We start from the raw sequence: 56,358 nt of genomic DNA, 5'->3' as shown, positions 1-56,358 counted from the left end.
CTCACGCGGACAAGTAGAGATCAACCCTACTGTACGCGGCGAGGCACGTTACCGATTGACGCATGTCAAAAGTGTCGAATCGATGTTTTTCTATGGTCTAGAGTGAGTTCGTTCGCTGAGCATTACCCAAGGAGGTTGCGATGCAACAAGTCCATCACTTTCACCCGGAACTGCGGCATGCCACGAAGCCGACGTATATCGCCAGCTACGTGTTCCCGCTCTTGTTCGTGGCGTACGAGGTCTATCGCGTCGGCTATTGGATCGCGGTGCACGGCACCGACTTCTCCAATTTCAACTCGATGGGCTACGAGTACTTGCTGATGCTCGCGATGTTCGCGGTGCAGGTCGTGGCGGAAGGCACGTTCCTCGCGGTCGCATGGCTCGGCCGCCATCCCGATCTCGAGCACAGGCTCACCAACCTCGCGATGGGGCTCCTGTGCTCGCTCGTCGTGCTGGGCTTCGATTACGGCCTACAAGTCGCGTTTCGTAACGCGGCCACTGCTTTAGGCTGACGGCACCGGCTGAAGCCGAGGTCGTTTCGGTACGAGGTTGTCGAGGGTGTTCCGGTCCAAGCGCGCGGAACCGACGTCGGCCTCATCGTCGACGTCGTCCATGTGCCCGTCTATGCGGGGGTCTCGATCGGCTCGTGCTCGGCGCGTACCAGCATCACCGGACACGTCGAAAAGCGCAGGAACCGCTCCGATACGCTGCCGAGGACGAGCCTCGGTACGCCGCGGCGTCCGTGCGTGCCCATGACGACGAGATCGGCGCCGATGCGTTCCGCATGACGTTGCAAGCAGGTGGCGACGTCGTCGGCCATGCTTTCCGTTTCGATCGTTTCCTCTTCGCCTTCAAGGCCGGCCGCGCCCAGCGCTTCGTGCACCTGTGCGAGCGCGGCACGCCCCTCGCTGCGCAGGGCATCGAGCAGCGCCTGCGGATCGTAGTAGCCGCCGTAGTTGAAAAGCGCCGATTTATCGACGACATAAACCGCATGAACGTTTGCGCGCGCAAGCGAAGCGATGCGCACGGCTTCTTCGATGGCGCGTTTGGACGACGAACTGCCGTCCACGGCTAGCATGATGGTGCGATACACGGTGTTGCTCCTTATCGTCCAGGTTGGTCCAGGTTGGTCGAGTTTCGTCGAGGTGCCGCCCGCCGGCGACATGCATCTCATTGCTTCACATCCAAGTGCATATCGAGCCGCGCCGTGCCGTGGGTCGGCACGTCGACCGCGCGCGTTTGAGTGGCCTGGCCGGTGGCGGCCGTCACCCGATAATGTCCGGCCGGCAACGCAACGAGCAGGAACGGCCCGTCCGTGCGCGCGGAGAACACGCTCTTTCCCGCGGCGGACGCAACCGATACGTCGACGTCCGACAAGTACTCGCCGCTCTTGCCCGCAACCATCACGCGCAGGCTGTAGTGCGGCGCCAACTTCTGCATGGCGGCCGCCTCTTCCTCGCCGATACCGCCGCTCACGTACCGGATGCCGTTTTGCGTCATCGCCAATGGTGCGTCGGGCGTGTTGTCGGTTTGCGCTCGCGCTTCGATATTGCCCATCATTGCACCCGCCGCGCATAGCGCGACCGCCAGTGCCATCTTCCGATATCGCGTAGACATAGCGTTGCTTGCTCCGTTCCGCGTTAGCGTTTCGTCACCCGGCCAACGTCCGGTCGATCATTCGACCGTCAGTCGATCGACGACATCCCGTACACCGCGCGTCGCCCAGGCGATCCCGTGCGCCGCGCGCTTCTCGGCGAGCGAATGGACCACGCCGCTCAGCGTCACGACCCCGTCGCGCACGTCGATTTGCATGCGCTGCGCATCGGCGCGCGCCCGGCGCTTGAGCGCTCCGGCGATCTTCGCGCCGATCTCGGCCGCATCCGCCTGCGAGCGAACGTCGATACGGTCGACGATGCCGACGACGCCGCGCAGGCGCCCCACGGCAATTTCCGCCGCGCGCCGCTGGTGTCCCCAATCGAGCGTACCGGTGAGCGTCAGGCAGCCGCGATCGGCCTGAACGCCGATCGCGCCGCGGGGAACGCCGTCGGTCGCCTCGAGCACGGCCACGGCCGCGGCGGCCAAGGCTTCATCGGCCAACGCTTCCGCACCCGGCGGCAAAACGTGCAGGCGAACGACGACGGCGCGCACGCCGTCCACCCGCTGCACGGCTTTTTCCACGGCAATCTTTTGCGCATAACTCGGTACCGAGCCGCGCAACGTCACGACGCGATCCAAGACATCGACTTCGATGCCCGTCTCGTCGACCACCGGATCCCATTCCAACTCATCGATTACGTCGTGCTTCAGTTCATCGTCGGACTTCATCGACATGTTCCCTCCTCGTGGACGCGACCGCCATGGCCGTCGCCGATTGCATGGGCTCACGTCGATAGCATCGCTCAAGGCCGGCAAGCCGCCTTGATGCCGATCAACGTCGGCGCGTCGCCATCGGCCGACCATACGATCCATACGCGTATCGGTTGCGTCTTGGCGATGCGATCAGGGTTCGAACGGAGTCCCGAACATGCCGTCCGTTTGTAGGCAAATGCCGACATCGATGCACGAGCGCCTACGAGATCTTCGGAGCGGCCTTATTTGCAACGCCGGCGGCGCGACCAATACTTCAGACATCGGATACCGCATCCGTGGAGCCGGGCCCCAAGCCTGTCCCGCCCGGCTCGCAAAGAAACGCCATACGGAGAGCTGCCATGTCGACCCAAGCCGCGAATACGACGACGAACGCCGTCGACGACATCCTCGAACTTGCGCGTGGCGCGGGCCTGCTCGTGACGCTCGACGGCCAAATCGGCCGCGAGAAGTACCAAAGCGTCGCCGGCTCGCTGGCGTCGTTCATGCGCTTCGTCGATGCGCTGCGTGAAACGCTCGTCGCCGACGTCCCCATCTGAACCGATTTCGATGCAAGGAGCCCCACCCGCCATGCGACTGACTTTTCTCGGCGCGACCGAGACGGTGACCGGCTCCAAATATCTACTCGAAGGGGCCGGCCTGCGTATCCTGATCGATTGCGGCCTGTTCCAAGGCACCAAAAACCTGCGGCTGCGCAACTGGGCGCCCCCGCCGATCGATCCGGCAACGCTCGATGCCGTCGTTCTCACGCACGCGCATATCGACCATACCGGCTACCTGCCCGTCCTCGTCCGCATGGGCTTTCGCGGCCCGATCTATGCCACGCCCGGCACCCGCGACCTATGCGGCGTCATGTTGCGCGACGCCGCGAAGCTGCAAGAGGAAGAAGCCGAGTACGCGAATCGCCACGGCTTTTCGAAGCACGCGCCGGCGCTGCCGCTCTATACGCTCGACGACGCCGAGCGCGCGCTCGAGCGGATCGTCCCGCATGCGTTCGACGCGCCGATGCTGCTTGGCGAGCACGCGGGTTTTCGCCTACTGCCGGCCGGCCACATCTTAGGCGCCGCCAGCATCGTCTTTCATCTGTGCGGCAAGGTCATCGCGTTCTCGGGCGATATCGGCCGTCCCAACGATCCGATCATGCGGCCGCCGACGCCGCTCGTATCGGCCGATTATCTGATCGTCGAATCGACCTACGGCGACCGCTTGCACGAGAGCGCCGATCCGCTCGAAGAACTCGCGGCCGTCTTCGCCCGCACGTTCAAGCATGGCGGGGTAGTCGTCATCCCGAGCTTCGCCGTGGGCCGCACGCAATCGATCTTGCGCTACATCTCGATCTTGAAAACGACGGGGCGGATGGCGAACGTCCCGGTCTTTCTCGATAGCCCGATGGCGGTGAGCGTCACCGAACTCTATCGCCGGCATCTGAGCGAACATCGCCTGACGATGTCGGAGGCCGATGCGATCGAGAAGGCAGCGGTCATGGTCCGCACGGTCGATCAATCGAAGGAGGTGTCGGGCCGACGCGGCCCGATGGTCGTCATCGCCGGCAGCGGCATGGCCACGGGCGGGCGCGTCCTGCATCATCTGAAGGCGTTCGCGCCCGATTCGCGCAACACGATCGCGCTCGTGGGCTTTCAAGCGGCCGGCACGCGCGGCGCGGCGCTTGCGGCGCATTCGCCGACCATCAAGCTGCACGGCGAGTACATTCCCGTGCGCGCCAGAGTCGACGCGATTTCGTCGCTGTCGGCGCATGCCGATTACGCGGAAATGCTCGCGTGGCTCGGAAAAATGACGGCCGCGCCTGAACGTACGTTCATTACGCACGGCGAACCGGCCGCGGCCGATGCATTGCGCCGCCGCATCGCCGAGCAACTGCATTGGCCCTGTGAAGTACCTAGTTACCTGGAAGCGGTCGAACTGACCGAAGCGTGCCCGCCTGTATCGGCACGGGGCGTATCCGCCTAGCCGTTGGCGCCACGCGTTACGCGCCGCGCTAGCTTCGTATCGGGCAAGCGGTTTGCTGTATCCCGCATCGAGACAACTCGAGCGGGAGTGCAGGACGATGGGGCAAGACGGTAAAGCACTAGGTCGCGAGCGTCGCCGGCTAGGCAGCTGGTTACCCGCCAACGAACGCGCAATGGGCGACTATCGTCGCTCGCTCGCGCAGCGCGCGCTTGCGCGCGATCGCGCAGGGCCGCGCGCCGGTGTCGTGCGCGACCTGGCGCACCTCGTCAAAAACGATCCGGTATTGGCGATGGCCGCGTCGCGGGCGATCGACGAGGCGCGCGGCGAAGGCTACGAGCTAGGCTATGCCGACATCGACGAATTGATGGCGGTCATCGATTATTTGATGACCTACGCGCCGCCCTTCAGCGAATCGAGCCTCGTGCATTGCCCGCTCAATGCCGTGCTGGACTGGCTTATGTGCATGCCCTCGGGATACGCGCTGTTCCGCGATCAAGCCTTCAATGCCCAGCTCAAGCGCGTATTGAACTACTGGTGCGGCTTCCTGAGCGGCCCCTATTCCCGTATGCATTTGAACGCGGACGCCAATGGCTGGTTCTGCCCGGAAGCGCTCGAGAAAACCGGACTGACGCAATTCCTATGCGATCCGAACGAGCCGTACTGGGGCTTTCCGTCTTGGAACGGCTTCTTTACTCGACAATTCGAACCGGGCGCTCGACCGGTTGCCGAACCCGATAATTCGAAGATCGTCGTCAGCGCCTGCGAAGCGTCGCCCTACGCGATACGGCACGACGTCCAACTGCACGATCGATTTTGGATCAAGGCGCAACCGTACTCGCTTCAAGAAATCTTCACCGCCAGCCAGCGCGAGATCGCGAAGCGATTCGCCGGCGGCTCGGTCTATCAAGCGTTTCTGAGCGCCTTCAACTACCATCGTTGGCACGCTCCTGTCAGCGGCACCGTCACGCACGCCTACCTGATCGACGGGACGTACTATTCCGAACTGGAAGCGGAAGGCGAGGATCCGGGCGGACTCAACGACTCCCAAGGCTATACAACGGCTGTCGCCGCGCGGGCCGTCATCGTCATCGAGTGCGACGACACAGCGCTCGGCACCATCGCGTGTGTCTTCGTCGGCATGGCCGAAGTGTCTTCGTGCGTCATCGAGGCCATGCCGGGCCAGCATCTGCGAAAAGGCGACGAACTCGGCTTCTTCCAATACGGTGGATCGACGTATTGCCTGATATTCGAACCGGACACGATCGAGCGCTTCGTGCCCCAGCCGCCATTCGACAGCGACACGGAGCCGGTCAAGGTCAACGCACACCTCGCAACGGCTCGATAAGCGGACAACGACCGGACGATACTTCGCGCGAGGGCCGGGGCACGCCTCATAAGCCTTCAAAAATCGAAGGCGTGCGCCATCTTATGGTCGATCCACATCATCCCTTCGCGCAGCCCGGCGAGCAGGGCCTCGCGCTCGACCGTGTGTCGCGTAAGGTATTCGAACTCGTGTTCGAACGCGCCGCTCGCGCACTCGTGCGCGACACGGACGGTGCAAACGAAGCCCCCGGGTGCGGGCGCCGTCTGCACGGATACATGCCAGCAAGGCCCATCGACTGAACCGGACAACGTCATGACATCGGCTCCTCTTGATCGAATCGGTTGCGCGTCGTGGCCAAGCTCAACCGATGTCCAGATCGTCGATCACGGCATGCACGCCGGGCGCGGACCAAGCCGCACCGCGCGCCGCCGAGCGCTCCGCATACGAGCCGACCTTGCCCTTGAGCGTCACCGTGCCGTCGCGTACGTCGATCCGAATATGCTTGGCCTCGCGTTCGGCATGACGCTGAAGCGCTCGCCCGATCTTTTCGCCAATATCCTGCGCGGCGCGCCCGCCCGTCACCTCGATTAGGTTCGACACCCCCGTCACCCCACGCATGTGGTTCACGGTGCGCGTCGCGAGATGGCTCAAATGCGCGCTCGCCACTTCGCCGCGCAGCGTCACCCAGCCCTTCTCCACTTGCACCTTGACGGCTTCTTCCGAAAGACCGACGGTCCAGCGCAGCATGGCCCGCACGGCGTTCGCCGTATCCTCGTCGGTATGCACCTCGTCGCTCGGCAAGCGAACCACCATCTCGACCACCACGGCTTTCACGCCGGCCACGCGCTGCGCCGCCTTCTCGGCCGCGATTTTTTCCGCATAGCTCGACGGGTGCCCCGATAGCGTGACGACGCGCTCTTTGACCTCCACGCCGATGTCGGCCGCGTTCACCGCGGGATCGTAGTCGAGTTCCTCTTCGACTTCCTGCTTCAACTGCCTGTCCGTTTTCATCGCGTGCTCCTTTCGTCTGGGCAAGGCGATCGCGATGTGCGCCGCGCGACCCCTCAGATCGATACTGCCGCGCTGCTCGCCAACGCTTCTGACCTGCATCAAACTCCAACGCGATCGGCGCATCGGCCGCGGGCGAACGCTCGGTCGCTCGTTTCGCCGGGCGCGCCGGGCGTGCCGGGCGTGCCGGGCGTGCCGATCGTGCCGACGAATCGATTGACTTGCATCAAGCCGGTACGGAGCGCGGTGCCTACACTCCTAGTCACTCGGCATGATGCGCAGGGCCAGGGCCATGCGCATCGCGGCATCCTTCGGAGCGGGCACCATGAGCTACAAGAGTCTTCTCGTACATCTCGACACAAGCCAAGCCGCGGAGCGACGGCTCGAATTCGCCTTTCGTCTCGCGCAGCGCTTCGATGCCCATTTGAACGCTCTGCTGACGCTGACGCGACCCGAGACCGGTTCGTTCTATGTCATGGCCGGCGCAGCCGAATTCATTGCGGAACATGAGCGTATCGCCCGCGAACGGCGCGAATCGCTCGAGCGCGCGTTCAAGGCCACCGCCGCGCGTACCGGCGTCACCGGCGATTGGCGCGTTTCGACCGAATACCCGAACGACGTCGCGCCCGACGCGGCGCGTTTCGCCGACCTCGTCATCGCAGGCCAATTCGATCCGAACGATCCCGAGTCCTTCGTCGCGAATCAGTTCCTCGAACACCTTCTGCTGGAAGCAGGCCGCCCCGTGCTCGTCGTGCCCTATGTCGGCACGTTTGCCTCGATCGGCACCCACGTCGTGCTGGCGTGGGACCAGAGCCGCGAAGCAGCGCGCGCCGCGGCGGATGCCATTCCATTTCTCGCCGCCGCCAAGAAAACGACCATCATCACGCTCGGCGAGCAAGGAGGCGAGCCGTTGGGCAGCCGCTTGCCCGGCACCGATATCGGAGCGGTCATCGCCCGGCACGGCGCCACCGTCGATATCGACGAGAGGCCGTCCGTTCCGGCTGCGGCGGTCGGCGACGCGTTGCTCTCGCGCGCAGCCGATCTCGGCGCCGACCTGATCGTCATGGGCTGTTACGGACATGCGCGCTGGCGCGAACTCGTGCTCGGAGGCGCGTCGCGCACGGTCCTTAAGTCGATGACGATGCCGGTGCTGATGTCGCACTAACCGCCACCGCGCCGAGCAATACCGAGAAGGAAACGGAAATGGGAACCGCCATGAGCTACAAGACACTGCTCGTTCACGTCGACGACAGCACGCGCAGCGAAGCGCGCACTGCATTCGCCTGCGACCTCGCGCTCAAATACGGCGCCCACTTGATCGGCCTTTACATCGTCTCCCAAGACGTCCTGCGCCCGCTCGCAACCGGCGAGGAAAGCTTCAACCTCGGCGCGAACGAAGCGCGCCACGCGCAGAAGATGAACGACGCACAGGCACGCTTCACCGCCGCGGCGCAACGCGCCGGCGGCCCATTCGAATGGCGCGCGCCGAGCGGTCCCTCGGTCGAGACCGCCGTGCTGCACGCGCGCCATGCCGATCTGCTCGTGCTCGGGCAGCCCGACCCAGATAATCCCGCCACCTACATCGCGCGCCACTTCGTCGAGGATGTCATCATGAGTGCCGGCCGCCCCGCCATTGTGCTGCCGCACGCCGGCCGCATCGCGACGTTCGGCGAAAGCGTGCTCGTCGCTTGGGACGGCGGGCGCGAGGCCGCCCGCGCGCTGGCCGACGCGATCTGGCTGCTCAAGCGCGCACGTTTCGTCACCGTCGTGTCCGTCAGCAAACACCCCGAGGACTCGACACCCGAAGATATCGACATCGCCGCCTACCTCGATCGGCACGGCGTGCGCGCGAGCTTTACCTCGATTCCTCGGCCGCCGGGCGTCGGCACCGGCGCCACGCTGCTGAATCAACTCAGCGACCGCCACGCAGATTGCCTCGTCATGGGCGCGTACGGCCACGCGCGTGCCCGAGAACGCGTCCTAGGGGGCGTCACGCATACCCTGCTCGAAACCATGACGGTGCCGGTCTTTATGTCGCACTAGTCGGTGCCGTTCCGCAGTCCGACCCGATTCCGGGGAAAGCGCAGGCCGGGCCTTCCGCACGCCGCCCCAGCGGCGCGCGGTTCGAGCGCCTGCGCGATCTTTTCGCCCGCCTTAGCGCGGGCGCTTTTTTTTCTGACTATTCTTTTAAGCACGCTCCGTGCACGCTCGCTACGCAAGAGGCGTCGCCAGGTCTGCGCACCATTGGCAGCCGTGCGCGAATCGACGACAATTTGCCAGACGTCTGCGGAAAGCGGCCTCCCGCCGTCGCAGACACGACTTTTGGCCCCGCGTCTCCCATTCGATGGCGCGGGATCGCGACGACCCGCAGGATGCGCATGCCCGCAGCAGGAAACCCGTCCCCCCCCGCCAAGCCGAGCGCCAACCGCGGCAAACTGGGCGCGCAGTTGCGCGGCCCGTTGCTGGCGGCGGCGGCGACAGCCGTCATCGTGTTCGTCTCGTCGGCGGTCGCGGCGGCGATCGTGCACGATCGTCTGCTCCAAGTCGCCGAAGCCACGTTCGAGGCACGCGCCATCCATGTCGATTCGGACATTCAGCGAGAACTGCTGCTTTGCACGCAACTGCTGCGCGGCGCGAGCGGATTCGTCATGGCGCAGGCGCAAGCGGCAGGCGACGGCGCACCGTCGCCGGAGGCCTGGGATCGCTACGTGTCGCGCCTGGATCTGGACGATGCCCCGCCCTGCGTCCGCTCGCTCGGGTACGCCGTGGCATTGCCGGCTTCGGACGCCGCCGCGTCCTCGGAAGCCGGCGCACTCGCCCATACGGTGCTGATGTGGCCGCCGCGGGGAGACGCGTCGGACGGCATCGATCTCGGCGTCAATGAGGAAACGCGCGCCGCCTTGATGCGCGCGGCGAACAGCGGCCAGGTGGCGATGTCGATTCGGCCGTTGCCGCGCGAAACCGCGACCGAAACCGAACCGGCCGAAAGTCAGGCTCGCGCGCGCGTCGATCTGTATTTGCCGGTCTACCGGAGCGCGCCGCCGCCGGCGCTGGTCGCCGCCCGAAGGGCCGCTTTGACCGGTTTCACGATCGCGCGCCTGGACACGGAATATCTATTCGCGAGCGTCGCCGCGCACGAACCGCGTATGCTGCTACACGTTTCCGGCGGCCATCCGACGATGGTGCTCTATCCGCCCGGCGTCGCCTTGGGCGCGCAGCTCGACAGCCAGCCGCGCTTTCAGCGCACCAATACGCTGCATCTCGGCGGCGACACGCTGTCCATCACGTACTCGACGAGCGATCCGGCGCTCGTCGCGTCGGCCGAATTCAGCCGCAACGCAATCCTGTCGGCGGGCCTGGCCGCTGCCTTCGTCGCGGCGGCCGCCGTCTTCGTTTTCATGCGCGCACGCGGCACGATGCTTGCAGAAGCGGGCAGGGCGCGCTCGCGTTCGTCGCAGGACGAAGCGCGGCTCATGGCGATCATCCGGTCCTCGGGCGAGGCGATCATCACGATCGACGAGGCGCAGCGCATCGTCATGTTCAATCCGGCCGCCGAACAGGTGTTCCGCTGTTCGGCGATGGAGGCGATCGGCAGTTCGATCGATCGGTTCATCCCCGAACGCTTTCGCGGGGCACACCGCGCGCATGTCGATCGATTCGGCGAGACGGGTGTCACCGAACGCAAGATGGGAAGGCAGCAACCGGTTCTCGTCGGCCTGCGCACCGACGGCGAGGAGTTTCCGATCGAAGCGTCGATTTCGCAGATCCGCGACGGGGAAGGCAAGCTTTACACCGTCATGCTGCGCGACATTACCGAACGCGTGCGGGCCGAGGACGCGCTCAAGGCGTCGCGTCAAGAACTGCGTGCGCTGTCGGCGAATTTGCAAAGCGTGCGAGAAGACGAGAAAACACGCATCGCGCGAGAACTGCACGACGATCTGGGCCAGCAGCTAACCGCGTTGAAGATGGATCTGTCCGCCGTCGAGCAGTCGCTAGCCGACGTGCCGAGCGCACCGCCGCCCGTGTTGAGCCAGCTCAAGGGGATGCGCGGCCTGATCGATTCGACGGTCGGCTCGGTGCGCCGCATCGCCGCGGATTTGCGGCCTGTCATGCTCGACGATCTGGGCCTCATGCCGGCGATCGATTGGCTGCTGACCGATTTCACGACCCGCTACGGGATCGACATCGAACGCCGCATCGAACCGGGCGCGGTACAGTTTTCGCGCAGCGGTGCGACAACGCTATTTCGGATCGTGCAGGAAGCACTGACGAACGTGGCTCGACATGCCGAAGCAACGCGCGTGTCGATCTCGCTCGCCATCGAAGAAAACTGGTGCGTACTGCGCATCGCAGATAACGGCCGCGGCGCGGCCGGCGCACCAGGCAAGGAAGGACCCGGGGAAAAATCCTTCGGACTGCTGGGTATTCGCGAACGCGTGCACATCCTCGACGGCACGGTATCGATCGATACCGCGCCGAAACGAGGCTTCGCGCTCACGGTGCGGATCCCGCTCGCCGCCATACAACAGGAAGAGGCTCTGCCATGACAAAAGTACTGCTGGCCGACGACCATGCGCTCGTCCGCGACGGACTGCGCCACATTTTAGAGGGCACGAGCGGGTTCGAAGTCGTCGGAGAGGCCTACGACGGCCCCACGACCATTTCGCTCGTGCGCGGCACGCCGGCGGACGTGCTCGTTTTGGATCTATCGATGCCCGGGCGCAACGGCATCGAACTCGTCAAGCAGATCAAGGAAGAGCTGCCCATGCTACGGGTGCTCGTGCTGACCATGCATGCCGAGCAGCAATACGCGGTGCGCGCGTTCAAGGCCGGTGCGTCGGGGTATTTGACGAAGGAAAGCGCGAGCAAGGAACTGGTTTCGGCGCTCACGAAGATTTCCGCCGGCGGGGTGTACGTCAGCCTATCGATGGCCGAGCGGCTTGCGCAAAGCCTGAACGAGCCAACCGACATGCTGCCGCACCAGCGGCTGTCCGACCGCGAGTTCGACGTTTTCCGCCGCATCGCGAACGGGCAGACAATCAGCGAAATTGCCAACGAGCTGTGCGTCAGCGCCAAAACCGTCAGCACCTACAAAACGCGCATTCTCGAAAAAATGCAGATGCCGCACGAAGCCGCCTTGGTTCGCTACGCCATCCAACACAAATTATTCGAGGACGGCGAAGACTTGTAACCAGTAGTAACGACTCGTGCGGCATGGGCCGGCGCACAGGTCCGCCGCGCGGGCGTCGAGGTCCGCCTGTAGGCATTCCCCTACATCGGTATTCCGCGTCACCTACAGCACATTCCTACCGAGCCGATATTTATTTCACTAAGCGCTGACGATACTCTTCGCATGGAATCGAACAACCGGTCACCGCTGAGAGTCTTCGTCGTCGACGAGTCGACCTTAGTACGCGAGCGCTTGGCGCGCCACATCGGGCCGCATGGCGCGGCATGCATCGTGGGCGAAGCGGAAGACGTGGAAATGGCGCTCCAGGGCATTGAAGAAACGGACGCCGAAGCCGTCATTCTCGATTTGCGTCTGATCGACAGCAACGGCATGGATCTGCTCCATGCGTTGCGTAGCCGTACCGATCCCATCGTGACGATCGTGCTGACAAACTACGCGTCGCCTGTTTTTCGGGAGGCAAGCGTCGTTGCCGGCGCCGATTATTTCTTCGACAAGACGACCGAATTCGACCTGGCCATGGAGACGATCGCACGTCTCGCGCGAGAGAAAGCGGACGGTGCCGCTAGCGCGTGACGGCCCTCGTAGCGCGTGGTGGTATGACGTTTTCCCGCCGCCGCGCGAATTCGATTCGCTTTGCGCGCTGGGCCCTCTTCATTTGTTCAACTGCGAAAAGGCGGCACCTCGATGGCTGAGTTCGCGCTCAGCATAGTCGAAAGCGGCGCGCACGGCCGCCTCCGGATTCGTTTCCGAACAATGGGGTAGCGGGATCAGGTCTTTGTCCTGCGTGATGATGTCGAGCCTAGCATCGTAATAGGCGCCGTTCGGGCCGTGCAGCAGTTCGATCGCCAAATGGCAACCGCTCACGCGCCGCGCGAAACGCATGAGCCGTAGCAACTGGACGCCGGCCTCGGCCTCGATTCGTGCCTCCCCGGGGAACCCGAGATACACGATTTGCATGCCGATTCCCATTTACCCTCTCCCACGCCGATTCACCCGCCGCTAGCCGAAACCGGCGCTCGCGGTATCGCGATGCGCCGGTTCCTATCTTCCCGGAGCGGACGGAAAACGGCTTGATTTGGGTCAACGGAGGGTGACGGCTCCCGCGCCCGGCAGGAGGACTACGCGCAGCGCCGCCACGCGGGCGCAGCGACTTGGCGCACCGGGTCGATCATCGCCATCGCCTCGGGACGCACGCAGTACGCGCGTGCTTCGTTCTTCGCTTCGGGCTTCACGCAGTACGCTTTAGCGTCGCTCTTCGCTTCGGGCTTCACGCAGTACGCCTTGGCGTCGCCCTTCGCTTCCGGCTTCACGCAGTACGCTTTAGCGTCGCCCTTCGCTTCCGGCTTCACGCAGTACGCTTTAGCGTCGCTCTTCGCTTCCGGCTTCACGCAGTACGCCTTGGCGTCGCTCTTCGCTTCCGGCTTCACGCAGTACGCCTTGGCGTCGCCCTTCGCTTCCGGCTTCACGCAGTATGCTTTAGCATCGCCCTTCGCTTCCGGCTTCACGCAATACGCCACGGCCTCGGCGTCTTCCGCCACGCCGAACTCGCGCGCCGCCAACTCGTCGCTCGTCGCCGCGAGCGCGAGATGCCGCGCTTCATCCTGCGCCCCATCGATCCCGCTGTAGGGATCGTGATGAATCATGTAGCCGAAGATCCGCTCGCAATCGGCCCCGTAGCGTTGCGTGTCGAGGATATGCATGTGCCAAAACTCGTCGACTTCCTCGCTCGGCACGATCGGCGCATCGGGATACTTCGCCGCGAGCTTCAAGAATTGCCGATACCCCGCCTCGGCCCGCTCGATCCGACGCAACGCGACGACGCCTTCCCGCCGGTACATGAGCTTGGCCTTGATCCGGCTGAAATCGAGTTCGTCGATCGCTTGGTACATCGCGGCGATACCCCGTTTGGTGGTCTGCATGGTGCTATTCCTTCAAGACATGATGGTGGCGCTGCGGTCCGCTGACTTCGGCGCCATTGGCTGACGATCTCGTCGGAGACGCGAGACCGGGATCCACCGCCGAGCCGAGAAAGCTCTCGACGTCGGCGGGGGGAATGGGGCGGCTGAAGAAGTAGCCTTGCACTTCGTCGCAGCCTTCCTTGCGGAGAAAATCGATTTGCTTCTGCGTTTCGGCGCCTTCAGCGATCACGGTCAACCCGAGGCTGTGCCCGAGCGCGATCACGGCGCTCGTGATCTGCGTATCGCTGTGGCTGTCGGGCACGTTGCGAATGAACGACCGATCGATCTTCACCGTATCGATCGGGAAGCGATTCAGATAGGCCAGCGACGAGTAACCCGTGCCGAAATCGTCGATCGACAAACGCACGCCAGTGCGCTTGATGGCCGTGAGCCAGCGTACGGCTTGCTCGGGATGGCGCATCACCATGCTTTCGGTCAGCTCGAGTTCGAGGTATTCGCCGGGCAACTGCGTTTCGGCCAGCGCATCCATGATGGTTTCGTGAAGATGCGGATCCGCGAACTGCCGCGCCGATAGATTCACGGCGACATGGATCGGCCCCAATCCGCGTGCACGCCATTGCGCCGCTTGCCGGCATGCCTCGCGCAAAACCCATGCGCCGATCGGCACGATCGCCCCCGTTTCCTCGGCGATCGGAATGAATTCGCTTGGCGCAATCGCGCCGAGCGCCGGGTTGTGCCAACGCAACAGCGCTTCGACGCCCGTGCAATGATTCGTGCGCAGGTCGATCCGCGGTTGATAAACGAGCGCGAATTCGCCGTTTTCGACCGCATGCCGCAAATGCGTCTCCATCTCGACGCGCCGATGCAGCGACATGCTCATCTGCCGCACATACATCTGGTACGTGTTCTTGCCGCGCTGCTTGGCGCCATACATCGCCATATCGGCGTGCTTGAGCAGCGTCTGGGCATCGTCGCCGTCGCCGGGGAACGAACTCACGCCGATGCTCGCGCTCACTTGCAACTGCGATCCGCTGACCGAGAACGGGTGCGCGAGCGCCGCTTGGATCGCGTCGATGGTGTCGATGACGACGGCGACGCCATCGCTCGGATGCTTCACGAGCACGACGAATTCGTCGCCGCCGAGCCGCGCGATCATCTCGGCTTCCGATAACGCGTCGTGCAGGCGCGCCACGACGGAACGCAGGAGCAGATCGCCGACGTTGTGCCCGAGCGAATCGTTGACGTCCTTGAAGCGATCGAGATCGATGAAGAGCACGTGCAACGCCGTGGCATCGGCGCGCGCGCGAGCCAAAAGTTCGTCCAGATGCTCGCGAAACATCAAGCGATTGGGCAACCCGGTGAGCGCGTCGTGCGTGGCTAGGAAGTGCAGGTTGTCCTCGGCCTGGCGGCGCTGGAGGAAGTGGCTCATCTGACTGACGATCGAGCGCGCCATGACCAGCGCCTGCGGCTCCGCGTGACGCCGTTCGCGCGCATAGAACTCGGCCACGCCGACCACCACCGAGCCTAAGCGCAACGCGAACGAGAACGTCGTGCAGATGCCCGCATCGGCCAGCCAACCATCGCTGGCCGTACGTGTCGCGCCATGCCCGGTCACGCTCCACCTCGGCGCGGGCGGCGCATCGTCTTCGATCACGACGTTCGGCCCATGCACCACGAGCCAAGTTTCGAAGTCGCTATCCGCTGCCGTCGAGGTCGCGCACAGCAACTGCTTGGTCCCCGCGGGCGTCGGCCGGAACGTGCCCCCATCCCAATCCATGCCTTTCACGATCGATTCGATCAGATGCCGGCAGACATCGAACTCATTGCCGGCCGTGGCGAGGTAGAGCGTGAAAGCGTGCTCGAGATCGCGCGCGCGTTCGATCGATTTCTGTTTCGTGATCTCGAGCGCGGTTCCTCGCAATGCACGGGTTTGCCCCGTGCCATAAGCATGGCCGATCACGCGCAGCCAACCGTGCCGACCGCGCCGCGAGCGATAGCGGCACTCCAGCTCGAACGCGTCGCGCGTCGCCAGCGTGCGCCACGCCTGCTCGAGCAGCGCCCGCCGATCGCGAGGATCGATCGTTCGCAACAGCGCCTTGATCGTTTGCGTAGGCTGCCGCAAACCGACCATGCGCGCCATCTCCCTGGACAGATGGGTCCCGCCCTCATCGAGGTTGGCGCGCCAATCGCCGAGATGCGCGATCCGCTGCGCTTCGGCGCGCGCCGCTTCGCTATCGCGCAGGTCGTAGGTGATCTTGTCGGCCAGCCTGACCGCCCGCGAGCGCGAACTGGACAGCGCATAGGCCAAGCCGGACAACAAGACGCTGATGATGACGCCGGCGACGAATGCAACCTCGGGCAACACCTGCTGCGTGCCGTTGAGGGCCTCCATACGGGCCGAAAACACGATGACCCAGCGCCGCCCCGCGAACGGTTGCTCCGCCGTCCGTTCCAGCGTGGCGGGTCGCGTCGCCCGCACGACACGCGGCGCGCGAGCGACGATGGCAGCCGCGGCGCGCGATGCGCCGGCCGCCATTCCCGGCCGGGCCAGTGCTGCGCCGTCGATGCTGTCGTAGAGCAAGGACCCGCTCGAGCCCGCGACGGCCGGGGCGCTCAGGCTGCCGGCGTCGTAAATCTTAAAGCGGATAACGCGCAGCGTCTCGGCGCTCAGCAACCCGTCCATCATGTCGTTGACGCGAATACCGGCTCCGACCGACCCGATATAGGCCAGCCGCCGCTCATCGACGGTTGCCGTCGGCATGCCCTTGCGATAGACAGGCATGCGCATCGCCAAGCCGACGAATCGCGCGCCGCGGTCGTCGAGAATCAAGCGCCCGCTACTGATCGCCTCGCCGCTGTCGCGCAGCCGTTCCATGGCGGCGCGCCGTTGCGGCGCGGCGTCGAGATCGAGCCCGACCGCCTCGCGATTGAGCAGGAGCGGCTCCAGGTAAGTCAGCACATCGTAGCCGTCGCGAAGCGCGGACGGATGCACCGAAAAATCGATACCGGCCTGCTTGAGCAGCGCATCCTGGCGTTGCGCGAGCACGAACGAAGGCAAATTGGCGGCGCGCACGTAAGCCGCATAGTTCAATGTCTGAAACCCCGGATATCGGCCGGGCAAATCCAGACCCGTGACGAAATCGCGAAATTCGGCGCGTGTCACGTTGCCGTCTTCACCGAATAGCGCGCGCATCGTCACGAGCACATCGGTATATAAGCGCACGCGTACCGCGATTTGCTGTTCGACACTGCGCGAATCGTTCTCGAAGCGCAGGCTCGCTTCACGGCGAACGAATTGCCCGCAGATCGAATAGACCGTTAGCGTAATGGTCAGCGCGAGCGCCAGCACGCCAAGGGCCAAGCCTTGGGCGAACCAATCGCGGCTCACGCGCCGCAGAAAATCAAATACCTCGCGCACTTCATTTCCCCAAATTGCCGCATCTCGGACCGATGCGCGCATGGCGACCGAGCGCAAGGCCCCGACGGCCGCGCTAGGCGCTGCAAACGTTCGTCAATCGATGACCGGAGCGGTCGGTTATCCGACTCATTGGTGCCGGCGCACGCGCTCGACAATACGAGCGATGAAGTGAAGCGGCCACCCGAGCGAATCGTCGGACGCCGTATTGGAAGCAACTGTTCTTATAGGCTCTTTTGTACGAAGGATAACGTTGAGCGAGTTTGATTCAAGTCAAAGAAACCCTATCGCCACAAACCCTCTTAGGGGCTTGTCAGCCAATGCTGACGAGGAGAAGCGACATAGCGGAAGCGATTCGACGAAAAAACGGTAATAGCGACCGTTAGAAGAGATGGCGCATGCCGATTGAAACGACCGTTTGCGAATCCGACGTGGACGCCGGCAAAGTAAACAATTGCGCCCGAACGCCGTTACTCGCGCGCAACAATACGGTATTGCAGTAAATGTCCGTCCGTTTGGAGAGGGCGTAATCGATACCAGCCACGAATTGATTCCAATGCGCCGGCCCGAGCTTCGAGTAGGCATAGCTGCCCGCCAGCGAAAGCGCATGCGTCATCGAATACTTGACGCCGCCTTCGGCGGTTCTCAGCGCCGCGCTCGCGCCCTTCTGACGGAAATCGACGAGCGTGAAGAGTCCGTGTAAGAACGCGGGCCCCCATTGGTATCCCGCCCCGATGCCCGACACCGACAGCTTGTCGAACACCTGGAACGGCGACAATAGCCCTTGCGGCCCCGTCCCCACGAGCCGCGTCCCGAGCACTGTCGTGCCGATACCGAACGCCGCCGTGTAGTTGTGAATACCCACATAGGCCGCACCGGCGCTGAACGCACCGTGCGCGTAGGTGGCACCGAGCGCCACGGCGCTGTTCGCGACGAAATTGCCGGGCTGTCCGCCGAACGCATAGAGCGCACCGAATTGCAGGCCGCCGAGCGTAGGCGTGACATAGCGAACCGAATTGTCGAGGCGCTCCGCCCCGAGCCGGTCGAGGTCGCCGAGATGAAAGGCGAATACCGAGGGCGTCAACGTACCCGCCGCGAATTGCGTCAGATTCGTCGACATGAAGTCGTACTGACGGCCGAAGGTGAGCGTCCCTAAGCGATCGTTCGCGAGGCCGACGAACGCTTGGCGGCCGAATTCGAGCCCGCCTTGAGAGAATCGGCCGTCGTTGAGCGTGAATCCGTTTTCGAGGCGCATGACGGCACGCCACCCATTGCCGAGCGGCTCGACCGCGCGCAGCCCCCAGCGATCGGATTGCCCGACGCCGCTGGTTTGCGCCCAGGCGCGGCCGCCGTTTGCGTTGGTGGCGAACGTGAGCGCGTCATCGACGATGCCGTAAAGCTGAACCGTGCTTTGCGCGCTTGCATCGCTCGTGACCGCAAAAAGCGCCATACCGACGAGCCAACCGCTGCTCGCCGCCAACGCGCGCCCATGACGTCGATCCGATATGCTCATTGCGCCTCCACTGCGTGTAAGCCGCCCAAACGATACATACCGGCACTCGACAGGGCCGAGTCTCCCAGCAAAGATAGTGTGGCTCGATGAACTTTACAACGACGAAATCAGCAAGACGTACTGCCAACCCTAATAGGCCGCAGGCAAAAATTTCCGCGTCCAGCGTGCTGCGACGGCGACGCACGGCCCCATCGCCCGGTTAGGCGCGCTTATCGGTCGACGCCCGGTATCGCAAACCGAACAGGCTGGCGACGACGAGCCCAGCGATGAACGAGTTGCGCGCTAGCCGCCGTCATCGTCAGCGTCGCGATAAGCAAGACCGTATACAGCGAGGAAGAAATCAACTGCAATTGCAGGCCGATACTGAGCACCATGAGTTCGACGGTGCCACGGCAGTTCATCAGCACGGCGATCAAATGCGATCGATCGCGATCGATCCCGCACAGCCGCGCCCCGGCATAGCATCCGCCGTATTTGCCGGCCACGCCGACCACAAAAAAGAGCGCGAGCCATCCCCACAGCATCGGCGAATTCAGTGCCGAAATCGACGCCTGCATGCCCGCCGAAACGAAAAACAGCGGCGTTAAAACGAGGTCTGCGAGTCCCGAGAACCGGCGTTGCCACAGTTCGAGCAAATCGTGCCGACGAGAAAGATTGACTGCGGCCACGAGTGCACCGAATGCGCTATGAAAGCCGAACGTCGTCGCGGCCCAGGCCGACAGCAGCACGTAGCACAGCGCAACCACGAGCATCGCGGATTCGCCGCTCCAGCGTTTCGCGGCGTCGATCAACCCTTGCATCGCCAGGCGCACGATCGTGACCGACACGGCAAAGAAGGCGGCCAGCGCGAACAAACCGTGGAACGCCGATCCCGCTGAAAATCCCGATTTCGCGAGCGCCCCCACGGTGGCCAGCAATAGCCAGCCCACCGCATCGGTGATCGTCGCCGCGAGAATCGACAAGCGCGCCGACGGATGTTGCGCAATCCCCGCCTCCGCCACGATCCGCGCCATCACCGGCAACGCGGAAACCGACAGCGCGACACCGCAAAACAGGACATACGCGATGTGCGGCACTTGCGACGGCGCGAAGGAAGCGTCGCCGACACTGGCCAGCGCACAGCCCATGACCAACGGGCACGCCATGCCCAGTACCGCGATGGCGAGCGGGGGCCATGCACTGGAGCGCGTCTTCGGCAAATCTCCGACGATGTGTGCCCCGGTTTGAAACATCAAGAAGACGAGCCCGAGTTCGCCGAGCTTCGACAGCAACGCAGCGGATTCCGGCGTGAACAACGCCGCATAGCCGCGCCCGCCGAGCGCACCGAGCACGGACGGCCCCAGCAGCAACCCCGCGACGAGTTCACCGACAACTTTCCCTTGTCCGATCCGCCGCGCAACGGCGCCGCATGCCGATGTCGCGACGATCGCGACGCATAGTTGAAGCATCCAATTGGCCATCGAACAATCGATCTCTTTCTAGCGATACCGCGCAGTCTAACGGAGCCGCGCGTCCTCGCAGAGAAAATCCAGAAAGGTCCGCACTTTGGGCGATAGATATTGCCGGTGGCGATACACCCCATACAGCTTGGTGCCGAAGAAGCGATAGTCCGTCAGTACCGCCTGAAGCGCACCGGCCTCGAGATCGTGCGCGATCAAGGCTTTGGGCAAAAACGCCAAGCCCATCCCTTCGATCGCGGCGAGCCGAAGCAGCGATTCGTTGTTGGTCTGCAAAGCGGATTCGAATTTGAAGGCTTCGACGCCGCGCGGCCCTTCGACTTCCATCGCATTGTTAGCGGGAAACATCGAATAGCCGAGCATCGTATGGTGCGCAAGCGCCTGCGCATCGCCCGGCACCCCCGCCTTGCGCAAATAGCCGGGCGCCCCCACGAGGTGGAAGGTCGCCGGTCCGATCGGCCGCGCGATGAGTGCCGGCCCCAACGACAGCGGGTTCGTCACGCGCAGCGCGAGGTCGAAACCCTCTTCGACGAGATTGACGAAGCGGCCCGACAAATCCACATCGAGCCGCACATCGGGATAGCGTGCGCGGTAATCGTTCAGGACACCGACGAAATCGGGATTGGCCATCCACACCGGCGCGCTCAGTTTGAGCGTGCCGCGGGGCGCAGCCGTCGATTGCCCGACCGCGGATTCGACGTCGTCGAGTTCGTCGAGCAATTGACGAACATGGTCGAAATACGTCGCCCCCGATTCGGTCAAACTCAGGTGACGGCTCGTTCGGTTGAGCAGCAAAGTGCCCAGCCGGCGCTCGAGATGCATCACGTGCTTGCTCGCCATCGCGGGCGACATGTCGAGCCGACGGGCCGCCGCGGCGAAACTCTTAGCCTCCACCGCCAGCCGAAAAACGCGCATGCTCGTCAACGTATCCATCCGATCATCAACCCACAGTAAATGATGGATGAATCATAGCCGAGTTGTCGGCGCGCGCCGCGGCCCGTATCGTGGCGCAATTCGTCGGTGAAACACCCGCTTCCCACCGAAGGCGCGGGCCGACCCGACCGTTCTCAACCGTCAACGATGACCATCATGACCAACGACAAAACCGCTCCGCTGGCCGCGCTGCTGCTTCGAGTCAGCCTCGGCATTCTCTTTCTCGCTCACGTCGGTCTGAAGCTGTTTGTGTTCAGCGTGCCAGGCTTCGTGGGCTATTTCGCTTCGCTCGGCTTGCCCGCCATCGCGGCCTATTTGACGATCGCGCTCGAGCTGCTCGGCGGGTTTGCTTTGATCCTCGGCGTGTACGCCTCTTGGGTCGCGGTACCGCTTGCGCTCGAAATGCTCGGGACGATCGTGCTCGTGCACGGCGCGAACGGCTGGCTCTTCACGAATAAGGGCGGAGGGTGGGAATACCCCGCGTTTTGGGCGGTCGCGCTCGTCGTCCTGTTCTTGCTCGGCGACGGCGCCTATGCGCTGCGCCCCGCTAAACGCGGCGCCTAAGCGACCGCTGCCGCGAGCGAGCGGCCGCGATAACGCGCGGCCGGCTCGCCTTCGATCGGTCCTTCGCCTTAGCCGCCGCCCCTACCGCATATTGCCCGTATGCCCGAGCGAATAGCGCCCCGGCTGCGGCCAGACCGTAAGCCCGTGCGGCTCCATGCCGACGGCGATCTGCTTGATGTCGCCCGTGGCCGTGTCGATCGCGTAGACGACATCGTCGAATCGCCCCGATAACCAGAGCGTCGTACCGTCGACGCTGACATTGCCCATATCGGGGCTGCCCCCTCCTGGAATCGGCCAGTTCGCGACGATTTTTCGCGTCGCGAAATCGAGCACCGAGACGCTGCCTTTTCCGCGGCGCGGGCCATGGACGAGATTCGATCCGCGGTTCGCGATGTAGAGCTTGGTGCCGTCTCGGCTCGGATACAGGCCGTGCGTGCCCACGCCCGTCTCGATGAAGCCGATCTTCGCGAAGCTGTCGCCATCGATGAGATACACGCCGTCGGCCATCATATCGGCGACATAGAACACCCGTCCGTCGGGCGAGATGCGGATATCCTGCGGCATCCCATTCTTTCGGAGCACTAAATAACCGAGCACCTTGCGGTTCACCATGTCGATCTTCGCGAGCTTGCCGCCGAACTCGCAAGTAAAGATCGCGTACCGGCCGTCGATCGAAAAATCGGCGTGATTGATGCCCTTGCAATCGGGCACATCGAGGCTCGACTCCAGCCGCATCGTATGCGGATCGCGAAAATCGAGCCGCGCATGCGCTTCGGCCACGACGATGGCCTGCCTGCCGTCGGGCGTGAAGTACATGTTGTAGGGGTCGTCCACGGCGACCGCCTTGCCGGGCTTGCCCGTCATCGTATCGATCGGCGTCAGGCTGCCATCGGTGCGCCCTTCCGCATTGTTCGTCACCCACAGGGTTTTCAAGTCCCAGGAAGGCACGATGTGCTGCGGGCTGCGTCCAACCGGAAATTTGTCGACAACCTTAAGCGTCGCCGGATCGATGACGTAGACATCGTCGGAGCGCAGATTCGGAACATAGACCCTCGGCAGCGCCCCTTTTACGGCCGGGCTCAAACGATCGACGCCCGCCTCGCTATATAAATTCGACGGATCGACCACGCTCGGCATACCCGGCACCGTCTGCACGGTCGCCGCCCATGCTCCGGCCGGTACGAGTGCTATCCATGCGCCGAGCGCCAAGGCGCCGATCGATGCAGCTAGCTTCGTCTGGCGAACGCCCTTCGAACTCATCACTCCTCCCGTTGTTTAGAGCAGGCGGCGCACGCGACGCCCAACCCGCGCGGCAATCGATGACGCTCAGCGGCTCGCCGTCTCCTTGCGAATCGCCTCGATGGTCTTGGCGACGATCGCGTCGATACCGAGACGCCCCAACGCCGCGGTCGCGCCTCGCGGGTCGCCGCCATAGACGCCATCCGCGGGCCCGGGCTTCGGGGCCGTCCGCATGGCATCGACGCGGACCATCTGCGGCGCGACCGCCAGCAGCAGCGCCGTATCGGCGAGCCCTGCATGCGTGCCGATCTGGTCGTCGCGATAGCCTTTTTCGCGCAACATGCGCGCGTATCCGTCGGAACTCGCTTCGTAATACTCGGGCGGCACGAATGCCCGAGCATGCGTGCCGGCCCATGCCTTGTTCAGACGCGCGACCACTTGCTTCAGATCGCTCTGATACCCGCCGTGATCGCCGAGGAACACCACGTTCTTGAACCCGTGCACCTCGAAACTGTTGGCGGCGGATTCCAAGGTTTTCTCGAACACGTCATCCGGTACCGTAATCGTGCCCGGAAAACGCATATGGGAGGTTTGCGGCGAATAGCCGCCCTCCGGTACGTAGGCGACGACCGGCGCCACCAGGGCATTGCCGAGCCCGCGAGCAATGCGGGTGGCGAGCCACTGCACGCGCGCATTGTGCTTGCCGAGCGCCACGTACGGGCCGCTTTGCTCGGTGCCGCCGATGGGGATGACGATCGTCGTCTTGCCCGCCGCGATTTGCGCGCGCAGTTCTGTCCAAGTCAGGTCTTCGAGTTGAACCGTATCCGGCGTTTGCGCCCAAACGCGTGCTTGCGAGCACGAAAGCCCCACGCAAACGAAAGCTATTTGTAATACCCGTCGCATTCCGCGCTCCCGAATATCCCCCGCGCGAAATCGCGCGAGGCCGCCCGTGTCGATTATGGGTCATCGATCTTCTAGTGCCCAATGATCGCTCCTACTTATGCCGAACACGACGCGACACGATGCAGTAAGGGGGCGACACAACGCAGCAGCCGAACAGGGAACGCGGCATAATCGGCGCATTCCGCCATCTCGGGCGGTGCGTTCTCGCGAGGTCACCCCAATGCTTCAGGACTTGGTCGCGCGCTACGGCCCAGCGCTCGTCTTCGTCAACGCGCTGGCCGCGTCGCTCGGCCTGCCGGTGCCGGCCATGCCCACGCTGGTGCTGTTCGGCGCCATGGCCGCACTCCACCCCGCGTCGATCGGCGCGCAAATCCTGCTCGTCCTCGCGCTGGCCGTGATCGCTTCGGTCATCGGCGACAGCGTTTGGTTCCTCGCGGGCCGCGTCTATGGCGGCGCCACGCTCAAGACGCTGTGCCGCTTGTCGCTATCGCGCGACACGTGCGTCAAAAAGACAGAGCGCTTCTTCGGTCGATGGGGCGTGCGCGTGCTAACCGTGTCGAAACTCGTGCCGGGCTTGTCGCTGCTTTCCGTGCCGATGGCCGGCGCCGTCGGCACGCCCTATCGGGCATTCGTCGCGCACGACGGGATCGGCGCCGCGATTTGGGCGACGCTCGGTTTAGGTGTGGGCGTCCTCGTCTCGCGTCAGGTCGATTGGCTATTCGCCGGCATCGCCCGCCTGGGGCATGCGAGCCTTCCCGTCATCGCCGCGCTGCTCGCCCTCTATGCGGCTTATCGCTGGTTCAGGCGACGCGCGTTCATGCGCAAGCTGGCCGAGGCGCGGATCGACGTCGACGAACTTTACGCGCTGATGCTGGGCGAAACGGCGCCCGTGATCCTCGATATCCGATCGGACGAAAAGCGGCGGCTCGACCCCTACGTGATTCCCGGTGCGCGTTTCGCCGACGAACGCAAACTCGACGAAATCGTCGCGGCGTACAGCCCGAAACAAAAAATCGTCATCTATTGCTCGTGTCCGAACGAAGTATCGGCGGCCTGGATGGCGAAGAAGATGACCGAGGCCGGCTTCCTCGACGTGTTGCCGCTCAAGGGCGGAATCGACGCATGGCGCGACGCGGGACGCACCGTCGCGATGCTGCAAACGCAAGCCGGCGACGACCACCCCGCTGCCGGCCAATCCACGCCGCGCGCCGCTTAGCGGGCACGCTCGCGCCGGTTCGGTCCCGGACAAGTCAGGACCCGCGTCGCTCGCGCTTAGAGCAAGAACGCGCGCACGGCGGCGACAAACGCTTGCTCCTGCTCCACGTTCGGCAAGTGCACGCACGGCAAGGCCACATACCGTGCGCCCTCGATCGCGGCAGCGATCGCTTCGCCATGACTCGCCAACGTCACCGTATCGTTTTCCCCCGCGATGACGAGCGTCGGCCGATCGACGAGCGCGACGGTCCGCCTGAAGTCGAGATCGCGTACCGCGGCAAAGCATCCGGCCAGCCCTTGCGGCGACGTTTCCAGCACCATCTTCCGAAACGCCTCGACGATAGGCAGCCGGCGCTCGATCATCGATGCGGGCAGCCAATTGCGGACGAACCCTTCGGCCGTCTCGCGCATATCGTCGATCTCCGCCAATTCGGCGATGCGTCGATCGAAGTAGTCCGCCGGCCCGAGATACGCCGAGGTGTTGCTCAGAATCAGCCGGTCGATCCGCTCCGGCGCACGGATCCCGAGCCACTGTCCGATCATGCCCCCGAGCGACAGCCCCAAGAAATGCACGCGCTCGATCCGCAGCGCATCGAGCAGTTCGATGGCATCGCGACCGAGGCGATCGATCGAATAGGCCCCGGCGGGCGCATCGGAGGCGCCGTGACCGCGCGTGTCGTAGCGCAATACGCAGAAGTGCCGGACGAGTTCCGGCATCGACGTGTCCCACATATGCTGCGACGTGGCGATGGAGTTGGACAGCATCAACAGCGGCGCCGCTTCGCGCCCGTCCAAGCGATAGGCGATCCGGACACCGTCGCCGGCCGTGAAAAACGATAGACCTTCCATGGTTGCCTGCTCCTCGTTCATAGGTTGGGTTCGACGGAAGCATCGTAGTGTCGCGGCGTGCGGAAAGACATTACAAAGTTTTGATATTCTTTGTAACCCCCCTCTATGTACCCGAAACGTTTAGAGTTCGCCCGATCGATATGAACGAATTCACGCTTCACGATGTGCAGTGCTTCGATGCCGTCGTGCGCGCCGGCGGCTTCCAAGCCGCGGCTTCGGCGTTGCATCGCTCCCACCCGGCCGTGTTCGCGGCCGTCGCACGCCTCGAACGGCAGCTCGGACTCGCCTTGCTCGACCGCAGCGGCTACCGCGTCCGCATGACCGCCGACGGCCGGGCGTTCCATCGCAAGGCGCAGACGCTGTTGACCGAATTCGCGGGCCTGCGCGCCTACGCGACGCAACTCTCGATGGGCGAGGAGAGCGAATTGCACGTCGTGATCGGCGACCTATGCCCCCGCCCGCAAACGCTCGCCCTGCTTTCGCGCTTTTTCGCTGCATGTCCGGGCACGCGGCTCCATTTGCATGTCGAAGCCGTCGCCGGGCCGCTGGAGCGCCTGCTCGACGGCGACGCCGATTTGATCGTGCATCGGGTCGACAAGCGCGATCCTCGGATCGAATCGATCGGCCTATGCGAAGTCGAACTCGTGCCGGTGATCGCGCCGACGCTGATGCCGGAGCGGTTGCCCAAGTCGGTCAAACCCGAGCACTTGCGCGAACTCACGCAATGCGTGATGCGCGATACCGCGCGACACACCCCTACGCGCGACTACTTCGTGGTCGAGGGCGCCCCGCAATGCACGGTCAGCGATCAATCGATGAAGCGGGAAATCATTCTGCAGGGCTTGGGCTGGGGACATCTGCCGCGTTATTTGATCGAAGACGATTTGCGTCTCGAGCGGCTGCGATCGCTGGCTGGACGGCATCTGCCCGGGGCGCGCGAAAAGATCGTCGCCGCTCGCCGCAGCGACCGCCCCCACGGGCCCGTCGCCGAACGGCTCTGGCGCTATCTGAGCCAAAACGGGCCGGATATGTTTGCCGATAGCGTGTCAATGCATAGATGAAAGTTGCGGCGCAATTTCGTGCCCCTGCCGTCTCGGCTATCGCGCGAGCCGCGGAGCGCGCATTGTTCCACCCGTGAGACAGTGAGTCTGTCCCACGCGTCTTCTAGCGACCGAGGCGTTGGCATAGACTGCCAGCCATCGACACCTACAGCGCTGTATCCGTTTGGTGTCCTAACGTTTCGGAGAATGACAATGATCGAAATCAGGCGCTCGGCCGATCGCGGCATCGCGGAGCACGGCTGGCTCAGTTCACGCCATACCTTCTCGTTCGCGCAGTACTTCGATCCCGAACAGGTCGGGTTCTCCGATTTGCTCGTCATCAACGACGACCGCGTCGCCGCCGGTCGCGGCTTCGGCCGCCATCCGCACCGCGACATGGAGATTTTTTCGTACGTGCTCGACGGCGCGCTCGAACATCGCGATTCGATGGGCAACGGCTCGACGATCGTCCCCGGCGACGTACAACTCATGAGTGCGGGAACCGGCGTTGCGCATAGCGAGTACAACCCTTCGCCCGAGCATCCCGTCCATTTCTTGCAGATCTGGATGCTGCCGTCGGAATCGGCGCTCGGCGCACCGCCTCGGTATCAGCAGATGCACGTCAGCCCGGAGGAAAAGCGGGGCACATTGCGCTTGATGCTCTCTCCGGACGGCGCCGATGGCTCGCTTGCGCTGAGGCAAGACGCGCGCGTTTATGCCACGCAACTGGACGGCGAGGAAACGGTATCGCTCGCGCTCGCGAGCGACCGTTATGCCTATGTGCATGTGGCCCAGGGAAGCGTGACGCTCAACGGCATGGCGCTGAGCGCCGGCGACGGCGCGAAGCTGCGCGGAGAAACGTCGCTGACGCTGACGAAAGGCAGCGACGCACAAGTGCTCGTATTCGATCTGCGTGCGAAGGAAACGCCGGCGATGCGCTGAAGCCGGAATGAACCCACGGCGGCCCCTCCGGCCGCCGTTCAGCGTGTGCCACTAATTCCCCGCCAATGCCAATAGAAATCCGCCACTTCGCGGATTAGCGCCTCTCCTGCGCATCTCCTTCCAAACCGCTACCCGGCGCCGGCCTTCCCGCGCAATGCCCAAATGGCAGTTTAGTCATGGTGGAATAGTCCGACTTTCGCGCCGGAATAGTATTTATCCGCCATTTTAAAGGGTGTGGTTGCGCAACATTAGTGGGCACGGCATATTTCCGCGCAAGTGGATCCGTCGTCGAGTGCATCGCATCCGCAGCCCCGCCGGCCCCACCTTTCTATTCTTTCTGATTGACGGACATACCGACCGGCGGCACGGGATTGCGGCCCCATCTTGCAGTTCTTACGCACGCGTTTAGTTCAAACGCATGCCGCCTGGCGCGTTTCTACAAAAACCAAAAAATAATGCAAAGCTGACAGTTTTGATAGTGGATGCCGACAAAGCCTTACAGGTTACATTTCGACTCAATAGTTTTTATGTGGAAATTTAACGCGCCTCCTTTTATTATCGACACCGAGGACACCTATATGTCCACCACCGCCCCAAAGGGGAAGAACACGCGAAATCCGGGATCGCCTTAAGGGCCCTAATCGGCCCCAATCGCGCGCCAAGATGGCGCGAGAATCGAGCCGAGACACCAGGCTCAGCAAGCCAATCCGCGTATTTCGAGCCCGCCGCAGGTACGGTATTTTGAAGCTATTTCGCATCGGCGCAAGCCGGTCCACGAAAATAAACAAAAAAAATGAAACAAAAACCTCGTAAATAGTCTAGAAGCAATAATCGCGCGCATATAGGAACCTAGGAGCCGGTCATGATGATTGAAAAAATCGAAAAAAATAGCGACATACGACACCACGTTGAGCCCATGGAGGCCGAAAGCGACGAACCCACTCCTCGCTGCAAGCAAATCGGACTACTGCTATTCAAGGGCTTTTCCTTCATGACTGCGGGCATGGTCGCCGAAGTTTTCGACGTCGCCAACGAGCTTGGCGGGAATGGAACCAGAAAGACAAATCTGTATAGCGTGCGCTTGCTTTCGATCGACGGCGGAGACGTAATGTGCTCGTCGTCGGCACGCGTCTCCACCGACCGATTGGAAGCGCGCCATTTGGGCGATTTGCACACACTCATCATCGTGGGCGACGCAGGTGCCGCGCTGGCCGCGCGCGATAATCCGTTCGTGCGCTGGCTGCGCGTGATTTATCAAAGGACGGACCGGATCGAGCCGATCGTGAGCCAGGCTGCGCTCGCTTCGATCGACGCCCACCGCCAGAAGAAGTTCGGTAGCCCGGACGCTTGGACGTCGGCGCTGGACTCGCGCAGCGCAGCCGGGTACGTACAAGGCGCTGGCGACGATCAGCATCGCCTGCTCTGTTTGGCGCTTTTTCAAGTCAAGCGGGATTTCGGGCTAGACGTCGCCATGAAAATTGCCGAGCGCCTGATGCCCGGCACGAGCCGCGTCCTACTGCCGAAGCTCAGCCGCACGAGCCATCGCAGTACCAGCGAGCAAGTGCGGGAATCCGCCCGTTGGCTTCTGGCCAATTGCGAACAAGACATTACGATCGTCGACGCCGCGCGCGTGGCTGCCATGAGCCAGCGAAACTATTTGCGCCATTTCAAGCGCGAGATGGGCACGACGCCGTCGGAGTTCTTGCTGCAAGCGCGCCTCGAGTTGACTCGACGCTTGCTGGCCGAGACGAAACTTCCCGTGGATGTCATCGCCCGGCATAGCGGCATGCGCAATGGCGACAATTTGGCCAAAATGTTTCGCAAGCGGCTCACCGTCTCGCCCACGGAATACCGCCTGCGGCATGCGCGAACAACGATCTGACCGACGCGGCGGCACCGCCTGATCGCACCCCGGCAAGTATCGGCGAATAGAAGAAATCGTTCGCCGAACAGCTTGCCGGGCACCGTCTCGCGGCGCTTTGGCGAACGATGCTATCTCAACTGCTCATCGATGCGGTTTGGACGATCTTTTTGAAGCGATCGACCGTATCGCGCGCGAGCAGCGATTCGTCGGCGTCCGATTGCGGCGCCGAGGGGGCGTTGCCGGACAGCTCGAATGCTTCGTCGATCGCCGCATTGATGGAGGCGGCCGATAGGCTGCGAAGCAAGGGCCCGAGCCGATCGCGCTTCGCGAACCATCCGATCAACCCGGAATCGGTGGCAATGACGGTTTTCCCATATCGGCGCGCCTGAGCGAGCACGTCGCTCATACCGTAGTGTCCCTTGTAACCCACCCACACGGCGTCGCATGCGCAAAACAGATCGGCCTCCATCTCGGGCGAAATGAATTGGTCGAATACGCGAACTCGGCTGAACAAACCGCCACCGATCGACGCCATGAACGCGCGCACGTCTTTCGTCTGCTCGCCGGCGATAACGATCAGCGGATGCTCGCTGCGCTTCATGCAGGCATACAAAAGCTCTTTAATACCCTTACGGTCCGAAATCGACCCATATACGAGAATGCAGCGTTCTTCCCCGATACCCAAACGCATTCTTGCTTCGTGCCGCTCGACGTATTCGACATCCGCAAACGGTGCCGCCAAGTAATGAACCGGCGGGCATTGTCCGCTCAACGGCGACTTCGCATGCCAGACGGAAAGCATCGGATCGATCGTCAAGACAGCCGCTAGATTTCCGCCGAGCAATGCCCGATGGAACAGCCGCTTGCGCACGGCCGCAAGGAACGGGCGGCGCGGTGCGCCCACGCCCATCTCCCGTAAATGAAACCATTGGCGCATGGCAATGCACATCCAGCGCGTCGCGCCGAACGGCGAGCCGAGCATACCCACCGCATCGAGGATGAAATCGCCGTCGGGTACGACAACGAGATCGACCGGTTCCGACTGGCTGACACGACGATAAATCGATGCAAAAGCCGCGTACAAACCGATGCCCGTTTTGCCCGCTTTCAAAACCGCATGCGGAAACGAGAATCGATGGCTGCCGTCGCGATGACTCACGATGCGTACCGCGGAGCGCGATACCTCATAACCCAGCGTCAGCGGATGGTTGCGATGCTGCGGCTCAGTCCATAGCGTGCAATCGTACCCGGCTTCGACAAGGGCTTCGATCGTCCACTGAACATAACGCCAGCGATATCCCGACAGGTCTGGCTCGATCACAAGCGCGCGCGGTTTCATGGCGCCGACCGAACTGCTTTTAATTGAATGCGCATATGAGTGCGAAGGGAGAGGCGTCGAATTCGACAATTGTGCTAGCCGAATATGCCGTGTTGCCCGAAGCGGAGCAACGACAGCGACAAAAATGACCGAAAACACCTAATCGGGCACATGCCGCCGCGCTCGCGGACAACACTCGACCTACTCAACGGCCAGCGATCGACTCTCCTCTCATCCCCATTTCGCACAGTCGCTATTGGTATCTCAGGGGATCTCGCCGCTATCGGCGGTTCATGACCCGAGCAATCCCGCGGCGATATTGACGCATAGGCCGATCACCGCGGCATTGAAGAAAAACGACAGAATCGACTGTGCTAACGCGGTCCGTCTGGCGCGCCGCGAGCAGACGGACACATCGGAAGTCTGCGACGCCACCGCAATCGTGAAAGAGAAGTACATGAAGTCCCAGTAGTCGAGCGGTTCGTCGTCATTCGGAAACTTCAGGGAAGCCTCGCCCTCGCCGGCTTGGTGGTAATAGCGCGCATACTCCAGCGTAAATACCGTAGGGATCAGCAGCCATGCACCGATCATGGTTGCGCCGGTCAGCGCATAGTTGATGCTCGCCTGCGCCGCCCCAAGCCCTTTGGCGGACGATAACTCGACCACGATGGCCACGACGCTCGCGATCGCCGCCGCGGTAATGATCGAGAGGACCGCGGTTGCGCCTTCGTCCTCGCGCTCGGCCACACGCTGCACGTCGGCCGGGCTGGCTGTCACCATGCGAACCCAGATCAGCACGAGATACGCCCACATTCCGATGTCCCATGCGAACAGCGGGCGTTGAATCGGCCGCAGATGCCAAGGCGCGACGATGAAGGCGAGGACGCCCAGTGCCGCACCGATGAAGATACGGGGACGATTGCTTAAGAAACGCAAGATACGCGCGGATGCATCCATAGGATTCCGGTGTGATGAAGTGAAGTGAGTCGACGCCGCCGTGCCGACGCGACGGCGGGCGCCTATTATCGCCGCCCTTGCGGGGCTTCGGGTAAGCAGGCGCTTGCCGCACACCATCGTCGACCGTCGGAAATTTGCTATCATCCCTGTACATTTATACAGCCCTACCGAGCCGTGGTGTCGTCCCCCGCCCCGTCGCCCTACTCGACGTACTACCTGCTGAACTTCGAGCGCGCGCTCGAATGGATCGCCGAGCGCTACGACGGCCTGCTCGACGGCGGCGAGCGCGCGTTCTTGCAAGCCTTCTCCGGCTTGCCGCACCCTTCGCGCGCACTCTTCGTTCGGATGCTGATGCGGCAAGGGCCGCTGTTTCGGGCGAGTCGCCTCGTCTACGAGGAAATCGGCTGCCCGTGGGCTGCGGCTGCCCCCTTGGCCGCACTCGGATGGGTCGATGCCGACACCGCCTTGACGATCGACGAACTCTTCGCCGTCGCGACGCGCCCGGAACTCTCGAAGATATTTCCTGCGACGAAGGGCGACAAGCCCGCGCGCAAATCGGCCTGGCTCGAGGCGCTGCGCGCCGACTACCCCGAGCCGCGCCGTTACGCCGAGTGGGCCGCCGATACGACGGATTGCGCCATGCGCACCGCGATCGACCCGCTGTGCGAGCGCTTGCGGCTCATGTTCTTCGGCAACCTCCATCAAGACTGGTCGGAGTTCGTGCTCGCCGATCTGGGCGTCTATCAATACGAGTGCGTGCCGTTTCCGCCTTCCGCTCGGGCGTTTCGCGAGCGGGCCGACATCGATGCTTATCTTTCGCTGCATGCTTGCGCGACGGCGCTCGATTCGCTCGTCGATGCAAGCGACTTCGCAGCCGCGATTGCAGGCGCGACCGCCATCGAAATCGACAATCCATGGCTTGAAACCCGCCGGGCGAAGCTGCTGTTCCGCGTAGGCAAACACGCCGAACGTTTCGCTCATTGGCCGCTCGCGCTCGACGCCTATGCCCGCAGCGCGTGGCCGGGCGCGCGGCACCGCCGCGTCCGCGTACTCGAACGCGACGGCCAATTTTCCGCCGCGTTCGAACTGGCAGCACAGGCGCTTCGCGAACCGGAAAGCGAAGCGGAAGGTCAACGGGTCGCCAGAATGATGCCGAGATTGCGCCGGGCCCTCGGGCTGCCGGCCGAACGTCCCGTCAGGGAAACCGACATCGAACGAGAAACGCTCGTCTTGCCGTACCCCGACGAACCGTTCTCGGTGGAGTATGTCGCTCGCGATCACCTGGGCACCGATGCGGCCCCGGTCTTTTACGTCGAGAACGGGCTCATCAACTCGCTCATCGGCTTGCTGTGCTGGGAAGCCGTCTTCGCCCCCGTTCCGGGCGCCTTCTTTCACCCGTTTCAACGCGGGCCGGCCGATCTGCACGCGCCCGATTTCATGGCACGGCGCAGCGTAGCGTTCGCACACTGTCTCTCGCAGCTCGATACCGGAGCCTACCGCGCGACCATCCGCCGCCACTTCGAACAAAAGGCCGGCGTGCAATCGCCGTTCGTGTTCTGGGGCATGCTCACGCCCGAGCTGCTCGAATTGGCGTTGGACTGCTTGCCCGCCGCCCATCTGAAGCTGTGGTTCACGCGGCTACTGGCCGACATTCGCGAGAATCGATCGGGATTGCCCGACCTCGTCCGATTCTGGCCGCAAGAAAAACGCTACGAACTCATCGAAGTCAAAGGCCCCGGCGACAAATTGCAAGACAACCAGACGCGCTGGCTGCGCTATTGCATCGCGCATGGCATGCCGGTGCGTGTGATCGACGTTCGTTGGAGGCAGCATGGCGAGGTCCAGCGCAACGCCGACGAACAGCAGGCAACGGCATGAACTACGTCGTAGCCGTTCGGACGCTATGCGAATTTACCGCGAAGCGCGGCGACCTCGATCTGCGTTTCACGCCATCGCCCACCGCGCTCGAAGGTATCGAAGGGCACGCCACGGTCACCTCGCGACGCCAAGCCGGATACGAAGCCGAGGTGACGCTGAGCGGAACTTACGGCACATTGACCGTACGAGGCCGAGCGGACGGATACGACCCAGCGCTGAATCGGCTCGAGGAAATCAAAACTTATCGCGGCCAGCTTCAGACGATGCCGGATAACCATCGTGCGCTGCATTGGGCGCAGGCGCTCGTGTATGGCCATTTGCTGTGCGAGGCACGAGGGCTCGCGCAATTGAACGTCGCGCTCGTCTACTTCGACATCGGTTCGCGCAAGGAAACCGTGTTCACGCAGACGCACGACGCGGCTACGCTGCGGACGCTGTTCGAGCAACAGTGCGAGCGATTTCTCGATTGGGCACGAAAGGAGGCCGAGCATCGTGGCGCGCGCGACGCGGCACTCGCGCGTTTGTCGTTTCCCTACGGGGCGTTTCGAAACGGGCAGCGCGAGTTGGCCGTTGCCGTCTATCGCGCCGCACGCGATGGGCGCGCGTTGATGGCACAGGCGCCGACCGGCATCGGCAAAACGCTCGCCACGCTGTTTCCCGCGTTGAAGGCATGCGGCCAAGGCCACGTGGAGCGCGTGTTCTTCCTCACCGCCAAAACGCCCGGTCGGGCGTTGGCGCTCGATGCAATCGACGCGTTACATCGGGCCGACAACGCATTGCCGTTGCGTACGCTCGAGCTCGTGGCGCGAGATAAAGCCTGCGAACATCCCGACAAGTCATGCCACGGCGAATCGTGTCCTTTAGCGAGCGGCTTTTATGACCGGCTCCCAAGCGCCCGCGAGGCTGCGCTCGCCAACCGTCGTCTCGATCGCGACACGGTGCGCCAAGCCGCGTCGGCGCATGAGGTGTGTCCTTATTACCTCGCGCAAGAGCTCGCGCGATGGTGCGATATCGTCGTTGGCGATTACAACTACTACTACGACAGCAGCGCGCTGCTTCACGCGCTGACGCGCGTCAATCAATGGCGGGTGGCTGTGCTGGTCGACGAAGCGCACAACCTGCTCGAGCGCGGACGGAAGATGTATACGGCGGAAATCGAGCAAGCTGCGTTCAAGGCCGCGAGCAAGGCTGCGCCCAGCGTATTGAAGAAGCCGCTGCAACGATTGCAGCGCGAATGGAACGCGCTCAATCGCGCGCAAACGAACGCTTATCAAGCGTATACCGACGTACCGGAGCGGCTGCTGTCGGCCGCGCAAAATCTGATCGGTGCGGTGACCGATCACCTCGCCGATGCACCGCTCTCGCTCGACGATACATTGCTGCGCATCTTCTTCGACGCCATGCATTTTGTTTCGTTATCCGAACAATTCGGCGAGCACTCGGTATTCGATGTTCACTTGCGCGGTATGGGCACCGCGCAGCAAGAGCGGCGGCAATCGACGCTTTGCGTGCGCAACGTCGTGCCTGCGCATTTTCTGTCGGCGCGACATGCCGCGGCGCACGCGACCGTCATGTTTTCGGGCACGTTCGCGCCTGAGCGGTTCTATCGGGACATGCTCGGCTTGCCGGACACGACCGCTGCGATCGACGTCGAAGGACCGTTTCGCGCGCAGCAGTTGAAGATCCATGTCGCCGCGCATGTCTCCACGCGTTGGCGCGATCGGGAGCGCTCGCTTAGACCGATCGTCGATTTGATGGCACGGCAATACGCGTCGCGGCCGGGCAACTATCTGGGGTTTCTGAGCAGCTTCGATTATTTGCAGCGGATTGCAGATTCAATGCAAACGCATTACCCAGACGTGCCGATCTGGACACAAGCGCCCGGCATGGACGAAGCCGCTCGCGATGCGTTTCTCGCACGGTTCCGGGCGGCCGGTTCGGGACATTGCGGGATCGGACTGGCGGTACTCGGCGGCGCGTTTTCGGAAGGGGTGGACCTGGTCGGCGATCAACTGATCGGGGCGTTCGTCGCCACGCTCGGGCTACCGCAGGTCAACGAAGTCAATGAAGAAATGCGCCGGAAGATGGACGCGAAATTCGGTTGCGGGTACGACTACGTTTATCTCTATCCGGGGCTACAGAAAATCGTGCAGGCGGCGGGGCGAGTCATTCGGACAGAAACGGATGTCGGGGTACTGCATTTGATCGACGATCGGTATCGGCGCGCGGAGGTGAGGCGATTGCTGCCTCGGTGGTGGGAGGTGCCTTGAACGCGGAACCGTCGAGCGTCCGTATCCTTGGATAGCACTAATCCGCGCTCAGCACCGCGCTCGCGGCTTCCCGCAGCAAATCCGAGTCGAGCTGAAATGGCGCTGTAGGCAAGCTGACGGGTAGCGCGAACCAGTGCGGCACGGGCAAATCGTACGCGAATTCGATTGCCTTCCTGTGCAAGACATCGCTTCCGACGGAACTCGCGCTAAGCGAACGCCACAACGGGTCGAAGCCCTCCGAGAAGTCAATCAACCGGTCGATTCTGAATGGCCCCACCGAGCGCCACGCGTTGACCGCGCCCACTTCTACAAACTTAAGATCGTGGCCCAGTGTGTCGAGTTCGAGGCGGCGAGACAGGTCTGTAAAAAAGCTTGCACCGTCCACTGCGCTTCTGAACGCGGCCACACATTCAACGGCGCGTCGCACCGTTTCCTGCGCTATTCCGCGCAACCGAATGCCGAAGAACGCGAAATCGAAGAACGCCTCGAACGCCACTTCGGTGGCGCCGTCGAGATAGTCGCGGACTTGTTCGGGCGATGGCGCATCGTCGATCCCGAACGCCCACGCGGCTTCCCACTGACCGCCTTTTGCGAATTGCGCGAGGGTTGGGCGAGGCTGGAATGCCGGATGATCGATGATCGATGCCATGCCTGGTTGGACACTTATGTCGGCGACGAGACTTCCTGCGTCATCCCGTGCTGCAGGAAAGTACTGGACCGGTAGAAAGGGGGGCCGCTGCCCGCGGCGCCCCGTGGGAATCGAGCGTCGAGTGGATTAGAGCTGAACGGCCGGCTTGCGGCTGCGATGCGCACAGTTTCACCATCCACTCGACTGCGGGCGATCAGCTACCCTTCGCGATGCGATCTTGAATGTGCTGCGCGCGGCTTGCCGACGACGGGTGCGAACTCATCATCGTGCTTTGGCCGCCATCCAGTTGCGCGAGCTTCTGGAATGCGGTGACAAGGCCCTTTTGGTTCATGCGCTTCTGCTTGAGCAGGTCGAACGAGAAATCGTCCGCCGCGCTTTCCTGCGATTGCGAGAACTGTGCGTTGATGAACTTCTCGGTGATGTCGCCGAGCTGCGAGTTCGACAGTGCCGCCACGCCGGGCGATGCCGCGCCCGCTGCGCTGCGCGCCGCACTAACGGCGTACGCCGTCTGCATGGCCTTCTTCGAGTGACCCAGTGCGACGTGGCCCATTTCGTGGCCGATCACGCCGCGCAGCTCGTCGTCGTTCATCATGTCCATCAAGCCGCTGTAGACGCGCACGCAGCCGTTGCCCATGGCCCACGCGTTGACGTCCTTGGTCATGTAGACCTTGTAGTTGATCTTTTGGCCGTTCAGCGTCATGTCGCCAAAGCCCTTCATCACCTTCGCCAAGCGCTTCGAGTAAGCGCTGTTCGTCGGTGCGATCTTCGATTCGGCGTCGCTGGCCTTGCACGATTCGGTCGACAGCGCTGCGATGTCGCTGTCCGACAGCGTGGCCGCCTTATAAAGGTCGGCGCCCGCCGAGGTCAAGCCGTTCGGGTCGAGGTTCTGTACCCCACCGCATGCGCTCATCAGGAGTGCCGCACCGCATGCTACGTAGACTTTATTCAACTTCATATCGGCCCATTCTTGGTTGATTGTTTGAAGAATCGCGAATTATGTCATCTTCTCGATGACAATTGAAAGCGATTTGTCACGCAACGTCGATCATCGTTGCGGACAAACGTCGATACGCCTTGATCTATGCAGGTTCAGCTTCGAATTGCATGGTGGGGCGCATGGTTTTTTGCTGAGGTCAGGCATTCGGTGACGCCCGCGATTATCGAGATGTGTCGCTCGGTCGCGAAACCGGACGGCGTCCTTCGCGTCAACGACCGGGCGCGCGCGGTTCGAATGCGGCTCCGGAGACTTATGGCGGTGCGCGTCGCTCATGAGACCTGGCAAATATTGCGTGAGGGTGAAACAATACAGACTATTCTGTATATTTCAATTTTTCAGCGAGATCCGCCGTAGTCTCATAAGTGACCTCAAGGTTCGCTGGGCGGTCCATGACCCGATCGCCTCCTCGAACTGTCGTCAGACTTCGACATCTATGCTTCGTACCGCTTCATGAACTCCTGGCATACGATCGGCGGATTTAGGATCAGTGCTGAATCGTTTTCCAACCGGATCGCGCCGTCGTCATCGCTGATCGAAACGAACAAAACGACTTTGTTCCGCGCGTCTCCGACGCCAAAGAAGCCTTCCCGGTCCAGAAGATGTAGGGCAGCCGTCATGTCGCCATGTACTGTTTTGGCTCGTAGCGCGACGTCCCCGCTGTCCATTTGCGCGCGAAGTTTCGCTGAAATTCCGGCGAAGTATCCCGCCTTCCACGCTTCATATCGCCACTCCCCGGTGCCCCATTTGTATTCTGGCGCTCGATCGCCGTCTTCTATGTCCATTTCCTTCCGGACCTCCGCCAACGCCTCGAGCGAATTTGCGGCAGGCATGACCGTCATCGCACTGCTATCTGTATACAGCGCGTATGCATAAAAGTGCTCAACCGGGCGAGCCGCCCTGAGATCCTCGAAACTCGCTCTCGCCGCCCGCGCCAGCTCTTGTTGAAATTCCGAAAAGTCGCTCAGATCTCGCCCCTGTTCCATCGATAAGCCCCGTCTACTTGCGGTAATCGAAGCTGCCCACGAACTCGACTCGACTGTGCGGCCGCCTCGCGTCGGCATTTCGATAGTCGAAATCGTACAAGAGGATCAGCCCGTTCATCCCTGCCCGACGCACATCAATGAGTCGGCGAAGAAGCGCTTCCGCAAAGCTTTCGCCGTACGAAAACGTTCGCAACTCGTCCGCGAGGGTGTCATTTCCGGGCAGAATCATTGACGCCTCTCTGAAATCATCGTCGTGCCAGGAGATGCCGGTATCGCGCCAGAACTGGCTCATTGAATTTTCGCTCGCATCGAAGCGAGTTTCGACGTACCGGATAAGATCGTGAGCGTCCGAGAATTGACCGACCCACGCCGAAACTTTTAGCTCATTGTACATATGCCGTATCTCCCCTACGGTCGCACGCACGCAGGTAAACCATAGATGCTACTCCTCAGGAGGGACCGAACACGTCGGTTTTCTGCCGGGTTGGCGCGTCAGGATCGCCACCGAATACGCCAAGTTTGGTGTCATCGCCAATTAAACGCACGAGCGCTAGCGGAATGCTTCGTTCTCCGACACGAGCGAGGTCACAAATTGATCAAATGAATCAATCAGATGGCGATCCGCCTTCAGGCGGTTCTCTGCATCTGTCAGCGCTTCATCATAGGTGTCAGTCAGCCAGTAATGGATCGCGCCGCTGTCCGTGTCAACACAGAAGAGATTTCCACCCGGGTCGATCGCAAAGGGAACTAACGATTTGGGGTATCCGGTGTTACCAGCTACCCGGGCATATACGCTCTGAATGGTCGATTCCTCTCCGTCTCGCGTCGCGATCGGAAGGAATTTGTGGATCCATATTGCGTCCCAATCGTCCGTCATTGGAAACCAATCAAGGTTCGGCGTACCGCCATTGAACTGCAGGTAGTGACTCCGCATCGCTTCAGGCAACCGGATGCCCAAGTCGCTCTCGAGCTTCCTTATATCGGATTGTGTAATGGCAGGGCCAATCCTCCAAAACTCGTGCATGCTGCCTCCGTTAGGATCTTCCATCACGTTTCGATCAATCTCCCCACGTCCGGCTCATTCTGCCCATGAAACCGCCGGGGCGCTGCCGCGGCGTATGGCAAGCGCGATTTTATTTTGGTTGAACGAACCGAAGACGGCTGGGCGGCCCTTGCTTCAACAGATCCGCAATCGTCGAATTGGATTTCGATGGTGGGCATCGCAGCTCAACGCGTCGTCGCTTTCGCCTTCCCAGCAAATGAGCCCTCTATCTGTCGAATTTTCCGGCCTTCAGAGGTTGACCTTTCTTGCCGCCCCAAGGGTCATCCATCAAGTACTGCGCTCCATCCTGACCACCGAGCACCAACGTGAATTTATAGAACACTTCGTCGCCCTCACACACTTCGTAGTAGAGGTCGTATGACTCAAGCGGCAAATCAAGATCGATCTTAAATTTTTCCGTCGCGGACGCTACCTCTAGCCCGCCTCGATCCGTAACACGAAACGGCGCAACGATACATCGTGCCGCTCGCTCGTCCTTCTGGAATTTATCTGCCAATAGGAGATGGACCTTAGCACCAAACGCGTCCTCTGGAAGCGGGTCAAAGACGACATAGTCAGGGTGCAGCACGGCTCCCTGATCAATGTTTCCTGTTCCCCACTGGCTGAGACCCTCGTCGTACGGCCTAGACCTAACCACGACTTGACTGTGCGAGATGAGCAGATCAACCGTCTGACTGTTAGTTTCATTCATCGTAAATTCCCGCCTTAATTCTTGTGCCGCCTGGCAATTCAGACAGTGCATTGCCGATACTTGACCCTGCGGCGCGACTATCGCTCGGATTAATATATTTCACGCTCGCGCCGCTGCCGCCCTCCTTGAACATAGTCATCGGCCAATCATCTCGGTCCATACCGGCCTTCGTCTTTGCGCCTGCAAGGCTGAGCTTGCGATTCATATTGGCAGGGCCGCGCGCCAGCGGCCATTCGTGCATCGCGAATCAGGCGACGCAGTCACACGTTATCAAATATCGCCTCAACCGCCCTTTGATATTTCGACGCCTTAGGTTGACGCATTTCTTTCAAATATTGAGCAAAGCGCCCCCTATCATCTCGAGCCAAAATGTACATAATCGAGAATGTAAGAATAAACGTTAGACTATGACCAACGTAGATTTCATTGCCCGACTAATCCTCCGGTTCCGCCAGTGGATTAAAATCCTGACCAACGTCGATCGCTTTTTCCGCCCTTATCAAAACAACACAAAACTTCCGAATGCGATCTGAATCCTGGTCCAGCAGCGCCTCTATGCTCGCCAAAGCGAGCCCCGCAGCATCGAGTGCTTTTTGGCAGTGGACCAGCTCGGCATCATAGTGATCGTCGCACAAACGCGTGTTTGCACGCTGAACCACATCCAAAGCAACATCGGAATATTTCGGCAAACGCAAAAAATCCGAAATTGATTTAATGTCTTCCACCATGAATCGACGCCCTTTATATCTCTAAGAAAAATTTCACCAGATTTCCAAACGGATCAACCGCCTTATGCTGCCAAGGCGTCAACGCAGTGAGATTACTAGTATCGTGAACACCGGGGCCACCCACCCGTTTCGGACTGTTGGTGTGATGCAGCTCCATCGACAAGTCCTTGACGATGCGCTGATCACTTTCAGCAGCTCGACCCGCATGCGCGAAGCCTGACCCTCAACCATTCGCTACAGGTTATTGGACGAATAGGACGACTCATTTGTGCGCCCTTCGTTCTTCCCGTAGTTCTTGCGCTCCGTACTCCAGCATGCCCATCCCCACGGATCAATCCATATCAGCAGATTTGCAGCATACCGATACAGGTTGTGCCCACCCGCCAACTCAATCGGATCCTGATTGATGAACCTTCCGATATCCGGATCGTAGTACCGGAACGTGTTGTAATGCAGGCCCGTCTCCCGATCCAGATATTTGCCGAGGTACCGCAAATTCTGCCGCCTAGGGACATGAGATCATTCCTCACGAAGCTTCGACACATATTGAGAAGGGAACGGCATCGCGCGCCCCACCGTATGCCCGTCCTTGATCGTGAGCACGCCGGAGCAATCCACTACCCCATCACGCAGCCGGCGAAGTTGCCAGAGGAATTTTCGTGAAATCAAATCCTTTCAATTCATTCTCTTCCACGGCCAACTTAAATTTCTCCGACACAAAAATGGTAGATGGCCTCTCTTTAATTCTAAAAACATCAACCCCACGAACTTTACCCTCCAGAAGAACGATTCGATTAAAGATCGTCGCACTAGGATAAATTTTAAATTTTGACGAAGCCACATCAACCGCATCGTTCAGTGTCCGCGTTACATGAAACCCAATCACCCCAGAAACTGGAGCCTCAACGGGAAGTCGCTGACCAGAATCATCGAAAAACCTTGATAGAAGCGAGAACGCTCTATCAGAGATAACAAGAAACGGGGAAAGCATCGTGTGCACGTCGCTATCCTTTTTCTTGCCAGACGTCCCCCACGATAGCTGCACCGGCACATAATCCGCACCAAATGGCTTCCCATATAGCGATGTGGCGCGGATGGCTATGCTCCTCTCATACTCCACCTCGTCATCTGCACCTACTTGGACCAACGTTCGAAACGAGTCATTCTGACCCAGCGCATAGATTTTCATAAGCCATCACTTATAAATCAGATAGGACAGACTTCCAAGGTGTGTCTCGTGTCGTACTCTGAAGTGTCGTTCGAATTTCCTGGATTTGATCAAGGACCGCCTGCTTTCCGCCTGCGTCTGCATCCTGCAGCAATTGGTTGACTTTACCGAAGTAGCTATTCGGATGCTTTCCGTTATGCAAAATCCCGGGCAGGCCATCCGTGTTGTTTCGGTTTGGCAAGAACACCCCATTCTCCTGTGAATCGACGTCGATCCCGCACTTTTTCAGAATGGCTCGGGCCGGCGCGGCTTCTTTCGAGGTGTCGCCGACGATATGGTGCGCTGCAGAGTTCGCCGGGCGCGTAATGCCCCCTCTTCCATATTCTTGCTCAGCCTTAGCGAACACCAGCCCCACGGATCGATCCACGACACCGGATTCGGCGCGTACCCATATAGGTTCGATCCACCCGCCAGCCCAATCGGATCCTGATTGATAAACCGCCCCACGTCCGGATCGTAATACCGAAACGTGTTGTAATGTAAGCCCCGTTTCCCGATCCAGATACTGCCCCTGCAAAGTTCGCCCGAGCTTTCAGGTAGTTCGTACAAGCCCTTCATTCCCTGGATGCAAGTCAACGACGCGCTGCTCGGACACCTCGGCTTTCTACCCGGCGAACGCGTCTACTTCTCCGTCGACTACATCAAACGGCACATCGCCATCGGGCAAGCGTTCGACTGACCTCCACAACATGAACGAAAGGCCGCGTCCGCGGCCCTACGCGCATGCCGTTGAGCACAGCACCTTTTCAACCGGCCAGCCTGATCAAGTCGAGAATGTCTTTAACGTATTTCTTCGCATTGGGGATTCTTGCCTTCTTGACATATTCATCAAGGTACTGCCGACCCTTAGCCCCCAACAGGAATTCAATGGCATACATCAGCAAGATTCCACGAGAGAAGCCGAGCACCTGTTCCTTTTGATCGAATTCCTCGACCTCTTCACCCTTCGGAAACTCCTGTTCAACAGCATTCTTCTTGAAGAACTCGATCTTCGCCACGCAGAAGTCGATAAACCTGTCGTCGTGCACTCGCACCAGTGTCTCGATGTCGCGCGGGCTCACGCCAGACGCTGCAACCCCGCCCTTGTCGAACTTGAAGATAACGTCATCGTATTGCGCATGGATCGATATCCCTGTTCGCTTGCGGATCTCATCGAGGCGCTCCTGATATCGCGGCGAAAAAGCAAACTCATACAGACCCTCAGCGTCGTCTACCATTTATCTATCCCTTTGATGACTGTAAGCGCGCAATAAACCACGGGCTTGCGGGAGGCGGCCGGCAGTGCGTTAGGCGGTAGGAGTGGTGAGACGCCATGGGAGCAGCGCCTCGTAATCGTCGACGCCCTGAGCAACTGGCAGCGCCTTGAACAACGCGAGCAGGTAGCCGTAGGGCTCGACGCTGTTTGCCTTGCAGGTTTCGATCAGCGAATAGAGGTTAGCTGCCGCATTCGCACCGGCGACGGTGTCGTAGAAGAGCCAGTTTTTGCGGCCGACCGTAAAAGGCCGAATCGCGTTCTCGCAAGCGTTGTTCGAGATCGGCCATGCGCCGTTTTCAACGTAGCGAATCAGCTTCGGCCACTGGCCCCTCAGGTAGCTCAACGCTTTGCCAAACGCGCTTTGCGGCAACACGGCATTCAACTGCCTAAGAAGCAGTGCCTGGATTTGCTCCAGCACGGAGCGACTCTCGCGTTGGCGCTCGAGCAGCCGATCCGCTGGCGCCATACCTTCGCAACGCGATTCAATAGCAAACAGCGTCCCGATCAATCGAATGAATTCGCTGACGGGATGGTCGCGTCCACGTTGAGCCTTCGGCAGATTCTCTTCAGCCTCGATCATGTAACGGCGCGCGTGCGCCCAACAGCCCAAATGAACGAGCTGGTTCTTGTCGGCGACATCGTTATACGGCTCATAGCCATCAGTCATCAATGCCGCGCCTGGCTTGATGCCAGCATAGAGCGCGGCGGCTTGCGCCGCGCAGCGCGTCGGGCTGTAGCTGAACAATCGAACCGGCGGACCGGTGCCGCTCATCTGCGCCCACATGTAGCTCTTGCGCTGCGCTGCACGCCCGGGCTCCTTCAGTACCTGCACGGTGGTTTCATCGCCATAGACGATGTCGGCGTCGAGCAGATGATCGCGCATCAAGTTGATCAGCGGCTGCACCGCCGTACCGACGCGCACCACGCTGGCAGCGAGCGTGCCACGCGAGAGATCCCCGCCGAAACGATGCAGCAGCGCAGCGATGCGATACAGCGGCAGCGCGTCGGCGAACTTGCTGACGACCACCCATGCAAGCGCCGATTCCGTGAGCAAGCCCTTCGGGATGATGCGCGCCGGTGCCGGCGTGACCTTGATGCCGAGATCGCAACAAGGGCACGCGTATTTGACGCGCTGATGCTGAATGACACGAACCTGCTGCGGCACGATATCGAGTTGCTCACTGATCTCGGCGCCGATCTCGACGAGCGTATGTCCGTCGTGTGCGCAGACGCGTTCCGATTCTGGCAGCTCGTGACGCACGATCTCGCGAGGGAGCATTGGGTCCAACGGCTTGCGCCCACGCTTCTTGCGTTCATGCGCGCCAACCTCGATGCTCTGTTCTGCTTCCGTCTCCTGCGCCGGTTCAGATCCCGTTGCGGCCGCCTCCGCTTCGTTTAAGAAGAGGTCGCGTTGCTCGCTCCCGCGCACTTCACTCTTGGCTGCAAAGAGCTGTCGCTGGAAGGCCTTGAGCTTCTCGCGTAGCAAATCACGCTCGACCGTCACCACGCGCAACTCACTCTTCATGGCAGCGAGTTCGGCGCGTAGCGCTTGCAGCTCGTCGGTGGGAGATGAGGGTGGTGGCGGCATCGCCGGATTAGACCAGCGATGCTGGTTCGCGTTTCAGGTCACGCGCTGATAATAGCGCGTCGGGTGCGCGCGCATCGCTTCGATGTCGATACCGTCGAGCAACCAGTGCAGTTGTTCGGTTCGCAGTTTGAGCACGGCTTCTTTGCGCGGCCACACGAAGCGATCCTGTTCGAGCCGCTTCATCAGCAGCCAGAAGCCGTTTCGGTCCCACAGTAGCATCTTGATACGATCGCGACGCTGATTGCTGAACACATATACGGCTTGCGCGAATGGATCGAGCTTCATCGATTGCTCGACGATGGCGGCAAGACCGTTGATGCTCTTACGGAAATCAACGGCATCGCGATGCACATAGACCTTCAGCTCATCGTGCAGCCGGAACATCGCACCTTCCAAGCGTTTCGATCATTGCCGAAAGCAGCACCGCGTCGTTGCCGACGCATTCGAGCTTGAGCGTAATGCCATTGGGCATCTGCACCGTCAATGTCGATAAAGCCGCACGATCCGCGGCTGGCGAAACAGGCATCGCGGCTTTGCGCTCGACGAGCGTGTGTTCGCTTGGGATCGTCACGACCGGCACGAACGCCGCTTCAGTGGCCGACGGAGTTTGGCTGTCGGTCAGCCGTTGCTGGTGCAGCTTGATCCATTTGCGTAGCAGGTTTGCATTGACGCCGTGCCTCAGGGCGAGGCCCGCTACTGATGCTCCTGGCTCAAGGCACGCCTCGACCAGCCGCTGCTTGGTTCGCCGATCAAAACGGCGCTTGCCGTCCTTGCCTACGGTGACGACCTTCAGGCACGACGATTCTGAGTGTTGTTCTGTCATAAGGTGTCCACTGAAATCAGTGGACATAGCCTGCACGGTCAGATCCCTGAGTGCTAGACGTCGATTCTTGCGCGCTTACTGATGACTCTCAGCAGATCTTCGCCCGTATGCCTGTATGGATCAACCGCTTCGTGCTGCCAAGGCGTTAGCTCACTGAGATTCGACGGCGCATGCACCCCAGCGCCTCCTACGCGTTGCGGTATGTTGGTGTGGTGCAACTCCAGCCAACGTTTTTGGTCGAAATCTGCCCTGTCGTTCTATTCATAACTTCCACGGTCATTTTGGGTGCTCTACCCGCCAACATCTCGTTGATGAATACAGCCCCGTCGGACTCTTGCTTTCGTTCTGGCCAACAGCTTTCCAGTAGTTCTTGCGCTCCGTACTCCAGCAAGCCCAGCCTTACGGATCTATCCATGTCAGCGGATTTGCCGCATATCGATACAGGTTGTTCCCACCCGCCAACCCAATCGGATCCTGATTGATGAACCGCCCCACGTCCGGGTCATAGTACCGAAACGTGGTGTAATGTAAGCCGGTTTCGCGGTCCAGATACTGCCCCTGAGCCTTGAGAGACGGGCAGGCGTTATCGCCAATGCTTATGCGGCCCCCGGCATTTGGGGGTGCCAGCATCCGCCCCTTACCGCCAGCGCGTCAGCTTAGCAAGCCACGCAGAGCGTAGGCGCGGAAACCACACGCGCCGCAGCGGGCCGCCGTGGTCAAAGTGCGGAGCCACGCGCCGATCAAGTGCCGTTACCCGCCGCAGTCGGACAAATTCTAAATTCCGTCAAATGCATCATATTTAATTCCATTGGAAAGTCTAACAAACGTTGGACCAGATAGGCGAACCTCCTTGCTAATCCTGATAAACTCTTCGCTCACCATGATCCAGCCCGTTTCAGTACACGTGTAAAGAGGCGGGGCATTATTATCGCCTCGGAAAATAAACCGATCGATTTTCCCATATCTCGGATGATTCGTAGAAGGAGCCTCCGGCATGGGCCTACCAGTTTCCAAGTCGACCATCACTTCATACTCGGATTGCGAAGAATCCATCATACTAGCCCCCTCCTTGATTAAAATAATATAATGCTCACCATCAATCTTCTTTTTCTTCCTACCCCCACCGAGCAAATCGAACGGAATCGCCCGATATCGAGCACCGACCACGTCAAGCACTTCGATAAGCTTCTTAGATCCGCAAATATGCGGATTGTACAACCAGCAATCGACCTCAAACTTGTCGCCCGGAATAGTGCATTCATAGTGCTGCCTGACGTCGCGCGTATAGGTCGATGGGTCCAAAGGATCCCATTCGAATTCTTCAACATTCCACCTGGCGTCCACAAAGTATTCAGCGCCATTTTGACCAACATTGTATTCAAGTTTATAAACATTTTCCACTTTATTCATTTCAATGCACCAGCAATAGGATCAATCGCATACTTACCATTCATCAAACCCTCGGCAGCATTATCCTGAATTTGTCTCATCCCTAGCACCAATTGAGTATCACTCAATCCCGGAGCGGCTCTATTCAATGCCGCGACTTGACTTTCGATGTCAGCGGAATAGGCTGGATGTTGAGTCCAATGTCCTGGCAATCCTGTCTGTGCTGCTAATTGCCTATCACCGGGTAGGAAGATACCGTTAGCTGCTCCATCTCCCTCAAACCCCATTCCACGAAGCCGTGGCAAACATCTTTGCGAATCTAGGGTCCTTCATGACCTCTTCTGGAACCAAATGATGGTTCCCAATCCTGTCCTCCGGGCGAGCCCCATGTTTCGCCCCACTTTGGACGAACACCATCCCCACGGATCGATCCATGTCAGTGGACTAGCGGCGGATCGGTACAGGTTCATCCCACCTGCCAACCCGATCGCATCTTGATTGCTAAACCGCCCCACATCCGGATCGTAATACCTGAAGGCGTTATAGTGCAGCCCCGTCTCCTGGTCGGGATATTACTCCAGGAAGCACAGATTCTGTGGCCTCGGCGTAAGGCAAGTGAAATTTGGGTGGACGATGATTCAAGGGCTGCTAAGCGAAGCTTGACTCAACAGATTTCCATAATCGCCGATGCTCGATTTCGACGGTGTCCGCCTTATAATGTCTGATTGATCCACTTATCCTTGTGCACGCTAAATATTTCCTTCTTATCCAGGCGCCAGCCATTCTCCTTCCAAACCATGGTGTATCGGCGATCCTCCGAAAAATCGCCGATTTCCGGATGAGTCCATTTTGTTGAAATTACCACCTTGGATTCGCCAACTGGTTCGGAAGATATGAACTCCTCGGCTGAGAGGTCGTATTCTGGTGGAAGCTCTGCGCTGGGTCCTGCAAGCCGCCCCGTTTTTCGATCTCTTTCCGTCAGATATTCGTCATAGATCGCCTTCAATTCAGCTTTCGCCAACGACCCGTTCTTTTCTGGGCCGCCATTCTCTGGTCGATACAGATCGAAGGTCTTGACCTCCCATTCATGCATCTTCTGCATGAAGCTAGCGAGTAGAGTTCTCGCGCTTTCCAGTTGCCGCTCATCCATTGTTTGATTCCCTCAAGGGTTAAGAAAGATACGTTGGAACACCGAGCGTCCCTGATCGGAAACCTTGTAATCGACACTGGTGGGGGAGTACCGCCATTGCCGTAGTTGAACGTCTGTTCGACGTCTACGGAGCGATTTGTCTTGGGCACATAGTCTACAACGCGGCCTTCGAATACCTGAAAATCACCGCGCTTTGTATGCGGGTCCTGCGGGAAGACATAGCGTTTGCCGCCGCTTCCGCCAAGCTGCGAGCCGCGTATATGTCCCGCGTCGTCGGTCGAGTTTCCCAACGAGCGTGCCCAGCGGCGCGATGACGCATTGAACGCTTGCGTATCATCCAGAACGCGATAGCCCTGCATCTTGATCTTTACAATAGCGTTCTGGCCTTCCCCGGCCCGGTACAGCCCATTGTCGGAATAAATCGACGCTCGGCACCCGCGGCGCCCATCCCATGGATCGATCCGTCTCACCGGATTCGGCGCGTACGCATACAGGTTCGATCCACCAGCCAACCTAATCGGATCCTGATTGATGAACCTCCCGACGCCCGGATCGTAATACCGAAACGTGTTGTAACGCAGCCCCGTCTCCTGCTCCAGATACTGCCCCTGAAACCGCAAATTCTGCGGCCTCGGCACACAGCAGTCCAGGTCGTAACACAAATCGTCACTCGATACCACACCGCTTGCCAGCGCCTGCATTGCCCATTATACTTAATCACGACTTCCGCGCGGAAAGATCCATCCATTTTAGAATTTGAGATTCACCTTTACAGAACGTGGGCCATTATCAGGCGGGTCCTCCTTCGTGAGACGATCAATAAAATCTCGCAGATTTTTAGCGATCATTGTCAAGCCATCGCTACTCGGGGGTAATCCAGGCCCGACCTCGCTTTCATGATCCCAAAACCCGACGGATTGACTGCCCAATGGGCGAATTTTCAGACACACTTGGTTGCCTCCTGGCGCTTCTCCTATTGGTATCCAGTCAGCCGGAATGCGTCCCTTATATGTCTCAAACATTTCGAGCATTGTTGCGCCGTATTTGCTTGAGAGCCCGTAGAGCACCTCCAAAGACTCAGTGCCGTCGTCAGCAGCCCATGGTGACGGCTCGTCAGAGTGAAATTTGATGAATGAATTGAATTCGATATCTGCTCCGAAATGCAGCAACAGCTTTCTATAGTCGTCCGGAAGCGGGCCAAGCTCAACCTCCAAGGCGGTCAGTAGCTGTGCCTTCCTCTCTTCCGGCACGACCATCTGTTCAGCTCCGAGTTGCGTAAGTTTGTCTAACATCGCGACTTCCTCATATCTGCCGCCGATCCCGTGTGCGGGACATTCCCATGGAGATCGGATGGGATGAACTGAATCTCAGTCGTACTCAAATGGTGAAACGTCAGCCCCTTCTCCTTCAATAGATTCTTTGCAGCGTTGGCACTCGTTCCCTTGATGCGGGCCGAACTCGGCGTAAACTGCGGGGAAATCTCCACGTGTTCCGTTAAGTACCCCTTCATCGAAGGTTAGCGTACCCTTTGACCATGCTGACAAATCGAGGCGGCCTCCCTGGAAAGGAATTGGGCCGCCCCTGTGACGGCATTTACCTTCGCATTGTCGGAGTACCAGTTGCTGTTCCCCGTTCGCCATCCCAACGACCGTTGGAACGCGGTAGTCTGTCGACCGCCCAGCCCCACGGATCGACCCACACGATCGGATTCGACCATACTGATGCAGATTGTGCCCACCGAGCAGCCCAATCGAATTGATTGATGAACCTTCCGATGTCGGGGTCATAGTACCGAAACGTGTTGTAATGCAGCCCCGTCTCCCGATCCATATACTGCCCCTGGAAGCGTACGTTTCACCGATGGCAGCTTTCAGGCCGCCATCTACTCGGTATGTTCGTTGTAATTATGGCGAGTCGAAGCTCTGTATAACACCGATGACCTTTGCGTACCGCATAATATCGCTACTGCCGCCCTAGAGCGCATCGTACCGGATGTAATGTTGCGCTCCCGTTGGCAAAGAGGGCGATGCCTAGTTCTGGGCCGAATACGCGCGCTTCAGCGGGCCGGACATAACACTTACGGCCGAGCATGGTGTAACCTATCACCAACATACGTCTGAGCAGCTCTACATCTGCTTCAACTTCACTGAAAACCAAATGATTCATATCTAAAGCTCTTATCGATCAACTTAAACTCCACCCCCCTCACACCTCGGCTTTCGACTTGATCTTTAAAATCCTGCGTACAAACGCGCTCATTTCCAATCTCTGGAGCCATAAAAAATGGAGGTCGCCGCAAATCGTTGAAGACAATATTTTCAAGCACATCGAACTTTGGAATCCCAGGAAAGAACGGATTTATCTCATACCCTCCCCCATCCATTCTCATCATTCTCTGATGCAGAGTTCTCTCCTCATCTACGATTGAGATGAAATCATTCAATAGAAGGAAATAAAACTTGTCATCAAGCGTACGGCCGTTCAGAACAACATCTAACGGCACCAGCTGACAGTCTACGCTCGCCTCTTGACAGATATCTGCAAATTTCTCGCTGACGATTGGCGTGACACTCCTAAAATAATCGACATCGATTTCCTTCAGTCGCTTCCACGTCACCTTCATCGTGAAATGGACGTCGATTTTCGGCGCAACCGAGACATTACTCCACGGAAATTGGATATCCGGAGTGAACTCCGCCTTTCCAATCCAATCATTCAATTTTGGCGAAACGATATAAAGCCTTTCTTCTATCATCAATTTAATCTTCCCGTTGTCGGATCAACACTAAATGCACCGCTTTCCAAACCGGCTCGAGCCTGCGCTTGAATTTTTCCAATCCCCAATACAACTTGGCTATCAGTGAGCCCTCCAGACTGATACATATCATTCAAGGCGGACACTCTTGCTCTAATAGCGTCTGTGTATTGCGTGTGATTCGACCAATGCCCCGGCAGCCCAGTCTTTCCGGCCATACTTTGGTTCCCCGGCAAGAAAATTCCGTTAGATGCCCCATCTCCGTTGAAACCTGATCTCTTCGCATTTGCGAAGAGATCTTTGAATTCCTTGTCCCTCATGACTTCTTCCGGGATAAGATGGTGATTGGCCATCTCGTCGCCCGGACGGGCGCCCATGTTCTTACCAAGTTTAGTTGAACACCACCCCCATGGATCAATCCACGAGATAGCGTTGGGCGCGTATTGGTAGAGATTCACCCCACCCGCCAGCCCAATCGGATCCTGATTGATAAACCGCCCCACATCCGGATCGTAGTACCGAAACGTGTTGTAATGCAGCCCCGTCTCCCGATCCAGATACTGTCCCTGAAACCGCAAATTCTGCGGCCGCGGCACCGGCGGCAACGGCTGCGGCGCCGGCTGCAGTTTCCCCCACTCCGGCGCCGGCTCTGGCGGTGCACGCCGTATCCACTCCTCCCGCACCGCGTTGCCCCACACCTTATACCGCGCCTGCCAGATCAACTCGCCCTCGGCGTCGGTCATCTCCTCCGGCAGCCCCGACACATCCGTGTGGAAATAATAAACCTTGCCCTGCCCCGCGCCATCGTTGGCTGCCGCCCTCGCGCTGTCGATCCGCGCCAGCGGCACGTAACTCCCCGCTTCGTACAGGTACGTCAACGCCTCCTGGCCCTGCCGGTCATGGTACGTCTCCTCCACCAGACGCATGCCGTCCCATAGGAAGTCCGTACTCGCATAATCGCCATTGAGCTTGCGAATGCGCCGACCGAATGCGTCGTATTCGAAGTGCGTCCTCGAAATACTGCCCGGGGCCTTCGTCACGACCGTCCTCAGTTGATGCCAGTCGTCGTACTCGAAGCTTTGCTCCTTCGTCAGCCCACGCCCGCTCAGCTTGCGCGATAACCGTCCGTACGCGTCATACTCGAAGCGCTTGTCTTCGAACATTTTCAGCCGGTTGTGCTCGACATAGCCGCCCGGGTGATCGCTCGATACGAGGTTTGCCGCCGCATCCCAGCGAAACACTTCCGAGGGCAAGCCCGGCCCCGTCGCCTGCTCGATACGTCCCGTCGGATCGTAGCGGTAAGACACCATGCCGTAACGCTGATCGCTTTTTTGGATCACGTCCCCAGCCGCGTCGTAGCGCCATTGCTTCGCCAGCAGCGCATCGTGCGAGACCCCTTGTTGCGCCGTATGCCGCGCACGCCTGCCTACGCTGTCGTAACCGAACCGGCTCCTCAGCTTGCCCTGCGTGCGCAATACCTCGCGGTGCAACTCGTCCCGTTCGATGTCCGCGATCGCCGCACCGTCGAATCGGATTTGGTGGACATGGCCCGAACCGTAGTGCAGCCAATCGATCTTGCGCTCGCCCGAAATCGTCGTCGATACGCGATTGCCCAGCTCATCGTACGTGTGCGCGAGCCAGCCCGTCGGCGTGTATTCCTCCACCACTTCGCCACGCACACCGTATTTCAATTTCACGCGGTTCTTCAGCGAAGGCTTGCCCGCCTCCATGAGGTACAGCTCGCCCGATGTGATCCGGCCCGCGCGGTCGTATAAATACGCACACCGTTCGCGTGCCGTCTGCTTGGCAATCAGGCGCCCCAATACGTCTCGCTCGTATTGCGTTTCCAACTGCCCGTCCCGCACCGAGATGCCCTGCCCACGAACATCGTACTCGTACGCCCGCCTGCGGCCGTCCAGTCCAACTTCCTCCGTCAACAAGTCGCGACGATCGTAACGAAACCGATACGTTTCGCGATTCTCGTTCGTCAGCGTCGCAAGCCGGAACGCGTCGTCGTATCCGAACTTCACGACGCGATCGGCGGCATCGGTCCGCGACAGCAGCAAGCCACGTGGATTCAGTTCGTATCGCGTACTGCGCTGGTTCGGGTCGATGACCTCGACCAACCGTCCAGCGCCGTCGTACCGAAACGCCTGGCGAGCACCGTCGGCCGTCACGATCGACGTGACACGCCCCATCGGATCGGCCTCGTAAGCCGTCTCCTTGCCCGCGGCATCCACGACGCGGGCAAGCGCTCCGCGTGCGTCGTAGGCAAAGCGCGTCGTTTTGCCCGAGCAGTCGGTATACGCTGTCAATTGCGCCCGAGCGTTCCACTCCAAGTACTTATAGCCGCCCCGGGCATCGCGAATCGTATGCACCAAGCCGCGGTCGTCACGGTGATATTCGGTCGCAAAGCCCGCCGGGTCGCGCACCACCGTCAGATTGCCGCGCGGATCGTATCGATAAATCCAACGCGCGTTCGTCGGATCGGTTTCGCCAACAGGCAGGTCGTAAAAAGCGTTCCACTCCGTGCGCTCGATCTGCCCAAGCGCATCGATGCGCGCGGTTTGGCGGCCTCGTTCGTCATATTCGTACTTCGTGACCTGCCCGGCCGGGTCGGTCGTGCTAACCAGTTGCCGCTTCGCGTTCCACTCGAAACGCCATACCTGTCCCTCGCCATCCGTGTGGCTGGTCGGTTGACGATCTTCGTTCCAGGTCCAGCGCGTGACGCGGCCCGTCTGATCGGTAATCGCGACGACGCGTTGCGCGGTGTCGGCATCGAACGTGTAGGCCTCGCCGTCGTCGGTCCAGTGACGCACGACGCGCGCATCGCGCCCTGTGCCCTGCCACGCATAGAAGCACTGCAGGCCGCCCGGCAACCGATGGCCGGTCATCAAGCCGTTTTCGTAGGTGAAGTGCCGCCCGGTGTAGCCGCCGCGATCCGTCACCGAAGCCAATTCGCCGGCATCGGTATAGGCGTACTGGACTAGCGTTTCAGGCTGCTCGCCATCGACGCCGCGCGTCAACGCAATAGACGCCACCCGTTGCGGGTGCGCCGACGAGTAGGCGAGCGATAGGACCCGGCCCGCGCTGTCGTGCAAGCGCACAGGGCGAGCCCCTGCCATCGCAGGCTCGCGCTCGACTTCGATCCAATTGCCGTTTCGATCTTCGAGCCGCCACAGCTTGAGCGCTTCGGTGTCCGCATCGAGTGTTCGCGCGCGTCCGAAGTCGCGATACACGCCGTCTACCGTCTCGACCACGTAGTGGCCGCCCATCGTACAGATCAGGTAGATGCCCTCCGGCACGCTGAAGTGGCTCTCGCCCGGCTGCACCGCCGGAAAGACGATGTCTCGCCCTTGTTCGTCCCAGTAGGTGATCGATGTGACGGCTCCGTCGCCGCGCGCAAGCTGTAATTCGACGCTGATCGGCACGCTCCAACCGCGGCCGAACAAGCTGTCGCCGCGGTCGTCGTGGCTGCTGTAGAACCGGCGCCAAACGATCGGCAGCGGTCCCGATAGCGCGAAATCGGTGTCGTCCGTCCCATCCAGAATCTTGCCGCCGGTAATGACGTTCACCGGGTGGCCGGCCGAAGGCCGGAACAAGCTTCCGATTGCCGTGCCGACGATACTCGCGCCGAACCCCATCGCCAAACACGGCAGGCGGCCTTTGAGGAAGTCTCCCCACGTCATCTTGCCGCGCCCACATAGGGCGAGCGCGATACCGATCATGGCACCGAGCGCGGCAACCCACTTGCGCGCCGGCGCGACCTCGCGCACGCGCTGCGTGCCGCCGCCGATGAAGACGTTATCCGAACCGGCCGCAATCGTCCCATCGCAGGTGATCTTGTCGCCCACGCGGGCGGCCGGCTGGTTGTTGATGTAGACGTTCGTCGAGCCATCCGCGATCATCTGCGGCCCGGAATGGTTCTGGCACGCCACCGTATCGGTATCGGCGGCCTGGGCCGCCCGTGCAGCCGGCCGGTTGTTGATGTAGACGTTGCCCGAACCGCTGGCAATCTTGCCTTTGACTTCGGGCGGCGCAATCGCGTTGCCCAACGCCTTCGCGGCATGATCGATCTTGTCGTTCAGTCCCGAGCCTTCCATCGTGGCCGCCACACCGACACCGATGGCGATCACGAGCGGCGTAGCCAAGCCGCCAGTGCCGACCTCAAGCGCGGCCGCCACCGTGATTTCGACCGCCGTCGTCAACAGGCTTCCGATCGCGATCCCGCCCAGGAGCGAGCCGCCCATACTGAGCAAATCCCCGAGCAACGATGTGTGCTGTATCGGATCTTGCTCGCGCGCGGCCGCGAACTGTTCGCTACTCACGATGCCTGCCCCGAGCCGCTCAGCAAACCGGGTTGCGACGTGCGCGGTTGATAGCTTGTCAGCATCTGCTCGGCCAGCGTGCGCTGTTCATCCGTGAACGGCGACGCACACGTGAGCGTCATGACGAGCATGTGCCCCGCGTCGTCGGACGGGAAGACGGTTTGAATCTGATGCCTAAGCTTGCCGTCTAACTCGTGCGTCGCTTCGATCTGCACACCGGGCCGGCCGCCCACGGTCACCACCTGACGCGACCGCTCGACCAACTCGGGCGTCTCCCGGCTTGCCAGCTCCCATTCTCGGGTAATGAATGCGTCGACCGTTTCGCCCTCGCGCAGCGCGCCGCGGGAGATGACGAGATTCAGCCCGCCCGGGCCGACGTTCATCATCAAGATGTTGACGGTGCGGTCCAGTGCTGCGTCGGGGAGATCGAACGTGCCTTCGTGAATCGCGTAATGCATGATCGGACAACTCTCTTGAATGGGGTTATTTGTTCAAATCGATGCGCTGGCCGTTGACGGTTATGCCCGAGTCGTCCATGAGAATGACCGAACCGTTGTGCTGCAGTTGAATGCCTTCCGGCGCGAGCATGATGAAGCT

The 56,358-nt window shown here is 60.8% G+C and carries 52 protein-coding genes and 7 pseudogenes; 16 read left to right on the top strand and 43 right to left on the bottom strand.

The genetic code is table 11. The annotated features are described in order from the left end of the window. The first annotated feature begins 140 nt into the window (after window positions 1–140). Window positions 141–512, top strand: a complete 372-nt coding sequence (locus tag ACTHN9_RS17575; protein ID WP_440538050.1) for a hypothetical protein — start codon at window positions 141–143, stop codon at window positions 510–512. 110 nt (window positions 513–622) lie between these two features. Here ACTHN9_RS17575 and ACTHN9_RS17570 read toward each other — a convergent pair whose 3' ends face one another. The 3 genes from ACTHN9_RS17570 to ACTHN9_RS17560 form a co-directional block, all read right to left on the bottom strand. After that, a complete protein-coding gene (locus ACTHN9_RS17570) occupies window positions 623–1,093 on the bottom strand; it encodes a universal stress protein (RefSeq protein ID WP_440538049.1) in 471 nt (156 codons plus the stop codon). A 77-nt stretch (window positions 1,094–1,170) separates the two neighbouring features. Next, window positions 1,171–1,617: a carboxypeptidase-like regulatory domain-containing protein gene (locus ACTHN9_RS17565; RefSeq protein ID WP_440538048.1), complete on the bottom strand. Its 447-nt coding sequence runs from the start codon at window positions 1,615–1,617 to the stop codon at window positions 1,171–1,173. Window positions 1,618–1,674: 57 nt separating this feature from the next. Next, entirely contained in the window at window positions 1,675–2,325 is a 651-nt protein-coding gene (locus ACTHN9_RS17560) for a BON domain-containing protein (RefSeq protein ID WP_440538053.1), read from the bottom strand. Window positions 2,326–2,703: 378 nt separating this feature from the next. On the opposite strand from ACTHN9_RS17560, the pseudogene ACTHN9_RS17555 reads away from it, so the two are divergent. From ACTHN9_RS17555 to ACTHN9_RS17545, 3 genes and pseudogenes are all read left to right on the top strand, one after another. After that, window positions 2,704–2,906: pseudogene (locus ACTHN9_RS17555) on the top strand (hypothetical protein). A 31-nt stretch (window positions 2,907–2,937) separates the two neighbouring features. Next, window positions 2,938–4,335, top strand: coding sequence for an MBL fold metallo-hydrolase RNA specificity domain-containing protein (locus tag ACTHN9_RS17550; protein ID WP_440538047.1), 1,398 nt, complete (start codon window positions 2,938–2,940; stop codon window positions 4,333–4,335). A 172-nt stretch (window positions 4,336–4,507) separates the two neighbouring features. Further along, on the top strand, window positions 4,508–5,680 hold the full coding sequence (locus ACTHN9_RS17545; protein WP_440538046.1) for a phosphatidylserine decarboxylase family protein: 1,173 nt from the start codon (window positions 4,508–4,510) through the stop codon (window positions 5,678–5,680). Window positions 5,681–5,736: 56 nt separating this feature from the next. On the opposite strand, the gene ACTHN9_RS17540 is transcribed toward ACTHN9_RS17545, so the two are convergent. Further along, window positions 5,737–5,973, bottom strand: coding sequence for a UDP-glucose 4-epimerase (locus ACTHN9_RS17540; RefSeq protein WP_440538045.1), 237 nt, complete (start codon window positions 5,971–5,973; stop codon window positions 5,737–5,739). 46 nt (window positions 5,974–6,019) lie between these two features. Next, window positions 6,020–6,670 (bottom strand): BON domain-containing protein, encoded by a 651-nt coding sequence (locus ACTHN9_RS17535; protein WP_440538044.1) that lies wholly within the window; start codon window positions 6,668–6,670, stop codon window positions 6,020–6,022. A gap of 322 nt (window positions 6,671–6,992) precedes the next feature. Here ACTHN9_RS17535 and ACTHN9_RS17530 point away from each other — a divergent pair, with 322 nt between their 5' ends. The 5 genes from ACTHN9_RS17530 (at window position 6,993) to ACTHN9_RS17510 (ending at window position 12,431) form a co-directional block, all read left to right on the top strand. Further along, the gene (locus ACTHN9_RS17530) at window positions 6,993–7,832 is read left to right on the top strand and encodes a universal stress protein (protein WP_440538043.1); all 840 of its coding nucleotides are present in this window, start codon (window positions 6,993–6,995) and stop codon (window positions 7,830–7,832) included. Window positions 7,833–7,882: 50 nt separating this feature from the next. After that, window positions 7,883–8,710 carry a universal stress protein gene (locus ACTHN9_RS17525; protein ID WP_440538042.1) on the top strand — a complete coding sequence of 276 codons (828 nt, stop codon included), beginning with the start codon at window positions 7,883–7,885 and terminating at the stop codon, window positions 8,708–8,710. Window positions 8,711–9,045: 335 nt separating this feature from the next. Next, window positions 9,046–11,214 carry a sensor histidine kinase gene (locus ACTHN9_RS17520; protein ID WP_440538041.1) on the top strand — a complete coding sequence of 723 codons (2,169 nt, stop codon included), beginning with the start codon at window positions 9,046–9,048 and terminating at the stop codon, window positions 11,212–11,214. Beyond that, the gene (locus tag ACTHN9_RS17515; protein ID WP_440538040.1) at window positions 11,211–11,858 is read left to right on the top strand and encodes a response regulator; all 648 of its coding nucleotides are present in this window, start codon (window positions 11,211–11,213) and stop codon (window positions 11,856–11,858) included. The genes ACTHN9_RS17520 and ACTHN9_RS17515 overlap by 4 nt, the downstream gene beginning before the upstream one ends. A gap of 162 nt (window positions 11,859–12,020) precedes the next feature. After that, window positions 12,021–12,431: a response regulator gene (locus ACTHN9_RS17510; protein ID WP_440538039.1), complete on the top strand. Its 411-nt coding sequence runs from the start codon at window positions 12,021–12,023 to the stop codon at window positions 12,429–12,431. Window positions 12,432–12,509: 78 nt separating this feature from the next. Here ACTHN9_RS17510 and ACTHN9_RS17505 read toward each other — a convergent pair whose 3' ends face one another. The 6 genes from ACTHN9_RS17505 to ACTHN9_RS17480 form a co-directional block, all read right to left on the bottom strand. Next, window positions 12,510–12,827, bottom strand: coding sequence for a hypothetical protein (locus ACTHN9_RS17505; protein ID WP_440538038.1), 318 nt, complete (start codon window positions 12,825–12,827; stop codon window positions 12,510–12,512). 149 nt (window positions 12,828–12,976) lie between these two features. Beyond that, complete coding sequence (locus tag ACTHN9_RS17500; RefSeq protein ID WP_440538037.1) at window positions 12,977–13,777, bottom strand: glycine-rich domain-containing protein; 801 nt, start codon at window positions 13,775–13,777, stop codon at window positions 12,977–12,979. A 4-nt stretch (window positions 13,778–13,781) separates the two neighbouring features. Continuing rightward, a complete protein-coding gene (locus ACTHN9_RS17495; protein WP_440538036.1) occupies window positions 13,782–17,195 on the bottom strand; it encodes a bifunctional diguanylate cyclase/phosphodiesterase in 3,414 nt (1,137 codons plus the stop codon). A gap of 379 nt (window positions 17,196–17,574) precedes the next feature. Next, window positions 17,575–18,705 (bottom strand): porin, encoded by a 1,131-nt coding sequence (locus ACTHN9_RS17490; RefSeq protein ID WP_440538035.1) that lies wholly within the window; start codon window positions 18,703–18,705, stop codon window positions 17,575–17,577. Window positions 18,706–18,914: 209 nt separating this feature from the next. Further along, a complete protein-coding gene (locus ACTHN9_RS17485; protein WP_440538034.1) occupies window positions 18,915–20,165 on the bottom strand; it encodes a cation:proton antiporter in 1,251 nt (416 codons plus the stop codon). Window positions 20,166–20,201: 36 nt separating this feature from the next. Continuing rightward, on the bottom strand, window positions 20,202–21,095 hold the full coding sequence (locus tag ACTHN9_RS17480; protein ID WP_440538033.1) for a LysR family transcriptional regulator: 894 nt from the start codon (window positions 21,093–21,095) through the stop codon (window positions 20,202–20,204). Window positions 21,096–21,251: 156 nt separating this feature from the next. Here ACTHN9_RS17480 and ACTHN9_RS17475 point away from each other — a divergent pair, with 156 nt between their 5' ends. Continuing rightward, window positions 21,252–21,659, top strand: coding sequence for a DoxX family protein (locus tag ACTHN9_RS17475; RefSeq protein WP_440538032.1), 408 nt, complete (start codon window positions 21,252–21,254; stop codon window positions 21,657–21,659). Window positions 21,660–21,740: 81 nt separating this feature from the next. On the opposite strand, the gene ACTHN9_RS17470 is transcribed toward ACTHN9_RS17475, so the two are convergent. Further along, window positions 21,741–22,919 carry a YVTN family beta-propeller repeat protein gene (locus ACTHN9_RS17470; RefSeq protein WP_440538031.1) on the bottom strand — a complete coding sequence of 393 codons (1,179 nt, stop codon included), beginning with the start codon at window positions 22,917–22,919 and terminating at the stop codon, window positions 21,741–21,743. 66 nt (window positions 22,920–22,985) lie between these two features. After that, a complete protein-coding gene (locus tag ACTHN9_RS17465; RefSeq protein WP_440538030.1) occupies window positions 22,986–23,801 on the bottom strand; it encodes a creatininase family protein in 816 nt (271 codons plus the stop codon). Window positions 23,802–24,021: 220 nt separating this feature from the next. Here ACTHN9_RS17465 and ACTHN9_RS17460 point away from each other — a divergent pair, with 220 nt between their 5' ends. Further along, complete coding sequence (locus tag ACTHN9_RS17460; RefSeq protein WP_440538029.1) at window positions 24,022–25,017, top strand: DedA family protein/thiosulfate sulfurtransferase GlpE; 996 nt, start codon at window positions 24,022–24,024, stop codon at window positions 25,015–25,017. A gap of 56 nt (window positions 25,018–25,073) precedes the next feature. Here the strand turns inward: ACTHN9_RS17460 and ACTHN9_RS17455 are convergent, their stop codons facing one another. Continuing rightward, window positions 25,074–25,865, bottom strand: a complete 792-nt coding sequence (locus ACTHN9_RS17455; protein WP_440538028.1) for an alpha/beta fold hydrolase — start codon at window positions 25,863–25,865, stop codon at window positions 25,074–25,076. Between the two features lie 140 nt (window positions 25,866–26,005). Between ACTHN9_RS17455 and ACTHN9_RS17450 the strand changes: the two genes are divergently transcribed. From ACTHN9_RS17450 to ACTHN9_RS17440, 3 genes are all read left to right on the top strand, one after another. After that, a complete protein-coding gene (locus ACTHN9_RS17450; protein ID WP_440538027.1) occupies window positions 26,006–26,926 on the top strand; it encodes a LysR family transcriptional regulator in 921 nt (306 codons plus the stop codon). A gap of 192 nt (window positions 26,927–27,118) precedes the next feature. Then, window positions 27,119–27,847: a pirin family protein gene (locus ACTHN9_RS17445; protein WP_440538026.1), complete on the top strand. Its 729-nt coding sequence runs from the start codon at window positions 27,119–27,121 to the stop codon at window positions 27,845–27,847. Between the two features lie 862 nt (window positions 27,848–28,709). Then, on the top strand, window positions 28,710–29,729 hold the full coding sequence (locus tag ACTHN9_RS17440) for a GlxA family transcriptional regulator (protein ID WP_440538025.1): 1,020 nt from the start codon (window positions 28,710–28,712) through the stop codon (window positions 29,727–29,729). 115 nt (window positions 29,730–29,844) lie between these two features. Here ACTHN9_RS17440 and ACTHN9_RS17435 read toward each other — a convergent pair whose 3' ends face one another. Both ACTHN9_RS17435 and ACTHN9_RS17430 read right to left on the bottom strand, forming a co-directional pair. Beyond that, on the bottom strand, window positions 29,845–31,050 hold the full coding sequence (locus tag ACTHN9_RS17435) for a glycosyltransferase (protein WP_440538024.1): 1,206 nt from the start codon (window positions 31,048–31,050) through the stop codon (window positions 29,845–29,847). A 270-nt stretch (window positions 31,051–31,320) separates the two neighbouring features. After that, window positions 31,321–31,986 (bottom strand): DUF1345 domain-containing protein, encoded by a 666-nt coding sequence (locus ACTHN9_RS17430; protein WP_440538023.1) that lies wholly within the window; start codon window positions 31,984–31,986, stop codon window positions 31,321–31,323. Window positions 31,987–32,163: 177 nt separating this feature from the next. On the opposite strand from ACTHN9_RS17430, the gene ACTHN9_RS17425 reads away from it, so the two are divergent. Then, window positions 32,164–33,864: a VRR-NUC domain-containing protein gene (locus ACTHN9_RS17425; protein ID WP_440538022.1), complete on the top strand. Its 1,701-nt coding sequence runs from the start codon at window positions 32,164–32,166 to the stop codon at window positions 33,862–33,864. Beyond that, the gene (locus ACTHN9_RS17420) at window positions 33,861–36,134 is read left to right on the top strand and encodes an ATP-dependent DNA helicase (protein ID WP_440538021.1); all 2,274 of its coding nucleotides are present in this window, start codon (window positions 33,861–33,863) and stop codon (window positions 36,132–36,134) included. The genes ACTHN9_RS17425 and ACTHN9_RS17420 overlap by 4 nt, the downstream gene beginning before the upstream one ends. Window positions 36,135–36,171: 37 nt before the next feature. On the opposite strand, the gene ACTHN9_RS17415 is transcribed toward ACTHN9_RS17420, so the two are convergent. The 27 genes and pseudogenes from ACTHN9_RS17415 to ACTHN9_RS17285 form a co-directional block, all read right to left on the bottom strand. Next, the gene (locus ACTHN9_RS17415; protein WP_440538020.1) at window positions 36,172–36,783 is read right to left on the bottom strand and encodes a hypothetical protein; all 612 of its coding nucleotides are present in this window, start codon (window positions 36,781–36,783) and stop codon (window positions 36,172–36,174) included. Between the two features lie 193 nt (window positions 36,784–36,976). Beyond that, on the bottom strand, window positions 36,977–37,738 hold the full coding sequence (locus tag ACTHN9_RS17410) for a M48 family metallopeptidase (protein WP_440538019.1): 762 nt from the start codon (window positions 37,736–37,738) through the stop codon (window positions 36,977–36,979). A 473-nt stretch (window positions 37,739–38,211) separates the two neighbouring features. Further along, a complete protein-coding gene (locus ACTHN9_RS17405) occupies window positions 38,212–38,763 on the bottom strand; it encodes a DUF4303 domain-containing protein (protein ID WP_440538018.1) in 552 nt (183 codons plus the stop codon). Between the two features lie 13 nt (window positions 38,764–38,776). Continuing rightward, window positions 38,777–39,157 (bottom strand): immunity 22 family protein, encoded by a 381-nt coding sequence (locus ACTHN9_RS17400; RefSeq protein WP_440538017.1) that lies wholly within the window; start codon window positions 39,155–39,157, stop codon window positions 38,777–38,779. 156 nt (window positions 39,158–39,313) lie between these two features. Further along, window positions 39,314–39,811, bottom strand: coding sequence for an SMI1/KNR4 family protein (locus ACTHN9_RS17395; RefSeq protein ID WP_440538016.1), 498 nt, complete (start codon window positions 39,809–39,811; stop codon window positions 39,314–39,316). Between the two features lie 220 nt (window positions 39,812–40,031). Then, window positions 40,032–40,517, bottom strand: a complete 486-nt coding sequence (gene comJ, locus ACTHN9_RS17390; protein ID WP_440538015.1) for a competence protein ComJ — start codon at window positions 40,515–40,517, stop codon at window positions 40,032–40,034. Next, the gene (locus tag ACTHN9_RS17385; RefSeq protein WP_440538014.1) at window positions 40,510–40,722 is read right to left on the bottom strand and encodes a hypothetical protein; all 213 of its coding nucleotides are present in this window, start codon (window positions 40,720–40,722) and stop codon (window positions 40,510–40,512) included. Before ACTHN9_RS17385 ends, comJ begins: the two co-directional genes overlap by 8 nt. Before the next feature lie 229 nt (window positions 40,723–40,951). Then, on the bottom strand, window positions 40,952–41,245 hold the full coding sequence (locus tag ACTHN9_RS17380) for a hypothetical protein (RefSeq protein WP_440538013.1): 294 nt from the start codon (window positions 41,243–41,245) through the stop codon (window positions 40,952–40,954). A gap of 315 nt (window positions 41,246–41,560) precedes the next feature. After that, window positions 41,561–41,746: pseudogene (locus ACTHN9_RS17375) on the bottom strand (RHS repeat-associated core domain-containing protein); the annotation flags it as partial. Between the two features lie 124 nt (window positions 41,747–41,870). Next, the gene (locus ACTHN9_RS17370) at window positions 41,871–42,434 is read right to left on the bottom strand and encodes an imm11 family protein (protein WP_440538012.1); all 564 of its coding nucleotides are present in this window, start codon (window positions 42,432–42,434) and stop codon (window positions 41,871–41,873) included. A gap of 10 nt (window positions 42,435–42,444) precedes the next feature. After that, window positions 42,445–42,984 (bottom strand): annotated as a pseudogene (locus ACTHN9_RS17365) (RHS repeat-associated core domain-containing protein); the annotation flags it as partial. 235 nt (window positions 42,985–43,219) lie between these two features. Beyond that, window positions 43,220–43,690 carry a hypothetical protein gene (locus ACTHN9_RS17360; RefSeq protein ID WP_440538011.1) on the bottom strand — a complete coding sequence of 157 codons (471 nt, stop codon included), beginning with the start codon at window positions 43,688–43,690 and terminating at the stop codon, window positions 43,220–43,222. Window positions 43,691–43,759: 69 nt separating this feature from the next. Next, window positions 43,760–45,316 carry an IS66 family transposase gene (tnpC, locus tag ACTHN9_RS17355; RefSeq protein ID WP_440538010.1) on the bottom strand — a complete coding sequence of 519 codons (1,557 nt, stop codon included), beginning with the start codon at window positions 45,314–45,316 and terminating at the stop codon, window positions 43,760–43,762. A 33-nt stretch (window positions 45,317–45,349) separates the two neighbouring features. Further along, window positions 45,350–45,700, bottom strand: a complete 351-nt coding sequence (gene tnpB / locus ACTHN9_RS17350; RefSeq protein WP_440538009.1) for an IS66 family insertion sequence element accessory protein TnpB — start codon at window positions 45,698–45,700, stop codon at window positions 45,350–45,352. Next, window positions 45,681–46,166 carry an IS66-like element accessory protein TnpA gene (gene tnpA / locus ACTHN9_RS17345; RefSeq protein WP_440538008.1) on the bottom strand — a complete coding sequence of 162 codons (486 nt, stop codon included), beginning with the start codon at window positions 46,164–46,166 and terminating at the stop codon, window positions 45,681–45,683. The genes tnpB and tnpA overlap by 20 nt, the downstream gene beginning before the upstream one ends. Window positions 46,167–46,541: 375 nt before the next feature. Continuing rightward, a pseudogene (locus ACTHN9_RS17340) lies at window positions 46,542–46,709 on the bottom strand (RHS repeat-associated core domain-containing protein); the annotation flags it as partial. Window positions 46,710–46,913: 204 nt separating this feature from the next. After that, the gene (locus ACTHN9_RS17335; protein ID WP_440538007.1) at window positions 46,914–47,549 is read right to left on the bottom strand and encodes a hypothetical protein; all 636 of its coding nucleotides are present in this window, start codon (window positions 47,547–47,549) and stop codon (window positions 46,914–46,916) included. Beyond that, window positions 47,546–47,815: an AHH domain-containing protein gene (locus ACTHN9_RS17330; protein ID WP_440538006.1), complete on the bottom strand. Its 270-nt coding sequence runs from the start codon at window positions 47,813–47,815 to the stop codon at window positions 47,546–47,548. The genes ACTHN9_RS17335 and ACTHN9_RS17330 overlap by 4 nt, the downstream gene beginning before the upstream one ends. A gap of 120 nt (window positions 47,816–47,935) precedes the next feature. Beyond that, window positions 47,936–48,100: pseudogene (locus tag ACTHN9_RS17325) on the bottom strand (RHS repeat-associated core domain-containing protein); the annotation flags it as partial. A 140-nt stretch (window positions 48,101–48,240) separates the two neighbouring features. Continuing rightward, the gene (locus ACTHN9_RS17320; RefSeq protein WP_440538005.1) at window positions 48,241–48,678 is read right to left on the bottom strand and encodes an NTF2 fold immunity protein; all 438 of its coding nucleotides are present in this window, start codon (window positions 48,676–48,678) and stop codon (window positions 48,241–48,243) included. Between the two features lie 451 nt (window positions 48,679–49,129). Continuing rightward, window positions 49,130–49,304: pseudogene (locus tag ACTHN9_RS17315) on the bottom strand (RHS repeat-associated core domain-containing protein); the annotation flags it as partial. Window positions 49,305–49,427: 123 nt separating this feature from the next. Next, a complete protein-coding gene (locus ACTHN9_RS17310; RefSeq protein WP_440538004.1) occupies window positions 49,428–49,970 on the bottom strand; it encodes an SMI1/KNR4 family protein in 543 nt (180 codons plus the stop codon). Further along, entirely contained in the window at window positions 49,964–50,188 is a 225-nt protein-coding gene (locus ACTHN9_RS17305) for an HNH endonuclease (protein WP_440538003.1), read from the bottom strand. The genes ACTHN9_RS17310 and ACTHN9_RS17305 overlap by 7 nt, the downstream gene beginning before the upstream one ends. 83 nt (window positions 50,189–50,271) lie before the next feature. Continuing rightward, window positions 50,272–50,517 (bottom strand): annotated as a pseudogene (locus ACTHN9_RS17300) (RHS repeat-associated core domain-containing protein); the annotation flags it as partial. A gap of 304 nt (window positions 50,518–50,821) precedes the next feature. Continuing rightward, window positions 50,822–51,436, bottom strand: a complete 615-nt coding sequence (locus ACTHN9_RS17295; RefSeq protein WP_440538002.1) for a hypothetical protein — start codon at window positions 51,434–51,436, stop codon at window positions 50,822–50,824. Then, a complete protein-coding gene (locus ACTHN9_RS17290; RefSeq protein WP_440538001.1) occupies window positions 51,433–55,761 on the bottom strand; it encodes an RHS repeat-associated core domain-containing protein in 4,329 nt (1,442 codons plus the stop codon). Before ACTHN9_RS17290 ends, ACTHN9_RS17295 begins: the two co-directional genes overlap by 4 nt. Beyond that, the gene (locus ACTHN9_RS17285) at window positions 55,758–56,219 is read right to left on the bottom strand and encodes a DcrB-related protein (RefSeq protein WP_440538000.1); all 462 of its coding nucleotides are present in this window, start codon (window positions 56,217–56,219) and stop codon (window positions 55,758–55,760) included. The genes ACTHN9_RS17290 and ACTHN9_RS17285 overlap by 4 nt, the downstream gene beginning before the upstream one ends. Between the last annotated feature and the right edge of the window lie 139 nt (window positions 56,220–56,358).

Origin of the sequence: Trinickia sp. (assembly GCF_051953405.1) — a bacterium.
Lineage (GTDB): Bacteria > Pseudomonadota > Gammaproteobacteria > Burkholderiales > Burkholderiaceae > Trinickia.
Note: the sequence above shows the minus strand (reverse complement) of the source record. Positions and strands in the feature narration are given on the sequence as shown.

What these genes read in the sequence shown, in the direction of transcription:
- ACTHN9_RS17480 (WP_440538033.1), bottom strand. Translation starts at nt 21,095, where the DNA reads ATGGATACGTTGACGAGCATGCGCGTTTTTCGGCTGGCGGTGGAGGCT.
- ACTHN9_RS17485 (WP_440538034.1), bottom strand. Translation starts at nt 20,165, where the DNA reads ATGGCCAATTGGATGCTTCAACTATGCGTCGCGATCGTCGCGACATCG.
- ACTHN9_RS17465 (WP_440538030.1), bottom strand. Translation starts at nt 23,801, where the DNA reads ATGCGACGGGTATTACAAATAGCTTTCGTTTGCGTGGGGCTTTCGTGC.
- ACTHN9_RS17515 (WP_440538040.1), top strand. Translation starts at nt 11,211, where the DNA reads ATGACAAAAGTACTGCTGGCCGACGACCATGCGCTCGTCCGCGACGGA.
- ACTHN9_RS17490 (WP_440538035.1), bottom strand. Translation starts at nt 18,705, where the DNA reads ATGAGCATATCGGATCGACGTCATGGGCGCGCGTTGGCGGCGAGCAGC.
- ACTHN9_RS17575 (WP_440538050.1), top strand. Translation starts at nt 141, where the DNA reads ATGCAACAAGTCCATCACTTTCACCCGGAACTGCGGCATGCCACGAAG.
- tnpB (WP_440538009.1), bottom strand. Translation starts at nt 45,700, where the DNA reads ATGTTCCGGCTGCACGATGAGCTGAAGGTCTATGTGCATCGCGATGCC.
- ACTHN9_RS17400 (WP_440538017.1), bottom strand. Translation starts at nt 39,157, where the DNA reads ATGTACAATGAGCTAAAAGTTTCGGCGTGGGTCGGTCAATTCTCGGAC.
- ACTHN9_RS17520 (WP_440538041.1), top strand. Translation starts at nt 9,046, where the DNA reads ATGCCCGCAGCAGGAAACCCGTCCCCCCCCGCCAAGCCGAGCGCCAAC.
- ACTHN9_RS17405 (WP_440538018.1), bottom strand. Translation starts at nt 38,763, where the DNA reads ATGGAACAGGGGCGAGATCTGAGCGACTTTTCGGAATTTCAACAAGAG.
- ACTHN9_RS17320 (WP_440538005.1), bottom strand. Translation starts at nt 48,678, where the DNA reads ATGGATGAGCGGCAACTGGAAAGCGCGAGAACTCTACTCGCTAGCTTC.
- ACTHN9_RS17505 (WP_440538038.1), bottom strand. Translation starts at nt 12,827, where the DNA reads ATGGGAATCGGCATGCAAATCGTGTATCTCGGGTTCCCCGGGGAGGCA.
- tnpA (WP_440538008.1), bottom strand. Translation starts at nt 46,166, where the DNA reads ATGTCCACTGATTTCAGTGGACACCTTATGACAGAACAACACTCAGAA.
- ACTHN9_RS17550 (WP_440538047.1), top strand. Translation starts at nt 2,938, where the DNA reads ATGCGACTGACTTTTCTCGGCGCGACCGAGACGGTGACCGGCTCCAAA.
- ACTHN9_RS17470 (WP_440538031.1), bottom strand. Translation starts at nt 22,919, where the DNA reads ATGAGTTCGAAGGGCGTTCGCCAGACGAAGCTAGCTGCATCGATCGGC.
- ACTHN9_RS17500 (WP_440538037.1), bottom strand. Translation starts at nt 13,777, where the DNA reads ATGCAGACCACCAAACGGGGTATCGCCGCGATGTACCAAGCGATCGAC.
- ACTHN9_RS17360 (WP_440538011.1), bottom strand. Translation starts at nt 43,690, where the DNA reads ATGGTAGACGACGCTGAGGGTCTGTATGAGTTTGCTTTTTCGCCGCGA.
- tnpC (WP_440538010.1), bottom strand. Translation starts at nt 45,316, where the DNA reads ATGCCGCCACCACCCTCATCTCCCACCGACGAGCTGCAAGCGCTACGC.
- ACTHN9_RS17430 (WP_440538023.1), bottom strand. Translation starts at nt 31,986, where the DNA reads ATGGATGCATCCGCGCGTATCTTGCGTTTCTTAAGCAATCGTCCCCGT.
- ACTHN9_RS17565 (WP_440538048.1), bottom strand. Translation starts at nt 1,617, where the DNA reads ATGTCTACGCGATATCGGAAGATGGCACTGGCGGTCGCGCTATGCGCG.
- ACTHN9_RS17535 (WP_440538044.1), bottom strand. Translation starts at nt 6,670, where the DNA reads ATGAAAACGGACAGGCAGTTGAAGCAGGAAGTCGAAGAGGAACTCGAC.
- ACTHN9_RS17305 (WP_440538003.1), bottom strand. Translation starts at nt 50,188, where the DNA reads ATGAAGGGGTACTTAACGGAACACGTGGAGATTTCCCCGCAGTTTACG.
- ACTHN9_RS17330 (WP_440538006.1), bottom strand. Translation starts at nt 47,815, where the DNA reads ATGGGGTTTGAGGGAGATGGAGCAGCTAACGGTATCTTCCTACCCGGT.
- ACTHN9_RS17460 (WP_440538029.1), top strand. Translation starts at nt 24,022, where the DNA reads ATGCTTCAGGACTTGGTCGCGCGCTACGGCCCAGCGCTCGTCTTCGTC.
- ACTHN9_RS17310 (WP_440538004.1), bottom strand. Translation starts at nt 49,970, where the DNA reads ATGTTAGACAAACTTACGCAACTCGGAGCTGAACAGATGGTCGTGCCG.
- ACTHN9_RS17435 (WP_440538024.1), bottom strand. Translation starts at nt 31,050, where the DNA reads ATGAAACCGCGCGCGCTTGTGATCGAGCCAGACCTGTCGGGATATCGC.
- ACTHN9_RS17510 (WP_440538039.1), top strand. Translation starts at nt 12,021, where the DNA reads ATGGAATCGAACAACCGGTCACCGCTGAGAGTCTTCGTCGTCGACGAG.
- ACTHN9_RS17445 (WP_440538026.1), top strand. Translation starts at nt 27,119, where the DNA reads ATGATCGAAATCAGGCGCTCGGCCGATCGCGGCATCGCGGAGCACGGC.
- ACTHN9_RS17395 (WP_440538016.1), bottom strand. Translation starts at nt 39,811, where the DNA reads ATGGAAGATCCTAACGGAGGCAGCATGCACGAGTTTTGGAGGATTGGC.
- ACTHN9_RS17385 (WP_440538014.1), bottom strand. Translation starts at nt 40,722, where the DNA reads ATGAATCGCAAGCTCAGCCTTGCAGGCGCAAAGACGAAGGCCGGTATG.
- ACTHN9_RS17560 (WP_440538053.1), bottom strand. Translation starts at nt 2,325, where the DNA reads ATGAAGTCCGACGATGAACTGAAGCACGACGTAATCGATGAGTTGGAA.
- ACTHN9_RS17545 (WP_440538046.1), top strand. Translation starts at nt 4,508, where the DNA reads ATGGGCGACTATCGTCGCTCGCTCGCGCAGCGCGCGCTTGCGCGCGAT.
- ACTHN9_RS17285 (WP_440538000.1), bottom strand. Translation starts at nt 56,219, where the DNA reads ATGCATTACGCGATTCACGAAGGCACGTTCGATCTCCCCGACGCAGCA.
- ACTHN9_RS17335 (WP_440538007.1), bottom strand. Translation starts at nt 47,549, where the DNA reads ATGAATAAAGTGGAAAATGTTTATAAACTTGAATACAATGTTGGTCAA.
- ACTHN9_RS17440 (WP_440538025.1), top strand. Translation starts at nt 28,710, where the DNA reads ATGATGATTGAAAAAATCGAAAAAAATAGCGACATACGACACCACGTT.
- ACTHN9_RS17475 (WP_440538032.1), top strand. Translation starts at nt 21,252, where the DNA reads ATGACCAACGACAAAACCGCTCCGCTGGCCGCGCTGCTGCTTCGAGTC.
- ACTHN9_RS17530 (WP_440538043.1), top strand. Translation starts at nt 6,993, where the DNA reads ATGAGCTACAAGAGTCTTCTCGTACATCTCGACACAAGCCAAGCCGCG.
- comJ (WP_440538015.1), bottom strand. Translation starts at nt 40,517, where the DNA reads ATGAATGAAACTAACAGTCAGACGGTTGATCTGCTCATCTCGCACAGT.
- ACTHN9_RS17525 (WP_440538042.1), top strand. Translation starts at nt 7,883, where the DNA reads ATGAGCTACAAGACACTGCTCGTTCACGTCGACGACAGCACGCGCAGC.
- ACTHN9_RS17420 (WP_440538021.1), top strand. Translation starts at nt 33,861, where the DNA reads ATGAACTACGTCGTAGCCGTTCGGACGCTATGCGAATTTACCGCGAAG.
- ACTHN9_RS17410 (WP_440538019.1), bottom strand. Translation starts at nt 37,738, where the DNA reads ATGAAGTTGAATAAAGTCTACGTAGCATGCGGTGCGGCACTCCTGATG.
- ACTHN9_RS17455 (WP_440538028.1), bottom strand. Translation starts at nt 25,865, where the DNA reads ATGGAAGGTCTATCGTTTTTCACGGCCGGCGACGGTGTCCGGATCGCC.
- ACTHN9_RS17415 (WP_440538020.1), bottom strand. Translation starts at nt 36,783, where the DNA reads ATGGCATCGATCATCGATCATCCGGCATTCCAGCCTCGCCCAACCCTC.
- ACTHN9_RS17540 (WP_440538045.1), bottom strand. Translation starts at nt 5,973, where the DNA reads ATGACGTTGTCCGGTTCAGTCGATGGGCCTTGCTGGCATGTATCCGTG.
- ACTHN9_RS17450 (WP_440538027.1), top strand. Translation starts at nt 26,006, where the DNA reads ATGAACGAATTCACGCTTCACGATGTGCAGTGCTTCGATGCCGTCGTG.
- ACTHN9_RS17380 (WP_440538013.1), bottom strand. Translation starts at nt 41,245, where the DNA reads ATGGTGGAAGACATTAAATCAATTTCGGATTTTTTGCGTTTGCCGAAA.
- ACTHN9_RS17370 (WP_440538012.1), bottom strand. Translation starts at nt 42,434, where the DNA reads ATGAAAATCTATGCGCTGGGTCAGAATGACTCGTTTCGAACGTTGGTC.